53 protein-coding genes (2 of these 53 only partly in view) are annotated in these 56,098 nt (G+C 60.8%); 34 read left to right on the top strand and 19 right to left on the bottom strand.

Annotated features, from left to right (window positions below):
• Positions 1–302 carry the 5' portion of a GNAT family N-acetyltransferase gene (locus NMB39_RS22700; protein WP_057021868.1) on the bottom strand. It extends 172 nt beyond the left edge of the window, so the window shows 302 of its 474 coding nt (coding positions 1–302); it begins with the start codon at positions 300–302; the stop codon falls past the left edge of the window.
• 108 nt (positions 303–410) lie between these two features.
• The gene (gene rimO, locus NMB39_RS22695) at positions 411–1,751 is read right to left on the bottom strand and encodes a 30S ribosomal protein S12 methylthiotransferase RimO (RefSeq protein ID WP_005785474.1); all 1,341 of its coding nucleotides are present in this window, start codon (positions 1,749–1,751) and stop codon (positions 411–413) included.
• 289 nt (positions 1,752–2,040) lie between these two features.
• Between rimO and NMB39_RS22690 the strand changes: the two genes are divergently transcribed.
• From NMB39_RS22690 to NMB39_RS22675, 4 genes are all read left to right on the top strand, one after another.
• Positions 2,041–3,942, top strand: a complete 1,902-nt coding sequence (locus NMB39_RS22690; protein ID WP_057012098.1) for a potassium transporter Kup — start codon at positions 2,041–2,043, stop codon at positions 3,940–3,942.
• 126 nt (positions 3,943–4,068) lie between these two features.
• Positions 4,069–5,175 carry an NADH:flavin oxidoreductase/NADH oxidase gene (locus tag NMB39_RS22685; protein ID WP_057021870.1) on the top strand — a complete coding sequence of 369 codons (1,107 nt, stop codon included), beginning with the start codon at positions 4,069–4,071 and terminating at the stop codon, positions 5,173–5,175.
• A gap of 103 nt (positions 5,176–5,278) precedes the next feature.
• Entirely contained in the window at positions 5,279–5,815 is a 537-nt protein-coding gene (locus NMB39_RS22680; RefSeq protein WP_057021871.1) for a GNAT family N-acetyltransferase, read from the top strand.
• Between the two features lie 204 nt (positions 5,816–6,019).
• Complete coding sequence (locus tag NMB39_RS22675; RefSeq protein ID WP_043051506.1) at positions 6,020–6,205, top strand: hypothetical protein; 186 nt, start codon at positions 6,020–6,022, stop codon at positions 6,203–6,205.
• Positions 6,206–6,258: 53 nt separating this feature from the next.
• On the opposite strand, the gene NMB39_RS22670 is transcribed toward NMB39_RS22675, so the two are convergent.
• On the bottom strand, positions 6,259–7,884 hold the full coding sequence (locus NMB39_RS22670) for a glucan biosynthesis protein D (RefSeq protein ID WP_494340037.1): 1,626 nt from the start codon (positions 7,882–7,884) through the stop codon (positions 6,259–6,261).
• 304 nt (positions 7,885–8,188) lie between these two features.
• Here NMB39_RS22670 and NMB39_RS22665 point away from each other — a divergent pair, with 304 nt between their 5' ends.
• From NMB39_RS22665 to NMB39_RS22590, 16 genes are all read left to right on the top strand, one after another.
• Entirely contained in the window at positions 8,189–8,896 is a 708-nt protein-coding gene (locus tag NMB39_RS22665) for a tellurite resistance TerB family protein (RefSeq protein WP_198720733.1), read from the top strand.
• 339 nt (positions 8,897–9,235) lie between these two features.
• Positions 9,236–10,858 (top strand): methyl-accepting chemotaxis protein, encoded by a 1,623-nt coding sequence (locus tag NMB39_RS22660; RefSeq protein ID WP_057021874.1) that lies wholly within the window; start codon positions 9,236–9,238, stop codon positions 10,856–10,858.
• Positions 10,858–11,370, top strand: a complete 513-nt coding sequence (locus tag NMB39_RS22655; RefSeq protein ID WP_198720735.1) for a chemotaxis protein CheW — start codon at positions 10,858–10,860, stop codon at positions 11,368–11,370. The genes NMB39_RS22660 and NMB39_RS22655 overlap by 1 nt, the downstream gene beginning before the upstream one ends.
• A complete protein-coding gene (locus NMB39_RS22650) occupies positions 11,367–12,626 on the top strand; it encodes a CheR family methyltransferase (protein WP_494340038.1) in 1,260 nt (419 codons plus the stop codon). Before NMB39_RS22655 ends, NMB39_RS22650 begins: the two co-directional genes overlap by 4 nt.
• Entirely contained in the window at positions 12,623–13,330 is a 708-nt protein-coding gene (locus NMB39_RS22645; RefSeq protein ID WP_494340039.1) for a chemotaxis protein CheW, read from the top strand. The genes NMB39_RS22650 and NMB39_RS22645 overlap by 4 nt, the downstream gene beginning before the upstream one ends.
• Entirely contained in the window at positions 13,327–15,600 is a 2,274-nt protein-coding gene (locus NMB39_RS22640; protein ID WP_494340040.1) for a hybrid sensor histidine kinase/response regulator, read from the top strand. The genes NMB39_RS22645 and NMB39_RS22640 overlap by 4 nt, the downstream gene beginning before the upstream one ends.
• The gene (locus NMB39_RS22635) at positions 15,597–16,607 is read left to right on the top strand and encodes a chemotaxis response regulator protein-glutamate methylesterase (RefSeq protein ID WP_057021879.1); all 1,011 of its coding nucleotides are present in this window, start codon (positions 15,597–15,599) and stop codon (positions 16,605–16,607) included. Before NMB39_RS22640 ends, NMB39_RS22635 begins: the two co-directional genes overlap by 4 nt.
• 52 nt (positions 16,608–16,659) lie before the next feature.
• On the top strand, positions 16,660–17,661 hold the full coding sequence (locus tag NMB39_RS22630) for a response regulator (protein WP_306957257.1): 1,002 nt from the start codon (positions 16,660–16,662) through the stop codon (positions 17,659–17,661).
• A 178-nt stretch (positions 17,662–17,839) separates the two neighbouring features.
• Positions 17,840–18,935, top strand: a protein-coding gene (gene prfB, locus NMB39_RS22625; RefSeq protein ID WP_108240705.1) for a peptide chain release factor 2 whose coding sequence is annotated in 2 segments (ribosomal slippage) — positions 17,840–17,911 and positions 17,913–18,935 — 1,095 coding nt in all. Because the reading frame shifts where the segments join, the coding sequence is not laid out codon by codon here.
• 63 nt (positions 18,936–18,998) lie between these two features.
• Positions 18,999–20,501 carry a lysine--tRNA ligase gene (lysS, locus tag NMB39_RS22620; protein ID WP_034118409.1) on the top strand — a complete coding sequence of 501 codons (1,503 nt, stop codon included), beginning with the start codon at positions 18,999–19,001 and terminating at the stop codon, positions 20,499–20,501.
• 106 nt (positions 20,502–20,607) lie between these two features.
• On the top strand, positions 20,608–21,324 hold the full coding sequence (locus NMB39_RS22615; RefSeq protein ID WP_056847467.1) for a TetR/AcrR family transcriptional regulator: 717 nt from the start codon (positions 20,608–20,610) through the stop codon (positions 21,322–21,324).
• Between the two features lie 16 nt (positions 21,325–21,340).
• Complete coding sequence (locus NMB39_RS22610; protein WP_057021881.1) at positions 21,341–21,889, top strand: hypothetical protein; 549 nt, start codon at positions 21,341–21,343, stop codon at positions 21,887–21,889.
• Positions 21,890–21,910: 21 nt separating this feature from the next.
• A complete protein-coding gene (locus tag NMB39_RS22605; protein WP_057021882.1) occupies positions 21,911–23,188 on the top strand; it encodes a flavohemoglobin expression-modulating QEGLA motif protein in 1,278 nt (425 codons plus the stop codon).
• A 44-nt stretch (positions 23,189–23,232) separates the two neighbouring features.
• A complete protein-coding gene (locus tag NMB39_RS22600; RefSeq protein WP_494340041.1) occupies positions 23,233–24,138 on the top strand; it encodes an alpha/beta hydrolase in 906 nt (301 codons plus the stop codon).
• A complete protein-coding gene (locus NMB39_RS22595) occupies positions 24,135–24,461 on the top strand; it encodes a PA3694 family proteiin (protein WP_043050917.1) in 327 nt (108 codons plus the stop codon). The genes NMB39_RS22600 and NMB39_RS22595 overlap by 4 nt, the downstream gene beginning before the upstream one ends.
• A 37-nt stretch (positions 24,462–24,498) precedes the next feature.
• The gene (locus NMB39_RS22590) at positions 24,499–24,993 is read left to right on the top strand and encodes a hypothetical protein (RefSeq protein ID WP_494340042.1); all 495 of its coding nucleotides are present in this window, start codon (positions 24,499–24,501) and stop codon (positions 24,991–24,993) included.
• 410 nt (positions 24,994–25,403) lie between these two features.
• Here the strand turns inward: NMB39_RS22590 and lptF are convergent, their stop codons facing one another.
• The 3 genes from lptF to NMB39_RS22575 all read right to left on the bottom strand — a co-directional run bounded on the left by lptF (position 25,404) and on the right by NMB39_RS22575 (position 27,296).
• On the bottom strand, positions 25,404–26,189 hold the full coding sequence (lptF, locus tag NMB39_RS22585) for a lipotoxin F family OmpA-related lipoprotein LptF (protein WP_494340043.1): 786 nt from the start codon (positions 26,187–26,189) through the stop codon (positions 25,404–25,406).
• Positions 26,190–26,245: 56 nt separating this feature from the next.
• Positions 26,246–26,671 carry a DUF4398 domain-containing protein gene (locus NMB39_RS22580; protein ID WP_043050915.1) on the bottom strand — a complete coding sequence of 142 codons (426 nt, stop codon included), beginning with the start codon at positions 26,669–26,671 and terminating at the stop codon, positions 26,246–26,248.
• A gap of 280 nt (positions 26,672–26,951) precedes the next feature.
• On the bottom strand, positions 26,952–27,296 hold the full coding sequence (locus tag NMB39_RS22575; protein ID WP_043050914.1) for a hypothetical protein: 345 nt from the start codon (positions 27,294–27,296) through the stop codon (positions 26,952–26,954).
• A gap of 196 nt (positions 27,297–27,492) precedes the next feature.
• On the opposite strand from NMB39_RS22575, the gene ppc reads away from it, so the two are divergent.
• The 7 genes from ppc (at position 27,493) to NMB39_RS22540 (ending at position 34,707) form a co-directional block, all read left to right on the top strand.
• Positions 27,493–30,120, top strand: a complete 2,628-nt coding sequence (gene ppc, locus NMB39_RS22570) for a phosphoenolpyruvate carboxylase (protein ID WP_494340044.1) — start codon at positions 27,493–27,495, stop codon at positions 30,118–30,120.
• A gap of 281 nt (positions 30,121–30,401) precedes the next feature.
• The gene (adk, locus tag NMB39_RS22565; protein WP_057021888.1) at positions 30,402–31,049 is read left to right on the top strand and encodes an adenylate kinase; all 648 of its coding nucleotides are present in this window, start codon (positions 30,402–30,404) and stop codon (positions 31,047–31,049) included.
• A 91-nt stretch (positions 31,050–31,140) separates the two neighbouring features.
• Positions 31,141–31,827 (top strand): tRNA (adenosine(37)-N6)-threonylcarbamoyltransferase complex dimerization subunit type 1 TsaB, encoded by a 687-nt coding sequence (tsaB, locus tag NMB39_RS22560; protein ID WP_057021889.1) that lies wholly within the window; start codon positions 31,141–31,143, stop codon positions 31,825–31,827.
• Positions 31,828–31,987: 160 nt separating this feature from the next.
• Positions 31,988–32,290 (top strand): hypothetical protein, encoded by a 303-nt coding sequence (locus NMB39_RS22555; protein ID WP_046071261.1) that lies wholly within the window; start codon positions 31,988–31,990, stop codon positions 32,288–32,290.
• Complete coding sequence (locus tag NMB39_RS22550) at positions 32,290–33,150, top strand: DUF72 domain-containing protein (protein ID WP_494340045.1); 861 nt, start codon at positions 32,290–32,292, stop codon at positions 33,148–33,150. Before NMB39_RS22555 ends, NMB39_RS22550 begins: the two co-directional genes overlap by 1 nt.
• Before the next feature lie 27 nt (positions 33,151–33,177).
• Positions 33,178–34,005, top strand: coding sequence for an isocitrate lyase/PEP mutase family protein (locus NMB39_RS22545; protein WP_057021891.1), 828 nt, complete (start codon positions 33,178–33,180; stop codon positions 34,003–34,005).
• Positions 34,006–34,008: 3 nt separating this feature from the next.
• Positions 34,009–34,707 (top strand): extensin-like domain-containing protein, encoded by a 699-nt coding sequence (locus NMB39_RS22540; RefSeq protein ID WP_057021892.1) that lies wholly within the window; start codon positions 34,009–34,011, stop codon positions 34,705–34,707.
• A 3-nt stretch (positions 34,708–34,710) separates the two neighbouring features.
• Here NMB39_RS22540 and NMB39_RS22535 read toward each other — a convergent pair whose 3' ends face one another.
• Positions 34,711–35,331 (bottom strand): hypothetical protein, encoded by a 621-nt coding sequence (locus tag NMB39_RS22535; RefSeq protein ID WP_057021893.1) that lies wholly within the window; start codon positions 35,329–35,331, stop codon positions 34,711–34,713.
• Positions 35,332–35,427: 96 nt separating this feature from the next.
• Between NMB39_RS22535 and NMB39_RS22530 the strand changes: the two genes are divergently transcribed.
• The gene (locus NMB39_RS22530) at positions 35,428–36,210 is read left to right on the top strand and encodes a class I SAM-dependent methyltransferase (RefSeq protein ID WP_494340046.1); all 783 of its coding nucleotides are present in this window, start codon (positions 35,428–35,430) and stop codon (positions 36,208–36,210) included.
• Positions 36,211–36,249: 39 nt separating this feature from the next.
• Here NMB39_RS22530 and NMB39_RS22525 read toward each other — a convergent pair whose 3' ends face one another.
• Positions 36,250–36,885, bottom strand: coding sequence for a TetR/AcrR family transcriptional regulator (locus tag NMB39_RS22525; protein WP_057021895.1), 636 nt, complete (start codon positions 36,883–36,885; stop codon positions 36,250–36,252).
• Between the two features lie 93 nt (positions 36,886–36,978).
• Here NMB39_RS22525 and NMB39_RS22520 point away from each other — a divergent pair, with 93 nt between their 5' ends.
• From NMB39_RS22520 to NMB39_RS22510, 3 genes are all read left to right on the top strand, one after another.
• On the top strand, positions 36,979–38,079 hold the full coding sequence (locus NMB39_RS22520) for an efflux RND transporter periplasmic adaptor subunit (RefSeq protein WP_057021896.1): 1,101 nt from the start codon (positions 36,979–36,981) through the stop codon (positions 38,077–38,079).
• Between the two features lie 4 nt (positions 38,080–38,083).
• Positions 38,084–41,149: an efflux RND transporter permease subunit gene (locus tag NMB39_RS22515; protein WP_057021897.1), complete on the top strand. Its 3,066-nt coding sequence runs from the start codon at positions 38,084–38,086 to the stop codon at positions 41,147–41,149.
• Positions 41,150–41,291: 142 nt separating this feature from the next.
• On the top strand, positions 41,292–41,528 hold the full coding sequence (locus NMB39_RS22510; RefSeq protein WP_057021898.1) for a hypothetical protein: 237 nt from the start codon (positions 41,292–41,294) through the stop codon (positions 41,526–41,528).
• Positions 41,529–42,117: 589 nt separating this feature from the next.
• Here the strand turns inward: NMB39_RS22510 and NMB39_RS22505 are convergent.
• The 3 genes from NMB39_RS22505 to plsB are packed head-to-tail and all read right to left on the bottom strand — an operon-like array spanning position 42,118 to position 45,807.
• Entirely contained in the window at positions 42,118–42,807 is a 690-nt protein-coding gene (locus tag NMB39_RS22505; protein ID WP_057021899.1) for a DUF4197 domain-containing protein, read from the bottom strand.
• Between the two features lie 27 nt (positions 42,808–42,834).
• Complete coding sequence (locus tag NMB39_RS22500; protein WP_057021900.1) at positions 42,835–43,236, bottom strand: YbaY family lipoprotein; 402 nt, start codon at positions 43,234–43,236, stop codon at positions 42,835–42,837.
• Between the two features lie 51 nt (positions 43,237–43,287).
• Positions 43,288–45,807 (bottom strand): glycerol-3-phosphate 1-O-acyltransferase PlsB, encoded by a 2,520-nt coding sequence (gene plsB / locus NMB39_RS22495; RefSeq protein WP_057021901.1) that lies wholly within the window; start codon positions 45,805–45,807, stop codon positions 43,288–43,290.
• 181 nt (positions 45,808–45,988) lie between these two features.
• Here plsB and NMB39_RS22490 point away from each other — a divergent pair, with 181 nt between their 5' ends.
• Entirely contained in the window at positions 45,989–46,198 is a 210-nt protein-coding gene (locus NMB39_RS22490) for a cold-shock protein (protein ID WP_003219353.1), read from the top strand.
• Between the two features lie 133 nt (positions 46,199–46,331).
• Here the strand turns inward: NMB39_RS22490 and NMB39_RS22485 are convergent, their stop codons facing one another.
• From NMB39_RS22485 to NMB39_RS22470, 4 genes are all read right to left on the bottom strand, one after another.
• On the bottom strand, positions 46,332–46,709 hold the full coding sequence (locus NMB39_RS22485; protein ID WP_367236026.1) for a hypothetical protein: 378 nt from the start codon (positions 46,707–46,709) through the stop codon (positions 46,332–46,334).
• 54 nt (positions 46,710–46,763) lie between these two features.
• Positions 46,764–47,573 (bottom strand): putative RNA methyltransferase, encoded by an 810-nt coding sequence (locus tag NMB39_RS22480; protein ID WP_367236027.1) that lies wholly within the window; start codon positions 47,571–47,573, stop codon positions 46,764–46,766.
• Positions 47,573–48,724 carry a succinyl-diaminopimelate desuccinylase gene (gene dapE, locus NMB39_RS22475; protein ID WP_046071276.1) on the bottom strand — a complete coding sequence of 384 codons (1,152 nt, stop codon included), beginning with the start codon at positions 48,722–48,724 and terminating at the stop codon, positions 47,573–47,575. The genes NMB39_RS22480 and dapE overlap by 1 nt, the downstream gene beginning before the upstream one ends.
• A 111-nt stretch (positions 48,725–48,835) precedes the next feature.
• Positions 48,836–51,427 (bottom strand): glycosyltransferase, encoded by a 2,592-nt coding sequence (locus tag NMB39_RS22470; protein ID WP_494340047.1) that lies wholly within the window; start codon positions 51,425–51,427, stop codon positions 48,836–48,838.
• A 217-nt stretch (positions 51,428–51,644) separates the two neighbouring features.
• Between NMB39_RS22470 and tcdA the strand changes: the two genes are divergently transcribed.
• A complete protein-coding gene (gene tcdA, locus NMB39_RS22465; RefSeq protein WP_053254726.1) occupies positions 51,645–52,454 on the top strand; it encodes a tRNA cyclic N6-threonylcarbamoyladenosine(37) synthase TcdA in 810 nt (269 codons plus the stop codon).
• A gap of 116 nt (positions 52,455–52,570) precedes the next feature.
• Here tcdA and NMB39_RS22460 read toward each other — a convergent pair whose 3' ends face one another.
• From NMB39_RS22460 to NMB39_RS22445, 4 genes are all read right to left on the bottom strand, one after another.
• Positions 52,571–52,984 (bottom strand): SufE family protein, encoded by a 414-nt coding sequence (locus NMB39_RS22460; RefSeq protein WP_306957271.1) that lies wholly within the window; start codon positions 52,982–52,984, stop codon positions 52,571–52,573.
• The gene (locus NMB39_RS22455; protein ID WP_464005757.1) at positions 52,981–54,186 is read right to left on the bottom strand and encodes an aminotransferase class V-fold PLP-dependent enzyme; all 1,206 of its coding nucleotides are present in this window, start codon (positions 54,184–54,186) and stop codon (positions 52,981–52,983) included. Before NMB39_RS22455 ends, NMB39_RS22460 begins: the two co-directional genes overlap by 4 nt.
• A gap of 67 nt (positions 54,187–54,253) precedes the next feature.
• A complete protein-coding gene (gene dapD / locus NMB39_RS22450) occupies positions 54,254–55,288 on the bottom strand; it encodes a 2,3,4,5-tetrahydropyridine-2,6-dicarboxylate N-succinyltransferase (RefSeq protein ID WP_046071281.1) in 1,035 nt (344 codons plus the stop codon).
• A 31-nt stretch (positions 55,289–55,319) separates the two neighbouring features.
• On the bottom strand, positions 55,320–55,628 hold the full coding sequence (locus tag NMB39_RS22445) for an arsenate reductase (RefSeq protein ID WP_494340568.1): 309 nt from the start codon (positions 55,626–55,628) through the stop codon (positions 55,320–55,322).
• Positions 55,629–55,895: 267 nt separating this feature from the next.
• On the opposite strand from NMB39_RS22445, the gene NMB39_RS22440 reads away from it, so the two are divergent.
• Positions 55,896–56,098, top strand: the beginning of a protein-coding gene (locus NMB39_RS22440; RefSeq protein ID WP_057021911.1) for a Na+/H+ antiporter. Its footprint extends 1,441 nt past the window's final position; the window shows 203 of its 1,644 coding nt (coding positions 1–203); the start codon lies at positions 55,896–55,898; the stop codon falls past the right edge of the window.

The raw sequence follows: 56,098 nt of genomic DNA, 5'->3' as shown, positions 1-56,098 counted from the left end.
TGGTCAATTGCATAGCCCAGCAATTGGCGGCCCAGGCCCTGGCCACGATGTTGCGGGTCGATAAACAGCATCTCCACCTTGCCCGCCGCCACCCCGGCGAACCCGGTTATGTGCTGGCGTGAGTCCTTGGTGCAGACCAGCATCACCGCGTCCAGGTAGCGGGTCAGCACCAGGTTTTTCAGCAAGTCGATATAGCTGCCCGGCAGGAAATCGTGGGTGGCGCGTACCGAGTCTTCCCAGATCTGCGCCAAGCGCGCGTAATCGCTGGATTGAGGTGTGTGGATAACCGAATGCTGCCGCATGCCTGCTGCCCCTTGCCGTAATTGGCGTTGATGGGCAAAACGATAGCCCGAAAAAAGCCCCGCATCTTGTCAGAGGCGAGGCTTTTTCAAAATATTACGCAAATGCTATCAGTCGCGTTTTTCAGCCCACAAGTCGTACTCGTCGGCATCGGTCACGGTGCACCAGACCTTGTCGCCCGGCTTCAAGCCGCTGGCGTCGTCGATAAACACGTTACCGTCGATTTCCGGCGCATCGAAGAAGCAACGGCCAACCGCGCCTTGCTCGTCGACTTCATCGATCAACACTTCGATTTCCTTGCCGATGCGCAGTTGCAGGCGTGCCGAACTGATCGCCTGCTGGTGTGCCATGAAACGCTCCCAACGGTCCTGCTTGACGTCGTCCGGCACCACGGCCAGGTCCAGCAGGTTGGCTGGAGCGCCTTCCACCGGCGAATACTGGAAGCAACCGACGCGGTCCAGCTGCGCTTCGGTCAGCCAGTCGAGCAGGTACTGGAAATCTTCTTCGGTCTCGCCGGGGAAGCCGACGATGAAGGTGGAGCGGATGATCAGTTCCGGGCAGATCTCGCGCCAGTTCTTGATCCGCGCCAGGGTCTTGTCTTCGAAGGCCGGGCGTTTCATGGCCTTGAGCACTTTCGGGCTGGCGTGCTGGAACGGGATGTCCAGGTACGGCAGGATCTTGCCGGCGGCCATCAGCGGGATCAGCTCATCAACGTGCGGGTACGGGTAAACGTAGTGCAGGCGCACCCACACACCCAGGCTGCTCAAGGCTTCGCAGAGTTCGGTCATACGGGTTTTCACCGGCGCGCCGTTCCAGAAGCCGGTGCGGTATTTCACGTCGACGCCGTAGGCGCTGGTGTCCTGGGAGATCACCAGCAGCTCCTTGACGCCTGACTTGACCAGGCGCTGGGCCTCGTCGAGCACGTCACCGACCGGGCGGCTCACCAGTTTGCCGCGCATCGACGGGATGATGCAGAAGCTGCAACTGTGGTTGCACCCTTCGGAAATCTTCAGGTACGCGTAATGGCGCGGGGTCAACTTGATGCCTTGGGGGGGCACCAGGTCGATCAACGGGTTGTGGTCCTGGCGTGGCGGCACCACGTCGTGCACGGCATTGACCACCTGCTCGTACTGCTGCGGGCCGGTCACGGCGAGCACGCTCGGGTGCACGTTGCGGATATTGCCTTCTTCCACACCCATGCAGCCGGTCACGATGACCTTGCCGTTTTCCTTGATGGCTTCGCCAATCACTTCCAGCGACTCGGCTTTAGCCGAGTCGATGAAGCCGCAGGTGTTGACCACCACCACGTCGGCGTCCTGGTAAGTGGACACGACGTCATAGCCTTCCATCCGCAATTGCGTGAGGATGCGCTCGGAGTCGACCAGGGCCTTCGGGCAACCCAGGGAAACAAAGCCAACCTTGGGGTTGGCTTTTGCGATGGTGGTGGACATGTCTAACCTCGGTATTGAATGACGCTGCCGGTCGTGCACGACAAGGCAACGGATGGGCGCTTGGTGCGCCTCTGATCAAAAAGTGCGCAATTCTAGCGACGGGCGATGCACTTGACCAGCTTTATGCAGGGAAATGCGACGAGTGCTGCGCTATGCTTCGCGCCGTTGCGCACGGGCGAAGCCCTTGGGTCAATAAAACGTCTGTTACGAGAAGTAAAACAGCGCATGCTAGGGTCAGCTTAGACGTGCTGTTTATAAAAGACCTCGGGTCAAAGGGCAGGAGTGGTTGATGGGTCAGGCAAGTAGTCAGGCAACAGGTGCCGAGCATTCAAACGCCAAGCCGATTGGCATGCTGGTGGCAGCGGTCGGGGTGGTTTATGGCGATATCGGGACCAGCCCGCTCTACACCCTTAAAGAGGTGTTCAACGGCGGTTATGGCGTGCAGGTCAACCATGACGGCGTCTTGGGGATCCTGGCACTGATCTTTTGGTCGCTGATCTGGGTGGTGTCGATCAAGTACATGCTGTTCGTGCTGCGCGCCGACAACCAAGGTGAGGGCGGCATCATGGCGCTCACTGCATTGGCGCGGCGAGCGGCCGGGGAGCGTGCAAAACTGCGCAGTTTCCTGGTGGTGTGCGGGCTGTGTGGCGCGGCACTGTTCTATGGCGACAGCATGATCACCCCGGCCATTTCCGTGTTGTCGGCCATCGAAGGCCTGGAGCTGGCCTTCGACGGTCTGGAAAAATGGGTGGTGCCGATTGCGTTGATTGTGCTTGTGGCGCTGTTCCTGATCCAGAAACACGGCACCGATCGCATCGGCAAGCTGTTCGGTCCGGTGATGGTCACCTGGTTCCTGGTGCTGGGAGGGCTGGGTGTGTACGGCATCCTGCAGCAGCCCGAAGTGCTGAATGCACTGAACCCGGCATGGGGCGTGCGCTTCTTTATGGTGCACCCCGGTATCGGCGTGGCGATTCTCGGCGCGGTGGTGCTGGCCTTGACCGGTGCCGAAGCGCTCTACGCCGACATGGGCCACTTCGGCCGCAAACCCATTGCCCGTGCCTGGTTCATCCTGGTGCTGCCGGCGCTGGTGCTCAATTATTTCGGCCAGGGCGCCATGCTGCTGGGGGATCCGGAAGCCGCGCGCAACCCGTTCTACCTGCTGGCACCGAGCTGGGCGCTGATCCCGCTGGTGGGCTTGTCCACACTGGCTACGGTGATTGCATCCCAGGCGGTGATCTCTGGTGCGTTCTCATTGACTCGCCAGGCGATCCAGCTTGGTTACATCCCGCGTATGCATATCCAGCATACCTCCAGTGCCGAACAGGGCCAGATCTACATCGGTGCCGTGAACTGGTCGCTGATGGTGGGTGTGATCCTGCTGGTGCTGGGCTTCGAGTCGTCCGGCGCCCTGGCTTCGGCCTATGGCGTAGCGGTGACGGGCACCATGCTGATGACCACTATCCTGGTGTCGGCGGTCATGCTGCTGCTGTGGAAATGGCCACCGGTGCTGGCTGTGCCGGTATTGCTTTGCTGCCTGTTGGTGGACGGCCTGTTCTTCGCGGCAAACGTGCCCAAGGTGATCCAGGGTGGCGCCTTTCCGGTGTTGGCGGGGATCGTCTTGTTTGTGTTGATGACCACCTGGAAGCGCGGCAAGCAGTTGCTGGTCGAGCGCCTCGACGAAGGCGGTTTGCCGTTGCCGATTTTTATCAACAGCATCCGCGTGCAGCCGCCCCATCGCGTGCAGGGTACTGCGGTGTTCCTCACCGCACGTCCGGATGCGGTGCCCCATGCGCTGTTGCACAACCTGCTGCATAACCAGGTGTTGCATGAGCAGGTGGTGTTGCTGACGGTGGTCTACGAAGACATTCCGAGGGTGCCTGCCGCACGGCGCTTCGAGGTGGATTCCTACGGCGAAGGCTTCTTCCGGGTGATCCTGCACTTCGGCTTTACCGACGAGCCGGATGTGCCCGAAGCGCTGAAGCTGTGCCATCTGGATGAGCTGGATTTCAGCCCGATGCGCACCACCTATTTTCTCAGCCGCGAAACGGTGATCGCCTCCCGCATCAAGGGCATGGCGCGCTGGCGCGAAGCCTTGTTCGCCTTCATGTTGAAGAACGCCAACGGCAACCTGCGCTTCTTCAAGCTGCCGGTAAACCGCGTGATCGAGCTGGGCACCCAGGTCGAAATGTAAGACGCTGCATCACGGGAGCCGGCAATCGGCTCCCGCTTTCCTTTCTGAACCCTGTGCAATCGATGGTTGTCGACTAGGCTCTAAGCACTGTTGAACAGTGCCCATAGAACCCAGAAGAGGTGCGCCATGAGTCAGCTGCTCGAACCCTATACCCTGCGCCAATTGACCCTGCTCAACCGCATCGCGGTCTCGCCGATGTGCCAATACTCAAGCGACGACGGCCTGGCCAATGACTGGCACCTGGTACATCTCGGCAGTCGCGCCGTGGGTGGCGCCGGGCTGATTTTCACCGAAGCCACCGCTGTGACGGCCGACGGGCGCATCACCGCCCAGGACCTGGGCCTGTGGAACGACGCCCAGATCGAACCGCTGCGGCGCATCACGCGCTTTATCGCGGCCCAGGGGGCGGTGGCGGGTATTCAGCTGGCCCATGCCGGGCGCAAGGCCAGCACCCATCGGCCCTGGATCGGCAAGCACGGCAGCGTCAAGCCGGACGAAGGTGGATGGGTGCCGGTGGGGCCATCACCGATTGCCTTCGACCCGAATCACACCCAGCCCAAGCCACTGGACGAAGGGCAGATCCAGCAAGTGATCGCCGATTTTGTTGCCGCCGCCAATCGCGCCTTGAGTGCCGGTTTTAAAGTGGTGGAAATCCATGCTGCCCACGGTTACCTGCTGCACCAGTTTCTTTCGCCGATCAGCAACCAGCGGCAGGACCAGTACGGTGGGTCGTTCGAAAACCGCATTCGCCTGGTGCTTGAGGTGACCCAGGCGGTGCGCGCCGCATGGCCCCAGGAGTTGCCGCTGTTTGTGCGGGTATCGGCCACTGACTGGGTGGAAGACGGCTGGAACCCGGATGAAACCGTGGAGCTGGCGCGCCGCCTGAAAGACCTGGGCGTCGATCTGATCGACGTGTCGTCCGGGGGCACCGCCGCCAATGCCGAGATCCCCACCGGCCCCGGCTATCAGACGCGCTTCGCCGAGCGTGTGCGCAAGGAGTCGGGCATCGCCACCGGCACGGTCGGCATGATCACCGAACCGGCCCAGGCCGAGCACATCCTGCGCACCTGCCAGGCCGACATTATCTTCCTGGCCCGTGAATTGTTGCGCGACCCGTACTGGCCGCTGCATGCCGATGATGACCTGGGTGGGCGCAAGGCCATCTGGCCGGCGCAATACCAGCGGGCGACCCATCGCGACCAGCCGATCCATGAGTCGGATCTGCGCGACTGATCTTGCACACGGCCCTGCCAGACCCACCGTGACACGGTGGGTTTTTTCTTGCTCGCCTTTAAAGGAAGGCTGATCCTTGGTGGCCGTGAAGCAGGAGATCCCTATGCTGGTGGAACGCGCGTTAACCGAAAACGATATCCCCTTGCTGGCAACCATCGACCGTACGGAACTGATCCAGGCGTGCTATCGCATGGATCGCGGCGAACTGGTGTTGTATGCCGCGCACCATGATATGCGCGGCTGGCCCGAAGGCGAGGCCGAGCAGGATGCAGAGGCTCTGCGGGCCTGCCTCCAGCGTGGCGGATGGTTGTGGGGCGTATTTGACGGCCAGGCGCTGGTCGCCGCAGCGGTGGTGGACAATCGGCCTTTCCATCATCAAGGCCTGCTGATGCGGCAGTTGAAGTTCCTGCATGTCAGTCACTCGGCCCGTGGCTCGGGCCTGGGCAGCCGGTTGTTGGTGCTGGCCTGCGAGCACGGCCGGCAAGTGGGAGCTCAAGCGCTGTATATCTCGGCCACGTCGTCGCGTAACACCGTGGACTTCTACCTGCGCCATGGTTGCCGACTGTTGCAGCAACCCCATGCCGAGCTGTATGCACAGGAGCCGTTAGATATTCACCTGTATCGACCACTGTGTGAGTAACGGCTGTAGGGTTTTATTACCCAGGCTATTTTTTTAAGTTAATACTCTAAAAAAATCCCACGTGCGACGAGATAGTTTCTAAGATTAGGGTAAGTCTGGTTCCTGGCCCAGGGAGGCAGGTTGCTTGTCCACGGAAGCGTTGCGCTTCGGGGAGTTGGGAAGTGGGCACCAGGAGTATTTGACTGATATCAGGAGTAACAGTCCATGGCCAAGTCCTATGGCGTAGCGGGTGCGGTGGCGTCTTTTCTCAGCCGCCGGATGTCCTTGCGGGATCGAAGGTTGAGTTCGGATGAAATGGAGCTGCTGGCCCAGTATCGGGCGCTGACCGAAAGCGATCAGGTGGCGATGCGGTACTTGATTGGTGCGATGAAAAGCGTATCGCGCTTCTGAGCTATATACGATCACTCCCACGTTCTCGCGTGGGAATGATCGCGAAGCTCACCTCAGGTGTACTTGCGCTGCTCCGGCGCTGGCGGGAAGTACTGGTAGAGCCAGGTTTCGCTCAAGGTTCGGTCCTGGGTGCGAATAAACAGGCGCAGCTCCACCGGCTCCACGCTGTCGCTGGTGGGGTACCAGTCGAACAGGATGCGATAGCCCTTGATGTTGTCCAGCACCAGCACGCTGAAATCCTTTACCTCACCATGGGAGCAGGTCACCACCGGTTCGATGCCGGTGCCCGCCGGCAGGCGATCCAGGCCGCCGCCCTTGAAGTCGACGGCGAAACGCCGTGCCCACACCTGCGGGTAATGCTCGCCGGGCGCCCAGCCCTCGGTAAATCCACCCATGCCCGAACGAGTCGCGTCGACCTGTGCCAGCGGCGTGCTCACCGGCGGCAATGCGCTCCAGTACAGCTTGTAGCCATAGTTGAGCGAATCACCGGCGGCCACTGGGTTTTTCGGGGTCCAGAAGGCCACGATGTTATCCAGGGTTTCGCCGGTGGTAGGGATTTCCAGCAGGTCGATCGAGCCTTCGCCCCACGCAGTGGTAGGTTCTACCCATAGGCTGGGGCGCTTGCTGTACCAGTCGACGGTGTCCTGGTAGCTGGCGAATTCATGATCGGTCTGCACCAGGCCGAAGCCTTTGGGGTCGGTGTCGGCGAACGCATTGAATTGCAGCTTGGCCGGGTTGTTCAGCGGGCGGCAGATCCACTCGCCATTGCCGCGCCACATGGCCAGGCGGTCCGAATCGTGGATTTGCGGGTGGATGGTGTCGCACATGCGCCGCTCGTGGGTACCACAGCTGAACATGCTGGTCATCGGCGCGATGCCCAGTTGTTCGATGGCGGTGCGCGCATTGATATGCGCATCGATCGCCATGACCACCTGATTGGCCTGGCAGTCGATATCGAAGCGGTAGGCGCCAGTGGCGCTTGGCGAGTCGAGCAGGGCATAGACCACAAAACGCGTGGCGTTCTTGTCCGGGGTTTCGAACCAGAACTGCGTGAAATCGGGGAATTCTTCGCGTTTTTTCGCGTAGGTATCAATCGCCAGGCCACGAGCCGAGAGGCCGTATTGGCCGGTGGAGTCCACTGCGCGGAAGTAGCTGGCGCCGAGAAACGACAGCACGTCATGGCGGTCCAGTTCCGGCGCCTTGAACAGCTTGAAGCCGGAAAAGCCCAGGTCGCCGGTCAGTTGCTTGGTGTCCACCGTGGTTTTTTCATAGTTGAACAGCGAAGGGCGGAAATGCACTTCCCGGGCCTCGCGGGTCTTTGGATCGACACTGTGCATGCGCACCGGCGTCTTGAAGCCCATGCCGACGTGGAAGAACTGCACGTCGAGTTGGCCGTTCAGCTCTTTCCACAATGAATGGTTGCCGTCATAGCCAATGGCATTGAAATTCTGCGGGGTCATGCTTGCCAGGGTCGGTGGCAGTACCTGTTTAGTGTCCTGATAGCCACGGGTGGCCAATTGCTTGGCTTGCGCCTTGAGCGATTCGAAATCGAACGCCACGGCCTTGCCATCGGCGGCCCGGTTCCCGGCCCAGGCCTGCGCGGCCAGCAGGCCACTGGCCGACAAACCGGTGTAAGCCGCAATGGCCATGGATGCTTTGAGCAAATTCCTGCGGTGCATAGAGACAACCTGTCGTGAGCAAATCCCGCGCCGTTCCTGGCACGTAATGGATCAGAAATAACGGTTCGGACATGCCTTCGGCCAAACGCAACGGACATTAAACAGACGCCGGATAGCTTAAGCGGTTCGATGCATAAGGAAAAATGATTGATGGCGTGATGATGGCGTTGCATGTGCAACAAGACATTTCCAGCATGGCAGTCAAACGTTACATCTGGAAGCACTCTAGATCGTGGCTCTTTGGCACTTAGTTTTAGGCTGAGGGCCTATTGTTCCTACGAACTCAAGTGTCTGGAGGCTACAAATGAATACCCGTGGATTGCTCGATCAGTTGCTCAAGTCTGGTCAGGACATGTTGCAGAACAAGGCTGGCGGCCAGGGAAAGTCCAATGACAAAGGCGCCCTGGGCGGTTTGCTCGGTGGCGGCGGGCTCGGTAGCCTGCTCGGCGGTGCTGGCGGCGGCGCCCTGGCGGCCGGGGCCATGGGCTTGCTGCTGGGTAACAAGAAGGCGCGCAAATTCGGCGGCAAGGCCCTGACCTACGGCGGCCTGGCGGCACTGGGTGTGATTGCCTACAAAGCCTACGGCAACTGGCAGGCCCAGCAGGCCAGCGCCCCCCAGGGTGAGCCACAAACCATCGACCGCCTGCCACCGGCCCAGGTCGAGCAACACAGCCAGGGCATCCTCAAGGCCCTGGTGGCGGCGGCCAAGGCTGACGGGCATGTAGATGAGCGCGAACGTGCATTGATCGAAGGTGAATTCACCAAGCTGGACAACGACCAGGAGCTGCAACACTGGCTGCACGCCGAACTCAACAAGCCCCTGGACCCTGCCGACGTCGCCCGTGCCGCCAGCACCCCGGAAATGGCTGCCGAAATGTACATCGCCAGCGTGATGCTGGTGGACGAGGAGAACTTCATGGAGAAGTCCTATCTGGACGAATTGGCTCGCCAACTGAAGCTTGAGCCGGGCTTGAAGCTGGAGCTGGAAAAGCAGGTGCGGATAAGCACATAAGTTAAGGCAACCGATACAACTCTGTAGGCCAACGGTAAGTACGACGTGAGGCGGGCCGCTCTTGATCTTGCCTTTGAGCCTGATCTCAGGCGTCCCGTTTCCGTATCCCGGCCGTCCCCAAGGCCGCCATCGGGAGCTAGCCTTTTCCCACATTTGAACTGAGGTCCGTCAGTTAGATCTGCGTGGGCTTTCGAGCCCACGAGGGAGCAAGGTCCATCGCCACAGGTGATATCCATCCTACATTTTCATTCTGTGCACGCGCCCTCAAAAGCGTTGATAAACGCAGGCATCCGCTCAGCTATACTTCCCTCCATTTGAATGGCCCTGCGAGGAATTACTGTGAAGAACTGGACCCTGCGCCAAAGGATTTTGGCGAGCTTTGCGGTAATCATCGCGATCATGCTACTGATGGTGGTGCTCTCGTATTCGCGTCTGCTGAAGATCGAAGCCAGCGAAAACTCAGTCCGTGACGATGCCGTGCCAGGGGTGTTTTTCAGCTCGATGATCCGCAGTGCCTGGGTCGACAGCTACCTGCAGACCCAAGAGTTGGTCGGGATCCACGAAAACCAGGCCATTTCCGAGGAAGACAAGCAGGACTACAAGTCGTTCGAGGCGCGACTCGAGCAGCACATGGAGAGCTACGCTGGGACTATCAACATCACCCAGGATCGCACCCAATTCGATGCCTTCGAAAAACTCCACCAGAACTACAACGCGATTCTCGCCCAGGTCCTGGCGGCCCATCAGAACAACAACCCGGCTGAGGCGCTGAGACTGTTCAACGAGCAACTGACTCCTGCCTGGACCGCAGGCCGCATGAAGCTCAACGACATTATCAATGAGAACAAACAGGTCGCCGACAATGCCACGGCCGCCATCGATGATGCCGTTGCGGCCGCGAAGGTCAGCATGGGAGTCTCGCTGCTGTTGGCGATTCTCGCCGCCGCGTTGTGCGGCTTGTTGCTGATGCGCGCGATCATGGCGCCGATGCAGCGCATCGTCGAGATCCTCGAAGTCATGCGCACCGGTGACCTGAGCAAGCGCCTGAACCTGGAGCGCAAAGACGAATTCAACGTTGTCGAAACCGGCTTCAACGACATGATGACCGAACTGACCGCCCTGGTATCCCAGGCACAGCGTTCATCGGTGCAGGTCACCACCTCGGTCACCGAGATTGCTGCGACCTCCAAGCAGCAACAGGCCACCGCCACGGAAACCGCGGCCACCACCACCGAAATCGGTGCCACGTCCCGCGAGATCGCGGCTACCTCCAAGGACCTGGTCCGCACCATGACCGAAGTGTCCACCGCCGCTGACCAGGCCTCGGTCGCGGCCGGTTCAGGCCAGCAGGGCCTGGCGCGCATGGAAGAAACCATGCACTCGGTGATGGGCGCGGCCGACCTGGTCAACGCCAAGCTGGCGATCCTCAACGAGAAGGCCGGCAATATCAACCAGGTGGTGGTGACCATCGTCAAGGTGGCTGACCAGACCAACCTGTTGTCGCTCAACGCCGCCATCGAGGCGGAGAAAGCCGGCGAATACGGTCGCGGTTTTGCCGTGGTAGCCACCGAAGTGCGCCGCCTGGCCGACCAGACCGCCGTAGCCACCTATGATATCGAGCAAATGGTGCGTGAGATCCAGTCGGCAGTGTCGGCGGGGGTGATGGGCATGGACAAGTTCTCCGAGGAAGTACGCCGGGGCATGTTCGAAGTGCAGCAAGTCGGCGAGCAGTTGTCGCAGATCATCCATCAGGTCCAGGCCCTGGCGCCGCGTGTGCTGATGGTCAACGAAGGCATGCAGGCCCAGGCCACCGGCGCCGAACAGATCAACCACGCGCTGGTGCAATTAGGCGATGCCAGCAGCCAGACCGTCGAATCCCTGCGCCAGGCAAGCTTCGCCATTGATGAACTGAGCCAGGTTGCGGTCGGTCTGCGCAGCGGCGTGTCGCGTTTCAAAGTCTGATGAGCGATATTGCGGCTAAACGCAGCGCCGTCCCGGCAGCGAAAAAGGCGTTGTTCCTGGTGTTCCACATCGGCAACGAACGCTTTGCCCTCAAGGCCACCGAAGTGGCGGAAGTGCTGCCGCGCCTGGCGCTCAAACCCATCGCCCATGCGCCCCTGTGGGTGGCGGGTATCTTCGCCCATCGCGGGGCGCTGGTGCCGGTGATCGACTTGAGCGCCCTGACGTTCGGTACTTCGGCCAGGGCCCGCACCAGTACGCGGCTGGTGCTGGTCAATTACCAGCCGCAGCCCTGGAGCCAAGCGCGCTGGCTGGGGCTGATCCTGGAGCAGGCCACCGACACCCTGCGTTGCGACCCCGCCGAGTTCCAGCCCTATGGCCTGGACAACCAGCGGGCGCCGTACCTGGGGCCGGTGCGCGAGGATGCCCAGGGCTTGATGCAGTGGATTGGCGTCGCCGAGCTGCTGACCGCTGAAGTGCGCGCCTTGCTGTTTTCCGCCGAGTTGAGTTTATGAGCAGCGACCCGCGTTTTTCGGCGTTCTTGAAAGAACGCATCGGCCTGGACGTTGCTTCGGTGGGCGAGGCGATCATCGAGCGTGCCGTGCGTCAGCGCTGCCAGTCATCCCAGGCACAGTCGGCGCAGGATTACTGGCAGTACCTGCAACACTCCCGTGACGAGCAGCAGGCGCTGATCGAAGCGGTGATCGTCCCCGAGACCTGGTTTTTCCGCTATCCCGAATCCTTTGCAACCTTGGCTCGCCTGGCCCAGGCACGCCTGGCCGAAATCAAGCAGATGCGCGCCCTGCGCATTCTCAGCCTGCCGTGTTCTACCGGCGAAGAGCCCTATTCGATTGCCATGGCCTTGCTCGACGCGGGCTTGGCACCCCACCAGTTCAAGGTGCAGGGGATGGACGTCAGCCCTTTGTCGGTGGAGCGTGCGCGGCGCGGTGTATACGGCAAGAACTCGTTTCGCGGCGCCGATCTTGAGTTTCGCGACCGCCACTTCACCGAAGAGGCGGGCGGTTACCGCATCGCCGACCGGGTACGTGAACAAGTCCGCCTGCAAGTGGGCAACTTGCTCGACCCGGCACTGCTGGCCAACGAGCCCATCTATGACTTTGTGTTCTGCCGCAACCTGCTGATCTATTTCGACCAGCCGACCCAAAAGCAAGTCTTTGACGTGCTCAAGGAACTGACCCACGTGGACGGCGTGCTATTTATCGGCCCGGCCGAGGGCAGCCTATTGGGCCGCCACGGCATGCGTTCGATTGGGGTGCCGCAATCTTTTGCCTTCAGCCGGTATGTAGAACAGACACCGCCGGCACCGGTATTTGTCCCCATGCCCGCGCCAACGCCGCAACGCAGCGCGGCACCGATACCGCTCAAGCCGCGTCCGTTCAGCAAGCCCCGCCCGCCAGAGCCACCGGCCAAAGTGCCACATACCGATGCCGGCGAGCTGCTCAGCCAGATCGCGACCTTGGCCAATGAAGGCAAGAGTGCCGAGGCTCGTGCCGCCTGCGAACGCTATTTGGGCAGCCATCCACCGGCCGCCCAGGTGTTCTACTGGCTGGGGCTGCTCAGCGATGTGGCCGGCAGCGCCCTGGAGGCCCAGGGGTATTACCGCAAAGCCTTGTACCTGGAACCGCAGCATCCGCAGGCCCTGATGCATCTGGCCGCGCTGCTCGAGTCCCAGGGCGACAGTGCGGGGGCGCGCCGTCTTCAGGCGCGCGCCGCCCGTAGCGAGCGAGCTGACAGTGAGTCCAAACCATGAGTAGCCCTGACGCGCTCGACACCGCAGGCCTGGACCTGACGCTGACCGATACCCAAGCCATCGACGACTGCTGGAATCGCATCGGCATTCATGGCGACAAGTCTTGCCCATTGCTGGCTGAGCACATCCACTGCCGCAATTGCTCGGTGTACTCCGCCGCCGCCACGCGCCTGCTGGACCGCTATGCGCTGCAGCAGGACGATCATCGCCCACAGGCTGCCGTCGAAGCGGATAACGAGGTAGTCACCCGTTCACTGTTGATGTTTCGCCTCGGCGAGGAATGGCTCGGTATTGCTACCCGCTGCCTGGTGGAAGTGGCGCCATTGCAGCCGATCCACTCCCTGCCGCACCAGCGTTCCCGGGCGCTGCTGGGCGTGGCCAACGTGCGCGGCGCGTTGGTGGCGTGCCTGTCACTGGTAGAAGTGCTGGGCCTGGACAGTACCAGTACCAGTGCCGGTGCCAGCGGCGCGCGCATCATGCCGCGCATGTTGATCATCGCGGCTCAGGACGGCCCGGTGGTCGTGCCGGTGGACGAAGTGGATGGCATTCATGCCATCGATGAACGCATCCTGAAGACGGCGTCGGCCTCCGGTACCCAGGCCAGCGCACGCTACACCCAGGGCGTGTTGCAGTGGAAAGGCCGCAGCCTGCGCTGGCTGGACGAAGCGCAATTGTTGTCTGCCGTGACTCGGAGCCTCGCATGACCCCTGACCAGATGCGTGATGCCTCGCTGTTGGAACTGTTCAGCCTGGAGGCCGATGCGCAGACACAGGTATTGAGCGCGGGCCTTTTGGCCCTGGAGCGCAACCCAACCCAGGCCGACCAGCTCGAGGCCTGCATGCGTGCCGCGCACTCGCTCAAGGGCGCGGCGCGGATTGTCGGCGTGGATGCCGGGGTCAGCGTGGCCCACGTCATGGAAGATTGCCTGGTCAGTGCCCAGGAACGCCGCCTGTATCTGCAACCCGAACACATCGACGCGTTGCTGCAAGGCACCGATCTGTTGATGCGTATCGCCACGCCGGGCAATGATGTGGGCGCGACAGATATCGAGGTGTATGTGGCGCTGATGGAGCGTCTGCTCGATCCGACACAGCCCATCGCCATGGGTGCGCCAAAACCCGAGCCTGCGCCCGCCGTTGACGAAGTGCCGCACGAGCCGGAGCCGGAGCCAGCGCCGCCGGTCAGCAGTGAAGCCCCGCGTCAGAACAAACGTATGACCGAAGGCGGCGAGCGCGTGCTGCGGGTGACGGCCGAGCGCTTGAACAGCCTGCTGGACCTGTCCAGCAAGTCCCTGGTGGAAACCCAACGGCTCAAGCCGTACCTGGCGAGCATGCAACGCCTCAAGCGCATTCAAAGCAACGGCTTGCGCGCCCTGGATACGTTGGACGGCCAGCTCAAGGCCCTGGACTTGAGCCTGGAAGCCCAGGAGGCCCTGGCCGATACCCGTCGCCTGTTGAGCGGAGCCCAGGCGCTGCTGGCGGAAAAACACGCCGAGCTGGATGAGTTCGGCTGGCAGGCCGGGCAGCGTGCCCAAGTGCTCTACGACACTGCGTTGGCCTGCCGCATGCGTCCGTTTGCCGACGTGCTGGCCGGGCAGGTGCGCATGGTCCGTGACCTGGGCCGCAGCCTGGGCAAACAAGTGCGCCTGGAGATCGAGGGCGAAAAGACCCAGGTCGACCGCGACGTACTGGAAAAACTCGAAGCGCCGCTCACTCATTTACTACGCAATGCCGTCGACCACGGCATCGAAACGCCCGAACAGCGCATGCTGGCAGGCAAGCCCGCGGAGGGCCTGATCCGCCTGCGCGCGTCCCACCAGGCCGGGCTGCTGGTGCTGGAGTTGAGCGATGACGGCAACGGTGTGGACCTCGAGCGCCTGCGCGGCGCCATCGTCGACCGGCACCTGTCGCCGGTGGACACCGCTCTGCGCTTGAGCGAAGAGGAACTGCTGACGTTCCTGTTCCTGCCCGGTTTCAGCCTGCGCGACATAGTCACCGAAGTGTCCGGGCGCGGCGTCGGCCTGGACGCGGTGCAGCACATGGTCCGGCAACTGCGCGGCGCCGTGGTGCTGGAGCAAACGGCGGGACAGGGCAGCCGCTTCCACCTGGAAGTGCCGTTGACCTTGTCGGTGGTGCGCAGCCTGGTGGTGGAGGTGGGCGAAGAAGCCTATGCCTTTCCGCTGGCCCATATCGAACGCATGTGCGACCTGGCACCCGACGACATCGTGCAATTGGAGGGGCGCCAGCACTTTTGGCATGAGGGCCGGCACGTCGGCCTGGTAGCCGCCAGCCAGTTGTTGCAGCGTCCGCCGGGGCAAACCCCATCAGATACCTTGAAAGTGGTGGTGATCCGCGAGCGCGACGCCGTGTACGGGATTGCCGTGGAGCGCTTTATCGGTGAGCGCACCCTGGTGGTGTTGCCCCTGGATGATCGCCTGGGCAAGGTTCAGGACATCTCTGCCGGGGCCTTGCTCGATGACGGCTCGGTGGTGTTGATCGTCGATGTCGAAGACATGCTGCGTTCGGTGGACAAGCTGCTCAACACCGGCCGCCTGGAGCGTATCGCACGGCGCAGCCAGCAGGCCAGCGAAGCACCGCGCAAGCGCGTGCTGGTGGTAGACGATTCGCTGACCGTACGCGAGCTGCAGCGCAAATTATTACTCAATCGTGGTTATGAAGTGGCTGTTGCGGTCGATGGCATGGATGGCTGGAACGCATTGCGTTCCGAGGACTTCGACCTGCTTATCACTGACATTGATATGCCTCGCATGGACGGTATTGAATTGGTCACACTCTTGCGTCGTGACAGTCGCCTGCAATCGTTGCCGGTGATGGTGGTTTCCTACAAGGATCGTGAAGAAGACCGGCGCCGTGGGCTCGACGCCGGTGCCGACTATTATCTAGCCAAAGCCAGTTTCCATGACGACGCCTTGCTCGACGCCGTGGTTGAACTGATCGGAGGCGCCCGGACATGAGGATTGCGATCGTCAACGACATGCCCCTGGCCGTAGAGGCATTGCGTCGTGCCTTGAGTTTCGAGCCCGCCCATGAGGTGGTCTGGGTGGCCAGCAATGGCCTGGAAGCGGTGCAGCGTTGCGCCGAACTGACCCCGGACCTGATCCTTATGGACCTGATCATGCCCGTCATGGATGGGGTAGAGGCTACCCGCCAGATCATGGCCGACACGCCATGTCCGATCGTGATCGTCACGGTCGACCGCCAGGCTAACGTCAGCCGCGTATTCGAGGCCATGGGCCATGGCGCCCTGGACGTGGTGGATACGCCGGCGCTGGGTGTGGGCAACCCCAAGGATGCGGCCGCGCCGTTGTTGCGCAAGATCCTCAATATCGGCTGGCTGGTCGGCCAGCGCGGCAGTCGCGTGCGTGTCGAAACCCCGACGCAGCGCATCACTGGCAAGCGTCAACGGTTGGTGGCCATTGGTTCTTCGGCCGGTGGGCCGGCGGCCCTGGAGATCCTGCTCAAGGGCTTGCCGCGCAATTTCCCCGCCGCCATCGTGCTGGTGCAGCACGTGGACCAGGTGTTCGCCGCGGGCATGGCCGAATGGTTGGGCAGCGCCTCCGGCCTGCCGGTACGCCTGGCCTGTGAAGGCGAGCCGCCGCAAACCGGGGTGGTATTGCTGGCCGGTACCAACCACCATATTCGCTTGTTGAAAAATGGCACGCTAGCCTATACGGCAGAGCCGGTGAACGAGATATACCGGCCGTCCATCGACGTATTTTTCGAAAGCGTCGCCAGCCATTGGAACGGCGATGCCGTCGGCGTCTTGCTGACCGGCATGGGGCGCGATGGCGCCCAGGGCCTCAAGTTGATGCGGGAACAAGGATATTTGACCATCGCCCAGGACCAGCAGAGTTCGGCGGTGTATGGCATGCCCAAAGCGGCAGCGGCGATCGACGCCGCTGTTGAAATTCGCCCACTGGATAGAATTGCGCCCCGATTGCTGGAGGTCTTTGCGAAATGAACAAAAATCTCCCGCCGTGCCGGCTTGCAGGTAGTAATTCAGGTGATTGCACATGAATGATTTACAGCTCGACGACTTCAAGACCGACGAAAACGCCGCGATGGTGTTGCTGGTCGACGACCAGGCCATGATCGGCGAAGCCGTTCGGCGTGGCCTGGCCCATGAAGAAAACATCGACTTCCACTTTTGCGCCGACCCGCATCAGGCGATTGCCCAGGCGATCCGCATCAAACCGACGGTGATCCTGCAAGACCTGGTAATGCCGGGCCTCGACGGCTTGACCCTGGTGCGCGAATACCGCAATCATCCGGCCACCGCGAATATCCCGATCATCGTGCTGTCTACCAAGGAAGACCCGCTGATCAAGAGCGCGGCCTTTGCCGCTGGGGCCAACGACTACCTGGTCAAGCTGCCGGACAACATCGAGCTGGTGGCCCGCATCCGCTACCACTCGCGTTCCTACATGACCTTGTTGCAGCGCGATGCCGCTTACCGCGCACTGCGGGTCAGCCAGCAACAACTGCTGGACACCAACCTGGTGCTGCAACGCCTGATGCACTCAGACGGCCTGACCGGGTTGTCCAATCGCCGCCACTTCGATGAGTACCTTGAACTGGAATGGCGCCGCGCCATGCGCGATCAGACCCAACTGTCGTTGTTGATGATCGACGTGGACTTCTTCAAGACCTACAACGACAGCTTCGGTCACGTCGAAGGCGACGAAGCCCTGCGCAAAGTCGCCGAAGCCATCCGCGATGCCAGCAGCCGCCCTTCGGACCTGCCGGCGCGCTACGGCGGTGAAGAATTCGCCCTGGTGCTGCCAAACACCTCCCCGGGCGGTGCGCGGCTGGTGGCGGAAAAACTGCGCATGGCCGTGGCCGCGTTGAAAATCCCGCACAATGCACCGGTGGAAGGTTCGAGCCTGACCATCAGTATCGGCTTGTCGACCTTGACACCGGTACAGGGCACGGATTGCCGGCAGTTGATCATGGCGGCGGACAAGGGGCTGTATACGGCCAAGCATAATGGGCGCAATCAAGTGGGCATCGAATAACTCAAGGTCAGCACAAAGCCAAATGTGGGAAAGGCAAGTCCCCTCCCACATTTCAATCTTCATTGGTCTTGGGATTGTGTACAAACCCCCGCCTTTTCGGCCAAGCGGACTGCCGTTTCCAGCCGTTTGCCGTTATACTCGCCGGCTTTCAAAAGTTCGCCAACGAGTGCTGCCTGCCATGGAAATCAACCCGATCCTTAACACCATCAAGGACCTGTCCGAGCGCTCCGAAACTATTCGGGGGTATCTTTGACTACGATCAAAAGCATGAGCGTCTGACCGAGGTCAATCGCGAGCTTGAAGATCCGAGCGTCTGGAACAAACCTGAATACGCCCAGGAGCTGGGGCGCGAGCGCTCTGCGCTGGCGCAGATCGTCGATACCCTCGATGAACTGAACACCGGCCTGGGTGATTGCCGTGACCTGCTGGACATGGCCGTCGAGGAAAACGACGAAGGCGCAGTGGGCGATGTCGTCGCCGAGCTGGCCCGTCTTGAGGAAAACCTCGCCAAGCTTGAGTTCCGCCGCATGTTCAGCCATGAAATGGACCCGAACAACGCCTACCTGGACATCCAGGCCGGTTCCGGCGGCACCGAGGCCCAGGACTGGGCCAACATCCTGTTGCGCATGTACCTGCGTTGGGCCGACAAGCGCGGTTTCGACGCGACCATCATGGAACTGTCCGCCGGTGAAGTCGCCGGTATCAAGGGCGCGACCGTGCACATCAAGGGTGAATACGCCTTTGGCTGGCTGCGTACCGAGATCGGTGTACACCGCCTGGTGCGCAAGAGCCCGTTCGACTCCGGCAACCGTCGCCACACCTCGTTTTCCGCAGTGTTCGTCTCGCCCGAGATCGACGACAAGGTGGAAATCGAGATCAACCCGGCCGACCTGCGCATCGATACCTACCGTTCCTCCGGTGCTGGTGGCCAGCACGTAAACACCACTGACTCGGCCGTACGTATCACCCACGTACCGACCAACACCGTGGTCAGTTGCCAGAACGAGCGTTCCCAGCATGCCAACAAGGACACCGCCATGAAAATGCTGCGGGCCAAGTTGTACGAGCAGGAAATGCAGAAGCGCAATGCGGCTTCCCAGGCGCTGGAAGATACCAAGTCGGATATCGGCTGGGGTCACCAGATTCGTTCGTACGTGCTCGATGCGTCGCGGATCAAGGACCTGCGCACCAACATCGAACGCAGCGACTGCGACAAGGTACTCGACGGCGATATCGACGAATACCTGGAAGCCAGCCTCAAATCCGGCCTGTAAGAATACTGTAGGCGATCCCCGGCCTACGCCTGGGACAACGAACCAGATGGAAAATTTAAAGACATGAGCGACCAACAACTCGACCCGCAAGCCCTGCAACAGGAAGAAAACTCCCTGATCGCCCTGCGCAAGGAAAAGCTTGCTGCCGAGCGCGCCAAGGGTAATGCCTTCCCCAATGACTTCCGCCGCGACAACTACTGCGATGCCTTGCAGAAGCAGTACGCGGACAAGACCAAGGAAGAGCTGGCAGAGGCTGCGATCCCGGTCAAGGTGGCAGGTCGCATCATGCTAAACCGTGGCTCGTTCATGGTGATCCAGGACATGACCGGGCGTATCCAGGTCTACGTCAACCGCAAGACCCTTTCCGAAGAAACCCTGGCCTCGGTGAAAACCTGGGACATGGGCGACATCATCGCAGCCGAGGGCACCCTGGCCCGTTCCGGCAAGGGCGACCTGTACGTCGAGATGACCAGCGTGCGCCTGCTGACCAAGTCCCTGCGCCCGCTGCCGGACAAACACCACGGCCTGACCGACACCGAGCAGCGTTATCGCCAGCGCTATGTCGACCTGATCGTCAACGAAGAGGTGCGCCAGACGTTCCGCGTGCGTTCGCAAGTCATTGCGCACATCCGCAGCTTCCTGATGCAGCGTGACTTCCTCGAAGTGGAAACGCCGATGCTGCAAACCATCCCAGGTGGTGCCGCAGCCAAGCCGTTCGAAACCCACCATAACGCCCTGGACATGGAAATGTTCCTGCGCATCGCGCCTGAGCTGTACCTCAAGCGCCTGGTTGTCGGCGGTTTCGAGAAAGTGTTCGAGATCAACCGCAACTTCCGTAACGAAGGTGTCTCGACCCGTCACAACCCTGAATTCACCATGTTGGAGTTCTACCAGGCCTACGCCGACTACGAAGACAACATGGACCTCACCGAAGAACTGTTCCGCGAGCTGGCACAGCTGGTTCTGGGCAGCACCGACGTGCCGTACGGCGACAAGGTGTTCCATTTCGGCGAGCCGTTTGTGCGTCTGTCGGTGTTCGACTCGATCCTCAAGTACAACCCTGAGCTGACGGCTGACGACCTGAATGACATCGACAAGGCCCGCGCCATCGCCAAGAAAGCCGGGGCCAAGGTGCTGGGTTTCGAAGGCCTGGGCAAGTTGCAGGTGATGATTTTCGAAGAACTGGTGGAGCACAAGCTGGAACAGCCGCACTTCATTACCCAGTACCCGTTCGAAGTGTCGCCGCTGGCCCGTCGCAACGACGACAACCCGAACGTCACCGACCGTTTCGAGCTGTTCATTGGTGGCCGTGAAATCGCCAACGCCTACTCCGAGCTTAACGACGCGGAAGACCAGGCCGAGCGCTTCATGGCCCAGGTGGCCGACAAGGACGCCGGCGATGACGAAGCCATGCACTACGACGCCGACTTTGTACGGGCCCTGGAATACGGCATGCCGCCCACCGCCGGTGAAGGCATCGGTATCGACCGGCTGGTGATGTTGTTGACCAACTCGCCGTCGATCCGCGACGTGATCCTGTTCCCGCACATGCGGCCACAAGCGTAACCGTAGCGAAAACCGAAGCCGCCTTTTATAAGGCGGCTTTTTTATGTGGCGTATTCAAGCGTCAAGCGAACAGCGCCAGGTTTTGATCTATTCAAGGATGTGTTTGGTGAACCGCGTAATGGCTCAAGAAGGTGCCGCCGGCATAGCTGCTGCCGTGGCTGAAAGCGTTCAATATCAAGGCCGCAAGGCCAGCCGCCGGGGCAGTGAGCAACGCCGCCAGGACATTCTCGATGCGGCCATGCGCATCGTGGTGCGCGAAGGCGTACGCGCCGTGCGCCATCGGGCCGTGGCCGCGGAGGCCGGCGTGCCGCTGTCGGCCACTACCTACTATTTCAAGGATATCGACGACCTCCTCACCGACACCTTCGCCCAATATGTCGAACGCAGTGCCGCCTTCATGGGCAAGCTATGGGTGCGCAACGAGGGCTTGTTGCGCGAGATGGTTGCCTATGGCGATGGCAGCCCACAGTCGCGTTCGCAACTGGCCGATGACATCGCCCGGCTGACCGCCGACTACGTGCTGCGCCAACTGACCAACCGTCGCGAATACCTGATGGCCGAACAGGCCTTTCGCCAAGAGGCGCTGTTGAACCCGCGCCTGGCCGAGCTGGTGCGTTCCCATCAGCAGATCCTGTTGCAGGGCACCGGGCAGTTTTTCCAGGTATTGGGCTCCCGTGAGCCGCAACAGGATGCCAAAGTGTTGACGGCTATTATCAGTCGGATGGAATATCAGGGCCTGCTTGGCGGCCCAGAGCCGCTGACCGGCGAAGAGATGCTTGAAATCCTCAAGCGTTACATGCATTTGGTGCTGGCTTCGGTCTGACACCGGGGGATGTCCAATGAAAGTCTGGCGCGTCGCGGTAATCGCCTTGTTGGTCCTGTTGCTCAGCGGTTGCCTGGTGACTTTCAAGGAACCATTGCCGACGGCTGAAGCCGCGCCAGAGGCTCTGCTAGGCAAGTGGGCCAGCAGGAATGCCTGGGGCGAGCCGCTCAACCTGCAGATCACCCGTGCCGGCGAGCATCGTTATAAAGCGGTGAGCTACCCTAAAGCCAAGCCGGGCCAGCGCGATGAGTATCTGTTTAGCGTCTCGCGCCACGGCAGCCGCTGGTATATGTCGGCGCCGCTGCCTGCAAGACTGGGTGGGCATTTCATCCTGGCGGGCTTTGAGTTTGATGAAAAGCACGAACTGGTGGTCTACAACCTCGACCTCGAACAGATCCACCAAGCCATTGGCCAGCAGGCCTTGCACGGCAGCACTGTAGACACCGTCGAAGGCGCCGGTGTGCTGGTGGATAGCCCCATGGACCAGGTGTTTGCCTACCTGGATGACCCGGCCAATGCCGATGTGTTCGTTGAAGCCGTGCGCTACCGGCGCGTGGGTAAATAACGTTTAAAGAGGAAGCACCGGGTGGACGAATACCAGCAGACGATACGCACCTTGTCCGATCGCATTGTGCTGGCGCAAACACCGATCCGTGTCCTCGACGCGGTGAAATGGGACGAGAATATCCGCCAGGGATTTCTCAAGGCCAAGGGCAAGGCCATGCCTGCCGTGGACCGCGATTACTACTTGAGCCGGCCGTTGTCGTTCGACTCCAGTGCGGTCAAGCTGGAGTTCCAGAACATCGAGCGCGACATCACCCGTCGCCTTGGGCAGTTCAGCCCGGTGGGGCAGATCATGCGTCGCATGTGCCGCGAATACCGCATGGTGGTGCGCATGCTCGAAGCACGCGGCACCGAGGATTTCGGCCTGATCTCCCAGGAGCTGTATGGCGCCGCTTCCGATGCCTTCCACGCCGGCGACCCGACCCTGGCCGACCTGGGCCTGATGCTGTCCGATTACCTGAACAATATCGATGGCCGTGGCGACCTCAAGGACGAAGCCAAGACCCTTACCGCCAAGGACGCCGTTGCACTGTTGCAGACCCGGCTGAACAAGGTGTTCGGCGAAGCGGAAGAAACCATTCGCGTGTTTGAGTCCGATGGCATCGTCGCCGACGCGGCGGCGGGTGCCGACTACATTAAGATCCGCGCCGACGCGATGTTCAACGACCGTGACGTGCGCGCCCTGGAAGTGCATGAAGGGCTGGTGCATGTGGGCACCACCCTCAATGGCCAGAACCAGCCGATCTGCACGTTCCTGTCCAAGGGGCCGCCGTCATCCACCGTGACCCAGGAAGGCCTGGCGATCCTGATGGAAATCATCACGTTTGCTTCCTACCCCAGCCGTCTGCGCAAGTTGACCAACCGTACCCGCGCCATCCACATGGTGGAGGAGGGCGCCGACTTCCTGCAGGTGTTCGAGTTCTTCCGCGAGCAAGGCTTTGAAATGGCCGAGAGCTATGGCAACGCCAGCCGGGTATTTCGTGGCTCGGTGCCGACCGGTCTGCCGTTTACCAAGGATTTGTCCTACCTCAAGGGCTTTATCATGGTCTACAACTACATCCAGCTTGCTGTGCGTAAAGGCAAGCTGGAACAAGTGCCGCTGCTGTTCTGCGGCAAGACCACCCTGGAAGACATGCGTACCCTGCGCCAATTGGTCGACGAAGGCCTGGTGGTACCGCCCAAGTACCTGCCGGATCAGTTTCGTGACATGAACGCGCTGGCGGCGTGGATGTGTTTCTCCAACTTCCTCAATCACCTGAGCCTGGACCGGATCGAGGCGGATTACTCCAATATCCTTTAGGGGGTCTCCAAGGGACTTCATATTTGTCAGCGAGGTTTCAACGGATGAGAATCCTCGGCATTCTATGCCTGCTACTTACACTCAATGGCTGCAGCTCCTTGCTGTTCTACCCCGAACCCGGCCTGCCGTTTACGCCGGAAAAAGCCCGCCTGCAATACCGCGACGTCACCCTCACCACCGCCGACGGCATCAAGCTCCACGCCTGGTGGCTGCCGGCCAAACCCGGTGTGCCGCTCAAGGGCACGGTGCTGCACCTGCACGGCAACGGCGGCAACTTGTCCTGGCACCTGGGTGGCAGTTGGTGGTTGCCCGAGCAGGGCTATCAAGTGTTGCTGCTGGACTATCGCGGCTATGGACTCTCGCAAGGCAAGCCGTCGTTGCCGGCGATCTATCAGGATATCGACGCCGCGTTCAGCTGGATCGACAAGGCGCCCCAAACCCGGGGCCAACCGCTGATTGTGTTGGGCCAAAGCCTGGGCGGCGCACTGGCTGTGCATTACCTGGCAGCCCATCCGGAGCGTCAAAGCCAACTCAAGGCCCTGGTGCTGGACGGTGTGCCGGCCAGTTATCGTGACGTAGGACAATTCGCCCTGAGCACTTCATGGTTAACCTGGCCGTTCCAGGTTCCCTTGTCTTGGTTGGTGCCCGACGCCGACAGTGCAATCAACACCATGCCCCAGTTGACCGGCGTGCCAAAACTGCTGTTTCACAGCCTGGATGACCCGATCGTGCCGGTGTCCAATGGGCTGCGCCTGTATCAAGCGGCCCCACCGCCAAGGGTGCTGCAGCTGACCCGTGGCGGCCATGTGCAGACTTTTGCCGACAAGACCTGGCAAACCGTGATGCTGCGTTACCTGGAAGATCCACAGCATTTCAATGGCCTGCGTCGCCTGGGCGAAATCCCGAATTATCCAACCTCTAAAGTTGATCCATCAGAGAGCCCGCAATGAGTGAAGAACGCAACATGATCCCGCTGATCCTCACCGGTATCGGCACCATCATCGGCACCGTCGGTTGCCTGTGGTACTACGGCTACCTGCATTTCGCCAAGCCGGAGGATGCGTTGCTGCTCAGCGACTTCACCATGCTCAAGACCTTGCCGGGTGAGGATTACAAAATATCCCTGACGCCCGCCGCGCAAGTGGCGCAGTGCGTGGACGGTGTGTTGGTGATGTTTGATACCGAACAGAAAGGCTTGAGCGGCGTACTGGTGAACAACAAGAAGCAGGCCGTTCGTTGCATGGGGCAGGAAACCCCGCAGTTGCAACAATGAGGCGCTGCATCGCCTCTGTGGGAAAACTCCCTTATAGATGCCGATTAGTCATTTAAGACTGCTGCGAACCGTTACAGGCTGGAACCACTTTGGCGTGCTTGCCACAGATCGTGGACTGATTCGCTTGGCTGATCAGTTCACCGTATTCATTAATCTGGAGCATGCAATTATGGTTGGTATCGTTGGTGCAAGTGGTGTACAGGGCGCAGGCAATGTTGGCAATTCGGGCAATGCCGCAGATTCTCAGCAAGGCTCCGCCATTCAAAATATCAGGGATCAAATTGACGCCAAGCTTGCCGAGGGTGCCCAAGGCGGGCAGGGTGGAGGCGGCAGCCAAGGGGCTGGTGGTTCACAAGGGGGCGGAGGCGCTCAGGGGGCTGGAGGCGGCGATACCCTTGAGGAGCTGCTGGAAAAGCTGAAACAGCTGCTTGCCCAGGCCGGCCAAGGTGGTGAAGGCGGTCAGGATGCCACGCAAGGTGGTGGCCAGATCCAGGCAGGTGGGGCCCCTAGCCAGGGCCCGGTCAACTACTGATTGACGGTTGTTGAACAAGCCGCCGGTTATGGGCGGGTTTTCACGCGTGCAGAGATGAATGGGGTTGATCCCCAGCTTCACGCAGAAGCTCGCATGTAACGAAATTACCTGGAACCGTTTTGTGTAAATAGCCACAAAGGGCATATAACTTTTACACGGAGCGGGGCCGGGAAGCAGTGATAAATATTGATGCGATACACAACATGGTGGCCATGGCCAGGGCACATCAGGCATTGGAGCGGCAAAACGCGCAAGAGCAGGCGCGTAACAACTGGACGGACGATTTGGCCGATACCTCCCGTAGCGGAGCAATGATAACGCCGCCAGATGAAGATACAGATCGCACGATCCAGTATTCCTGATCAAAAAAAACCCACCATAAGGTGGGTTTTTTTATCCAGGGTCAACGATCAATAAGCAACGGAAGAGCGTGGCTTGACCGGCTGGTTATCGTTGGAGATGGTGACTTCAACGCGACGGTTCATGGCACGGCCAGACACGCTGCCGTTGTCGGCAACCGGGTATTCCTTGCCGTAGCCCTGGGTCACGATGCGCGAGATGTCCACGCCTTGTTGAGACAGTGCACGTTGTACGGAAGCGGCACGACGCTCGGACAGGCTCTGGTTGTACGAGTCCGAACCGGTGCTGTCGGTGTAGCCTTCAACGATGACTTTACGGTCCGGGTTATCGCGCAGGAACTGAGCCAGTTTGGTGATGTTCACCAGGCCGCTGGATTTCAGGTCGGACTTGTTGGTGGCAAACAATACGTCGCCGAAAGTCACCAGGGTGCCACGGTCGGTCTGCTTGGCATTCAAGCTGTTTTGCAGTTGCTTGATCTGCGCATCACGGGCGTCCAGCAGGGCGCGGGCACGTTCGTCGCCGGCGTTTTTCAGCTTGGCTTCGTTTTCGCGCAGGGCGATGGTGTCCTTGGCGACTTCAACGCGCTGGTTGGTCAGGTAGGCGAGTTGGTCGACCTTCTTCTCGTCTTCCTTGTCGCGGTACGCCTTGTCAGCCTTGTCCAGCCATTCGCTGGCGTCTTTGGTTTCCAGCGCTGCCAGCTTGGTGGCTTGCGGGTTGGTTTGCAGGGCCGAGAAGTTGGTCCGTGCATTTTCCAGGTTCGCGTTCGGCGGGGTGGAGCAGGCCGCCAAGGCAACGCTCATCGCCAGCAGGGCAGGGATCATCAGTTGTTTACGCATAGTCGTGTCGTCCTTTCAATTCGATATCAGGTGCGATGCAGTCAAGGGGCTGCGGCTTACTTCTGCTGGATAGCAGCCGGGCGCATGCCTTCCTTACGCAGCTCTTCAACAGCCTTCTGGGAGTCCTTCACAGCCTGTTCAGCCTTGGCAGCCTGGGCTTTACGCTCAGCAACGCGAGCGTCCCACTCGGCCTGCTCGGCCAACATACGAGCCTTGTCGTAGTTCTTGTCGTGCATGGCCAGTTCAGCTTCCTTGAGCTTGTCCTGGGCCGCCTTCATTTCCACGGCGGCATACTCGGTGCCGCCGGCGCTCACGGCGCTGTTGACAGCCGATTGAGTCACGGCGTACTGCTCGGTTGGAGGATTGCCGGCGCAGCCCGCGAGAACGAAGCTGGTGCCGATTGCCAGCGCGGCCAATTTGAGCCCGCGCAGGTGGTTAAACGAGGATTTGGCAGTGCTGGTGTTCATCGTCTTCAACTCCATTGGATAACTCCTGAAAAACATCAAAATCCATCGTGGCGTATCGATTGCGGCCCCGGCGATAAAGCACATGACGCCAGTTTCAAACGACCGTTCCAAGTGATGGCTTACTGGCTGTGACCGGCGGCTTTTTTCAAAAGTTCAGAGAAGATGGCGATTTGCCTAAAAAAATATCTGACTGATCGGTCAGGGTTTAAACATGGAACTTTCAGCGCTCGCAGAGGTAGCCCGAGCCTCTAGGAGGCCCGGAATACTTGATTCAGATGGGCATTGCGGATGTATATCAGTGCTTTTGTTCGTCGGCACTGGCTGACAGATCATGCAGATAACGGCGCGACAGGGTCAGAAAACGTGGAGTGGGCCCGACGTCTTCATACAGCGGGTCACCTTCCTCGTCGGTGGCAATCACCTGCTGGCCCTTGATATAGGGGAAGCTGGCTTCCAGCTCTTCCAGGGCGGCACCGATCAGCTCTCCGAGCAATTCTTCGGTATGGCGCTTGGGATACATCTCGGCAAGGGCAGCCAAGCGTGCCGCGGATTCCACGTCCAGATGAATCGCGTATTCAGTCTGGGTCAGGCGACCCTTGGCGGTTTCTTCCCAGTGCTGGGGCAGTTCTCGAATCTTCATGGCAACCTCAATAAGCCTGCGATGGCAGGCGGTGATGAGTGACCAGCCGCCTGCTTGGATAACGTGGCGGCTCACTCTTGAGACTAGCTGTCAGCCACAAGGTTTAAAGTCGTTTGCGTTCGGCCTTGTCAGATACCGACGCGGGCGGCACTCTGGAACACCTGCGCGTCCCGGATTTCTGGCTGGAGATTGGCTGATGAGTGATATCGATGCACGCTTGCGTGAGGATGTTCACCTGCTGGGTGAGCTGTTGGGCAACACCATTCGAGAGCAGTACGGCGATGATTTCCTCGATAAGATCGAGCAGATCCGCAAAGGCGCCAAGGCCGACCGTCGCGGCGCCGGCGATGAACTGAGCACCCGTCTCAACCAGCTGCAGGAAGACGAATTGCTGCCCGTGGCCCGGGCCTTCAACCAGTTTCTCAACCTGGCCAACATTGCCGAGCAATATCAGTTGATTCATCGGCGCGATGAGTCGCAACCCGCGCCGTTCGAATCCCGAGTCTTGCCGGAGTTGCTGGCCCGCCTGCAAGGCGAGGGGCACAGCAATGAATCCCTGGCCCGCCAGTTGGCACGGTTGGAGATTGAGCTGGTGCTCACCGCCCACCCCACTGAAGTGGCTCGCCGCACCCTGATCCAGAAATACGATGCAATCGCCGCGCAACTGGCCTTGCAGGATCACCGTGACCTCACCAGTGCCGAGCGCGAGCAGATCCGCACACGCCTGCAACGACTGATCGCCGAAGCCTGGCATACCGAGGAAATCCGCCGGGTCCGGCCCACCCCGGTAGACGAAGCCAAATGGGGCTTTGCGGTCATCGAGCATTCGCTGTGGCACGCCATCCCCAATTACCTGCGCAAGGCTGACCAGGCCCTGTTTGCCGCTACCGGGCTGCGCCTGCCCCTGGAGGCAGCGCCGATTCGCTTTGCATCGTGGATGGGCGGCGACCGTGACGGCAACCCGAATGTCACCGCGCCGGTCACCCGCGAAGTGCTGTTGTTGGCACGCTGGATGGCGGCTGACTTGTATTTGCGCGACATCGACCACCTGGCCTCCGAGTTGTCGATGCAACAAGCCAGCCCGGCGTTGCAGGCCAAGGTTGGCGACAGCGTCGAGCCCTATCGCGCGTTGCTCAAGCAACTGCGTGAGCGCCTGCGTGCGACGCGCCAGTGGGCTCACACCTCGTTGACCGCCTACACGGCGGCGCCTGCCGAGGTGTTGCAGGACAACCGCGACCTGCTGGACCCATTGGAGTTGTGCTACCAGTCGCTGCATGAATGCGGCATGGGCGTGATTGCCGATGGCCCGCTGCTCGACTGCCTGCGACGCGCCGTGACCTTCGGCCTGTTCCTGGTGCGCCTGGACGTGCGCCAGGATTCCAGCCGCCATTGCTCGGCCCTGACTGAAATCACCGATTACCTGGGGCTGGGCTGTTATGAGGACTGGGACGAAGACGCCCGCATCAGCTTCCTCACACAGGAGCTGGCCAATCGTCGTCCGTTGCTGCCGGGCTATTTCAAACCGTCGGCGGACACTGCCGAAGTGTTGAATACCTGCAAGGAAATTGCTGCCGCACCAGCGGCATCATTAGGTTCGTACGTTATCTCCATGGCGGGCGCCGCGTCGGATGTGCTGGCGGTGCAGTTGCTGCTCAAAGAATCGGGTGTACAACGGCCGATGCGCGTGGTGCCGCTGTTCGAGACCCTGGCCGACCTGGATAACGCCGGGCCGGTGATGGAGCGGCTGTTGCAACTGCCGGGCTATCGCGCAAGGTTGCAGGGCCCACAGGAAGTGATGATCGGCTATTCGGATTCGGCCAAGGACGCTGGCACCACAGCCGCGGCCTGGGCGCAGTACCGGGCGCAGGAGCGGTTGGTGGATATTTGCCGCGAGCAGCAGGTGGAGCTGCTGCTGTTCCACGGTCGTGGCGGCACGGTCGGCCGTGGCGGCGGCCCGGCTCACGCGGCGATCCTGTCGCAGCCACCGGGCTCGGTGGCGGGGCGCTTCCGTACGACTGAACAAGGCGAGATGATTCGCTTCAAATTCGGCCTGCCGGATATTGCCGAACAAAACCTCAACCTCTACCTGGCCGCCGTGCTGGAAGCGACGTTGTTGCCGCCGCCACCACCGGAGCCGGCCTGGCGTCATTTGATGGATGAGTTGGCGGCCGACGGGGTCAGCGCTTACCGTGCCGTGGTGCGGGAAAATCCGCAGTTCGTCGAATACTTCCGCCAGTCCACCCCGGAGCAGGAGTTGGGACGTTTGCCCCTGGGCAGCCGCCCGGCCAAGCGCCGGGCCGGCGGTATTGAAAGCCTGCGCGCCATCCCGTGGATCTTCGGCTGGACCCAGACGCGCCTTATGCTGCCCGCCTGGCTTGGTTGGGAAGCGGCATTGAGTAAGGCGCTGGAACGGGGTGAAGGCCCGTTGCTGGGACAGATGCGTGAACGGTGGCCGTTCTTCCGCACGCGCATCGACATGCTGGAAATGGTGCTGGCCAAGGCGGATGCCGATATTGCCCGTCTATATGATGAGCGTCTGGTGCAGGCGGACCTGCTGCCATTGGGTGCGCACTTACGCGACCTATTGTCGCAGGCGTGTGGCGTGGTGCTTGGTCTGACCGGGCAGTCCCAGCTGCTGGCCCATAGCCCCGACACCCTGGAGTTCATTCGTCTTCGCAACACCTACCTCGACCCTTTGCACTTGTTGCAGGCCGAGTTGCTGGCACGTTCGCGTCAACAGGAGGCGGCGCAAGACAGCCCTCTGGAACAGGCGCTGCTGGTGTCCGTCGCCGGTATTGCCGCCGGTTTGCGCAACACCGGTTGAGGTTTCTTGCGTGTTCTCAACGGCTTGCGGATAAACCCCGATGACCGCCCTGAAAAGGGCGGTCATCGTTTGAGGGGGCGGGTTGCGCTCAGGCACACCCCGTCGCATGACGCATGCCGGGCGTGGGTTTCTCCTACTTTTGGCGGCTTGTATGGTAAGGGCCCGCTGTGTATCTTGATCAGCCTTTGGCCGTTTGATCGGCCTGGAACCACATTTTTACGAGATTGGCCCCACGCGGCGAATCCGAGCGTCATCTCTATAAAAAATTGAGGAGCACATCGATGCGCGTCATTCTGCTGGGAGCTCCCGGGGCCGGTAAAGGTACTCAGGCAAAGTTCATCACTGAAAAATTCGGCATTCCACAAATCTCCACCGGCGACATGCTGCGTGCGGCCGTCAAGGCTGGCACCGAGCTGGGCCTGATCGCCAAGAGTGTGATGGACAGCGGCGGCCTGGTCTCCGATGACCTGATCATCAACCTGGTCAAGGAACGCATCAGCCAGGACGATTGCAAGAACGGTTTCCTGTTCGACGGCTTCCCACGCACCATTCCCCAGGCTGAAGCCCTGGTGAAGGCGGGCGTGGAGCTGGACGCCGTGGTCGAAATCGCGGTTGAAGATGAAGAAATCGTCCAGCGTATTGCCGGCCGTCGTGTTCACGAAGGCTCCGGCCGCGTGTATCACGTCGTCTACAACCCGCCGAAAGTGGAAGGCAAGGACGATGTTACCGGCGAAGACCTGGTGCAGCGTAAAGACGACACCGAAGAAACCGTGCGTCATCGCCTGTCGGTCTACCACTCCCAGACCAAGCCGCTGGTGGATTTCTACCAGAAGCTGTCAGCAGCCCAAGGCAAGCCGAAGTACAGCCATATCCCAGGCGTGGGCTCGGTAGAAGCCATCACCGCCAAGGTGTTGCAAGCATTGAGCTGATCCTGCCATCGGCTTTACGTACAACGGCCCGCTTGCGGGCCGTTGTTGTTTATACTGGCGCACTTTTTTCCCGACCTGGACACCTACACCGATGAGCACCCTGCTGGCCCTGGACACCGCGACTGAAGCTTGCTCCGTTGCCTTGCTGCACGATGGCAAGGTAACGAGCCACTACGAGGTGATCCCGCGCCTGCATGCGCAGAAGCTGTTGCCGATGATCAAGCAGTTGCTTGAAGACGCCGGCACCACCCTGGCGTGTGTGGATGCCATCGCCTTCGGTCGTGGCCCGGGTGCCTTTACCGGTGTGCGTATTGCCATCGGCGTGGTGCAGGGCCTGGCCTTTGCATTGGAGCGTCCGGTATTGCCGGTGTCCAACCTCGCCGTGCTGGCCCAGCGCGCATTGCGTGAACATGGCGCCACGCAAGTGGCGGCGGCGATCGATGCGCGCATGGATGAAGTCTATTGGGGTTGCTACCGCGAGACCGCCGGCGAAATGCGCCTGGTGGGTGTGGAAGCGGTACAGGCGCCGCAAGCGGTGACATTACCGGATGACGTCAGTGGGGATTGGTTTGGTGCCGGCACGGGCTGGGGTTATGGCGAACGCATCAAGGTGCAGTTGGCAGGACGGGACGCTGCGATGTTGCCCCACGCCGAAGATTTGCTGGCATTGGCACGGTTCGCGTTCGAGCGCGGCGAGGCCATTGCGGCAGATCAGGCTGCACCTGTTTACCTGCGCGATAAAGTGGCGCAGACCAAGGCCGAACGCGGAATTATTTGACGCCAAGAATGTAGGCATTCGGTGGCAAATTTCGCCAATCGTCAGAATTTGCCGCAGTTTTTAAACCTTTTACGAATTATGTGTTCTAGTTATCACCAGAGCATTTGCGCACCACGGAAAGTGCCGCTAAATTGCCATCATTGATACCGAGTCTGCATGTATGCGTATAGACGGCTTTTCCTCACAGTCCTACCCACTCAAGCGTAAGCCGCGCAAGGCCAACGTGACGGTAGATGATTCGGTCGAGGATTCGCCGGACTTCATCGAAGTCCACTCTGAGTCGCCCTCCCGCGCCCAAAGTGCTGGAGGCGCCCGTACCAGCGGCGTTCCCGCCCGTCAGCAAGACATGGTCTTCCCCCGCTCCATGAGCAAAAGCGTTGCCACCGCCTTGGCCAGTTACCTGACCACTGCCGGTTTTGTCGAGTGGGATATGGAAGTTCTGGGTCTCGATATCCATATCTGATGGGGTTGCCTTACTACATCGGCTGCCCGTCCTGGAGTGAAAACGCCTGGCGCGAATACCTGTATCCCCTGGATGCTCGTTCCGGCGATTACCTCGGGCTCTACTCCCAGGTCTTCAACGCTGTTGAAGGCAATACCACATTCTATGCTCGCCCCTCGACCGCCACAGTACAGCGCTGGGCTGAAATCATGCCCGATGACTTTCGCTTCACCGCCAAATTTCCCGGGGATATCAGCCATGCCGGCGACTTGCGTGAGCAATTGCCGGCGGCCGAAAGTTTTGTCGGGCTGATGAGCCCTCTGGGTGCGCGCGTTTCGCCGCTGTGGCTGCAACTCTCCAAGGGTTTTACACCGCAACGCCTCGCTGAGCTGGCCGGGTTCCTTGATGGTATTGATCGTCCGCTGGCCGTGGAAGTCAGGCATGAGCAGTTCTTCGCCAAGGGCGACGCCGAACGCATGCTCAACCGCCTTTTACGTGACCGTGGCGTCGAGCGCATCTGCCTGGATCCCCGTGCCCTGTTCAGCTGCACCTCCACGTCGGCGGCGGTTCTGCATGCCCAGGCAAAAAAGCCCAGGGTGCCACCGCGCCCGGCGGCGCTGACCCAGTTTCCCCAGGTGCGTTTTATCGGCCATCCGCAGCTTGAGGCCAACGACCCGTTCCTGATCCCGTGGGTGGAAAAGATCGCCAGCTGGATCGAAGAGGGGCGTACGCCCTACATGTTCCTGCACACCTCGGATAACTGCCTCGCCGCACAACTGGCCCTGCGCTTTCACGCCAAGCTGATGGCGCGCCTGCCCGGCTTGCCGCCGCTGCCCACCTTGCATCGAGCGCCCGAAGCGGAGCAACTGGGGTTACTCTAAGGCTCCTTTTCTCGCCAGGAGTCAGTCATGGATGCCCAAACCCTACGCGCCGAAACCTTCAAGGCCCTGCATGAACGTGACCGCGCGTTTGTGATGCCCAACCCCTGGGATGCGGGCTCCGCGATCATGCTCGCCAGCCTGGGCTTCGAGGCGCTGGCCACCACCAGCGCGGGTTATGCATTCAGCCTGGGGCGGCCGGATTCGCAGGGCGCCCTGACCCTCGAGGACACCCTGCTCAATGCTGCAATGATCGCCAACGCCACCACGCTGCCGGTCGCGGCGGACTTGGAAAACGGCTTCAGTGATACGCCCGAAGGCTGCGCCCAGGCCATCTTGCGGGCGGCGGCCAGCGGGATTGTTGGTGGCTCCATCGAAGATGCCACGGGCATTGCCGTAGACCCGATCTATCCCTTCGATCTGGCGGTTGAACGTGTGGAGGCCGCCGTCGCCGCTGCCCGCAGTTTGCCATTCCCCTTCACCTTGACCGCCCGCGCAGAAAATCTCCTGCATGGCCGCCTCGATCTGCCCGACACCCTTCGGCGCCTTCAGGCCTTTGCCGAAGCCGGTGCCGACGTGCTTTATGCCCCGGGCTTGCGCAGTGCCGAAGAGGTGCTGGCAGTGGTCAAGGCGGTGGCGCCCAAACCCGTGAATGTGTTGATGTCCGGTGGCCTTAAGCTCAGCGTGGGGCAATTGAATGCGATGGGCGTCAAGCGCATCAGTGTCGGCTCGGCCATGGCGTTGGCGGCGTATGGCGAGTTCTACCGTGCGGCGCAGGAAGTCCATGAGCGAGGTACCTTCACCTTTACTGAGCGTTCGATGCCTTATGGCCAGGCCACTCAATTCTTCAAGGATTGAACCGTGGGCTGGATAAAAGCGCTGGGTGCGCTGCTATTGCTGACGGGCATATCTGCGCTGGCTGTCTGGCGGGGCTGGGTGCCGATGCCGGCTGAATGGAATCCCTGGGCACCTTTGGATGTGCGCGCCAGCCCGAACCTGCTGACGCGCTACAAGCTCAGCCGTTTGCAAGATGATCCGGCGCTGTGTGACCAGGTATTGCAAACCTCCGGCCTGCGGGTAAGTCGCCAGGCGGACACCGCAGCCGATGCGGCGTGCCCCTTGCGCAATATCTTGCGGGTGCAGGGCGCTGACGTCGTCTTGAGCAGCAGCTTTCTCGCCAGTTGCCCGCTGGCCGTGGCGTTCGCCTTGTTCGAGCGCCACAGCCTGCAACCGGCGGCCCAGGCGATTTTTGGCCAACGGGTGAGTCGCGTCGAGCATTTGGGCAGCTTTGCCTGTCGCAATGTCTACAACCGAGCCGAAGGGCGACTTAGCCAGCACGCCTCGGCCAATGCCCTGGACATCGCCGGTTTTCGCCTGGCGGATGGGCGCAGCATCAGTGTGCTCAAGGATTGGCCGGGGGAGGGTGACAGTGCGCGTTTCCTGCGCCAGGTACGCGATGGCGCTTGTGATGATTTCAACGTGGTATTGAGCCCGGACTACAACGCAGCGCATCGCAACCACTTTCATCTGGATATGGGACGCTGGTGGGTATGTCGCTGAGGTTTAAGCGGCCAGGCGCAGGTTTTGGGTAACCAGCGGGCGTGCCCAGTAGTAGTCGAAATCCAAGGCTTTTTGTTGTGCCACGAGCTCTTCTTCAGGGTACGGCGCAGCAGCTGGTGGCAACAGATCCAGTTCGAACTCGGCAATCGGCAAATGCAGTGGGCGTGGCTGCGGCGCCGGGCCAGGCGCTGGCAGCGGTTGGCCGGCGTTCAGGACAATCGGGCGTACCCAGCCACTGTCGAAATCCTGCAGGCGCTGCTGGGCGATGATTTCGTCTTCCGGGAACGGTGTCGCGGCCGGTGGCAGTAGCTCGGTTTCGAATTCGGCTATCGGCAGGAACAGCGGCTCGGGCGGCGCGATCTCGGTGTCTTTGACCTCGCACTCGCGTTGGGTGAGGATCTGCGACAACAGGTCGGCGCCTTCACTGGGCTCAACCGCTGGGTCCAGCGGTGCTGGCGCCTTGGCGGCCAGCGCCTGCGGCGTTTCACCGAGCTGCTCGGCCAATGCCCGGGCGAAGAAGTCCTGCCACACATGACTCACCCCGGCCAGCGCTTGGGTATTGCGCAGGCCGTAGTGGTTGTGGGTCGGCAGTACACCGATGGTTAGAGGAAGAATGTCTGACATTTTTCTCGGTCGTCGCTCAGCTCTGGCAAAATACCTGACTGTTGTTTTTATCGGCCGTTTTTGGCCGATCCTTAATATTTTCGAGCGTAGCGATTGATGAACGAACAACCAGCGGCCAGCCGCATCCAGGTCGAGGCGTTGGCCGACAGTTTCCAGGCCCGCGCCGAGCAGTGGGCTGCGCTGCTGGGCTTGCCCCTGCAGGTGGTGGATGCGGATTTTTCCCTGCAAGTCGGGGAACAGGGCCTGCAACTGCAACAGCTTGGGCCTGATGCGCCGGGGCCCGTGCGGGTCGACTTTGTCGAAGGAGGCGCGGCGCACCGGCGTCTATATGGCGGTGGCAGCGGGCAAATGATCGCCAAGGCCGTGGGCATCGCCCAAGGCGTGCGGCCCCGGGTACTGGACGCCACGGCCGGCTTGGGCAAGGATGCGTTCGTACTCGCCAGCCTGGGGTGCGAGATGAGCCTGATCGAGCGCCAGCCGTTGATCGGCGCCTTGCTCGAAGACGGTCTGGCACGCGCTGCGCAAGATGTTGAAGTGGCACCGATTGTGGCGCGCATGCAGTTGCTCAAGGGCAACTCTATCGACGTGATGCTCAATTGGGAGGGTGAGCCGCCGCAGGTGATCTACCTGGATCCGATGTTTCCGCACCGTGAGAAAACTGCTCTGGTGAAGAAGGAAATGCGCCTGTTCCGGCCGCTGGTAGGCGATGATCCGGATGCACCGGCGTTGCTCGTGGCTGCCCTGGCGCTGGCCAGCCACCGCGTGGTGGTCAAGCGCCCGCGCAAGGCGCCTTGCATTGACGGGCCGAAGCCGAGCCATGCATTGGATGGTAAATCCAGCCGTTATGACATCTATGCTAAAAAAGCCCTGAAACCCTGAGGCTGGTCGTTCCCACGCAGGCGCGTGGGGCCGATGGGTTCAGGGCCTGAACGCGCGCATAAACAACCTCACCACCTCCTGCACATGTTCCTCGGCCTCTACGGCGCTCAGTTGCCCGCCGCAGCCATACAACAAGCGAAAATTCGCCGTGCCCTTGAGCAGGCAAAAGAAGTGTTCGGCTGCCTTGAATGGTTTATCGATGCGCAGGGCACCGCTCTGGTCAATCTTGCCGAGCAGGCGCTCCATGCCTTGCAGCATGCGCATGGGGCCGGCCTCGAAGAAGATTTGTGAGAGTTTCACGTCCTGATTGCCGGTGGTCATCATCAGGCGATGCAGGTTCACCGACTCCTCGCTGTTGATCAGCCGATGGAAGCCCCGGGCGATGTTCAACAGCACAGTCTCGACGGGCATGCCTGCGGGTAGCTCGAAGTACATCACCGGCAATTGCTCTTCACACTTGGCCACCACCGCGGCAGTGAACAACGTCTCTTTGTCGGTGAAATGGCTGTATACGGTGAGTTTCGATACGCCGGCCGCCAGGGCGACGGCATCCATGCTGGTGTTCGCGTAACCGTTGCTCAAGAACAGGGACTTCGCCGCTTCGAGGATTGCCCGGCGTTTTGCCATGTCCTTGGGACGCCCGGGGCTGGCGGTGTTCACAGGATTGTCGGACATTTTTACCTTTAATACTGGACTGGAGAGTTTGGTATTAATAACATACCGGCCAGTATAATTATTCCTAGCTCTATTTGCGAAAGGTCCTTCAGCATGCGCAGCGCCGTCCTGCCCCTTGCTTTGCCTGTCAGCCTGGTCTTCCTGTTGGCCGCCTGCGGCCATGAAGAAGCGACCCCAACCAGCGTCCGCCCAGCCATGGTGGTACAACCGCAACCCTCGGCGCAGGCAATGGACAGTTACCCTGGCGAGGTGCGTGCCCGTTATGAGCCAGACCTGGCCTTTCGCATCGGTGGCAAAGTCAGCAAGCGCCTGGTGGAGGAGGGGGAGCGGGTCAAAACCAATCAGCCGCTTGCCGAACTCGACCCCCAGGATGTGCGCCTGCAACTGGAAGCCACCCGTGCCCAAGTGGCTGCCGCCGAGGCCAACCTGAGCCTGGTGCGCGCAGAGCGTGATCGCTACAAGACCCTGATGGATCGTCAGATGGTCAGCCGTTCGCAGTACGACAATTCCGAAAACCTCTACCGAGCGGGTGAAGCACGCCTGAAGCAGATCAAGGCCGAGCACGAGGTCTCGAGCAATCAGGCCGGTTATGCTGTGCTGCGTGCGCCTCAGGACGGAGTGGTCGCCAAGCGTGCGGTGGAAGTGGGACAAGTGGTTTCTGCTGGCCAGACTGTGTTCACCCTGGCCACCGATGGCGAGCGTGAGGTGTTGATCAGCCTGCCCGAACATGGCTTTGGTCGTTTCAAGATTGGCCAAGCGGTGTCGGTGGAGTTGTGGAGCCAGCCGGATCAACGCTTCGCCGGGCGCATTCGTGAGCTGTCACCTGCCGCCGACCCGAAATCACGTACCTTCGCCGCTCGCGTGGCCTTCACGGGTGGCAAAGTACCCGCCGAGCTGGGCCAAAGTGCCCGTGTGTTCATACAAGCTGACGGTGTCATCCCACTGTCGGTGCCGCTGTCTGCCCTCAGCGCCGAGAATGGCGCGTCCTACGTCTGGCGCGTACAGCCGGACAACACGCTTGAGCGCACCCCGGTGCGCATTGGCGCCTTCGGTGAAAAAACCGTGCCGGTACTGGAAGGCTTGACCCCCACCGACTGGGTGGTTGCCGCAGGCGTGCATGTGCTCCATGAGGGCCAGCAAGTGCGCCCGGTGGATCGCTCCAACCGTGTGGTGAATCTGGCGGCCAAGGAGTAGTCCCATGGGTTTCAATCTCTCCGAATGGGCGTTGCGTAATCGCCAGATCGTGCTGTTCCTGATGATCCTGCTGGCGGTGGTCGGCACCTTGTCCTACACCAAGCTGGGGCAAAGCGAAGACCCGCCCTTTACCTTCAAGGCCATGGTGATCAAGACCAACTGGCCCGGCGCCACGGCCCAGGAAGTGTCGCGCCAGGTCACCGAGCGCATCGAGAAAAAACTGATGGAGACCGGTGAGTACGAGCGCATCGTGTCCTTCTCGCGCCCCGGTGAATCACAGGTGACCTTCATGGCTCGCGATTCGATGCCCTCGGCACGGATCCCTGAGCTGTGGTACCAGGTGCGCAAAAAAATCAGCGACATCCGCCAGACCTTGCCGCCGGACATCCAGGGGCCATTTTTCAACGATGAATTCGGCACCACTTTCGGCAACATCTATGCGCTGACCGGCGACGGCTTTGACTATGCCGTGCTCAAGGACTACGCCGACCGCATCCAGATTCAACTGCAGCGGGTACCGGACGTAGGCAAGGTCGAGCTGCTTGGCCTACAGGACGAGAAGATCTGGATCGAGCTGTCCAACCTCAAGCTCGCCACCCTCGGGTTGCCATTGGCAGCGGTACAGCAGGCGTTGCAGGAACAAAATGCGGTCTCGACCGCCGGTTTCTTTGAAACCCCGAGCGAGCGCGTGCAGTTGCGGGTATCGGGCAATTTCAAAACCGTGGAGGAAATCCGCAACTTCCCGATCCGTGTGGGGGATCGCACCTTCCGCATCGGTGATGTGGCCGACATCCACCGTGGCTTCAATGACCCTCCGGCACCGCGCATGCGTTATATGGGCGCAGACGCCATCGGCCTGGCCGTGGCCATGCGCGACGGCGGCGATATTCTGGTACTGGGTAAAGCCCTGGAAGGTGAATTCGCACGCTTGCAGAAGAACCTTCCAGCAGGCATGGAGCTGCGCAAGGTGTCAGACCAGCCGGCCGCGGTGAAGACCAGCGTCGGCGAATTTGTCCAGGTACTGGCCGAAGCATTGGCGATTGTATTGCTGGTGAGTTTTTTCTCCCTGGGGGTGCGCACCGGCATGGTGGTCGCCCTGGCGATTCCGCTGGTACTGGCGATGACCTTTGCCACCATGTATTACCTCGGCATCGGCCTGCACAAGATTTCCCTCGGCGCCCTGGTCCTGGCCCTGGGCTTGCTGGTGGACGACGCGATCATCGCCGTGGAAATGATGGCGATCAAAATGGAACAGGGCTACGACCGCCTCAAGGCTGCCAGCTTCGCCTGGACCAGCACCGCGTTCCCCATGCTCACCGGTACGTTGATCACGGCGGCGGGCTTCCTGCCGATTGCCACCGCGCAATCGAGCACCGGCGAATACACCCGTTCGATCTTCCAGGTGGTGACCATCGCCTTGCTGGCTTCCTGGGTGGCCGCCGTGGTGTTCGTACCCTATCTGGGGGAAAAGCTCTTGCCGGACCTGGCAAAGATTCATGCGGCCAAGCATGGCGCCGATGGTCCTGATCCCTACGGCACGCCTTTCTACCAGCGCGTAAGACGTTTGGTGGAGTGGTGCGTACGTCGGCGTAAGACGGTCATCGTCCTGACCCTGCTGCTGTTCATCGGCTCGGTTGCGTTGTTCCGCTTCGTGCCGCAACAGTTCTTCCCGGCGTCCGGGCGCCTGGAGCTGATGGTCGATCTGAAACTGGCCGAAGGCGCCTCCCTGAGCAACACCGCCGACCAGGTCAAGCGCCTGGAGGCGTTGCTCAAGGAACACGCCGGCATCAATAACTACGTGGCTTATGTGGGCACCGGTTCGCCGCGCTTTTACCTGCCTTTGGACCAGCAATTGCCGGCCGCCAGCTTTGCGCAATTCGTGGTGCTGGCTAACACCATCGAGGAACGTGAAAGCCTGCGCACCTGGCTGATCGAAACCCTCAACGAGCAATTCCCCGACCTGCGCTCGCGGGTCACCCGCCTGGAGAACGGCCCGCCCGTGGGTTACCCGGTGCAGTTTCGCGTGACTGGCGAGCACATTGAAGAAGTTCGCGCCCTGGCCCGCAAAGTGGCGGCCAAGGTGCGCGAAAACGCCCATGTGGTCAACGTGCACCTGGATTGGGAAGAACCGAGCAAAATCGTCTACCTGAACATCGACCAGGACCGTGCGCGTGCCCTCGGCGTGAGCACCGCCAACCTGTCGAAGTTCCTGCAGAGTTCCTTGACCGGTTCCAGTGTCAGCCAATACCGGGAGGACAATGAATTGATCGAAATCCTCCTGCGCGGCACTGTCCATGAGCGTACCGAGTTGTCGCTGCTGCCAAGCCTGGCGGTGCCTACCGACAATGGTAAAAGCGTGGCGCTCTCGCAAATCGCCACCCTCGAGTACGGTTTTGAAGAGGGCATTATCTGGCACCGCAACCGCCTGCCGACGGTGACGGTGCGCGCTGATATCTACGGCAAGGAACAACCGGCGACATTGGTCCAGCAGATCCTGCCGACCCTCGCACAGGTGCGTGCCGAACTGCCGGACGGCTACCTGCTGGACGTGGGCGGCACAGTTGAAGACTCCGCTCGTGGGCAGAACTCGGTGAAGGCGGGCGTGCCGCTGTTTATTGTGGTGGTGCTGACGTTGCTGATGCTGCAGTTACGCAGCTTCTCACGCACGGCGATGGTCTTCCTTACCGCGCCGTTGGGGTTGATTGGCGTCACCCTGTTTCTGCTGGTATTCCGCCAACCCTTCGGTTTCGTCGCCATGCTCGGCACCATCGCCTTGTCGGGGATGATCATGCGCAACTCGGTGATCCTGGTCGACCAGATCGAGCAGGACATCAAGGCCGGCCTGGCGCCCTGGCAGGCGATCATCGAAGCCACTGTCCGGCGTTTTCGCCCCATTGTGCTGACGGCCCTGGCGGCCGTGCTGGCGATGATTCCGCTGTCGCGTAGCGTGTTCTTCGGGCCGATGGCCGTAGCGATCATGGGCGGATTGATTGTAGCGACGGCGTTGACGCTGCTGTTCTTGCCGGCGCTGTACGCAGCATGGTTCAGAATCAGGAAGGATGGGGTGTAAATCTGCGAATGTTTTGGTAAGCCGGGCGGGAACCTTTTTTTCACGCTTGCCACATATGGTTACCTGTTCGACAGGTATTTAATCCGGTCGATTTTTATCGCCAGGATCAAGTTTCCAGAACATTCATAGAGGTGGAACTGAGATGCTACTACAAGCATTGGGTAACTTTTATACCGGGATCGGCATGCTGCTGGGGGGGGGACTGCCTCACAAACATTTGCATAATGACTCAGTCAGCCGGCGTGAGCTGACTGAGGCGCTCGCATCCTTCAAATATGACCATTCACAGCCTAAGGGCAATATCACAATCAACAACAGCATTGCCAATGCCAATGCCAATGCCAATAGCAACACCCAAATGGGACGCTCAATGCATTGAGTGAGCCTCTGTAACTTTTGTCATTGAGTAATCGCAAACACTTCGCGCCCCGCGAAGTGTTTGCCGTTTACGATCAAGCAATGCTCCATGGGCCAGGCTGTTGGCTGGTTATCCACGCTGATTTACATGCTGATGCAAACACCCAGCAGCTCAGTTGGAACGCCTGCGCCTGTTTCCCCGACTCAGAAATGCCTGATGGACAGGCAGAAGACTTGGCATCGCCATCTAGGCGGCCAAGCCGTTTTCAATGAGTATATGGAGTTCTACATGTCGTTTTTTAATGCCATTGCAGCTTTCAAAGGGGCGTTTCTCGGGGCTTTGCTAGGTAATCATTTTCCCCGTGATGACGTTGGCACCACCCGACCCTACAGGCCTGATGAAGGGGCTTCGGGCCATCATCGTCCCCACTTCAGCCACACCCGACCCGTGACGACATACCAGCATCAACAACCGGTCAGCGGCTATCACTCGCCCCACAGACCCTTGTACCCGCTTTTTCGTTGATCCATTAGTGGGCGTTGCCTGAAACAACCGCGCCAAGGCCGTTAGAAGCGGCCTTGGCGCAGTGGTAAACAGGTGCAGTTGAGGGTTACAGCGCCCCAAACACCTTTTTCGCCAGACTGGTTGCTGCAGCGGCCGGATTCTTGCGAATGGTCTCTTCCTGTTGCGCAATCATCTTGAACAAACCATCCAGGGCTTGCTCGGTCACGTAGTTTTCGACGTTGGCGCTCTTGGCATCCACGGCGCCGAAAGCTGCGGCCTTGCCGGCCAGGGCGTTGTACTGCTGGGCCACGCCGACCTTGTCGGTGGCGGCCTTGACGATGGGCAGGAACTTGGCGCGGATTTCCTCTCGGCTGCTTTTGTTCAGGTATTGAGTGGCGGAGTCCTGACCACCACTGAGAATGCCCTTGGCGTCGGTCACACTCATCTTCTTCACGGCGTTGACCAGAATCGGCTGGGCCTGGGTCACGGCGGTTTCAGCCGCCGCGTTCATGCTGGTTTCCAGCTGCGTGACCTGGTCACCCATGCCAAACATTTTCAGCTTGTCGGCGACTTTGCCGAGTTTGCCCGGCAGGCCGATTTTCACTTCCGGGTTGTCGCTGAAACCACCGGGTTTACCCAGTTGTTTCACGGCGATCTGCGCACCCTGAGTCAAGGCATCCTTGAGGCCACCGCTGGCGTCGCCCTGGGACAGGCTACCGAGATCCAGGGCCATTGCATTGGCACCGAACACCAATCCGGCGCACAGGGCGGTAAGGCGAAGAGTTTTACGAAGCATGGGCGCTTCCTTATGACGTGGGAGTGATCAGTGTGCGACCGCATCAACCCGCAGGCGCAGCGGTTGGGGATCCTGGCCATTGAGTTGCACGGTGTGCCGCTCAGTGGTGATAAACAGTAGCTTGCCGTCCAGCTCGATGCGAGCGCTCACCGAGTAGGTGTGGCCGGGCTTGACCTGGGCCGGGTCATAGCTCAGGTGAAACGGCAGCGGCACCTGGCCTTTGACCGGGCCTTTCTGTTCGGCAAGGGTCACGGCCGGAGCGTCCATCAGGGACACGTCTTGCAGGCTGACACTCAGTGTGGCGGCAGGCGGCAGGGCAATGCGTTGCAGGTAGAACACTTCGCCGTCGAGGCTGGCCTTCGGGGTAGGGGTCATCGAGTGGCAGGCTCCGAGCAGGGCAGTCAGGCCCAGGAGGATGATCTTTTTCATAGTGCAGCTCCTTTTCAACGGCGCCGGAATCCGCCCGGCGCCTCAGTCAATCTAGCGGCTTTCTTTAGGGGGCACCGCATCCGCTTCGGGCGATGCCTCGGCGGCGCCATCCACGCGGTGCAAGGCGACCTGGCGGATCGACAAGCGGATATCGGCCGGCAGCACGCGTTTGGCCGCGCCTTCGGCCAGTTCGCCAAGCAGGTCGTGATAGCCCAGTTTGCCCGCTTCATCGCGGCGCAGCACGTCTTGCTCCAGCAACGTCTGGATGAAATGTCGGAAAAGACTCTTGTCGAAGAATTCCGGGGCGTTGAGGCCGTGCAGGATCGACAGGCGCTGGGCCATGATCGTGCACAGGTCTTCCAACTCTTCGGCGCTGATGCTGTTCTGGCCACTGTTGAGCAGCAGCGAGATCGCCATATAGAAGCGCTGCAGGGTCTGGGCGATGCTCTTGGACAGTAGCGTCAGCAGCACAAACTGCCGCGAACTCGGGGCCGGGCGCAGGTACACGTTGTTTTCGAAGCGCAGCAGGCCTTGTTCGACGAACGCGTCCAGCCATTGGTCGACCACTGTGTCCAACTCCTCCAGCGACCAGCGGATGAACAGCTCCGATTGCAGGTACGGGTAGAGCGCGCGGGTGTAGCGCAGGATCTGTTCGCGGCTCATCCGCGAGCTGCTTTGGAAGAAGCTCGCAAGCAACGCCGGCAGGGCAAAAATGTGCAGCACGTTGTTGCGGTAGTAGGTCATCAGGACGGCGTTCTGTTCGTCCAGGTAGACGATCTTGCCCAGGGCGTCGCTCTGTTCCGACAGCAGCTTCATGTCCTTGACGTGCTTGATCAGCGCCAGGCCATTGCCTTCCGGCAGGGTGGTATGGGGCGAGTAGGGCACGCGGCGCAACAGCGCCAGGTACAGGTCCAACTGGCGCGCCATGGCTTGCTCATCCAGGGCCAGGCGGGTGGTCGACAGCAGTGCCAGGGCCACCAGGTTCACCGGGTTGATCGCTGCAGCTTCGTTCAAGTGCCGCGCCACCTGTTCGCCGAGGCGGTTGGTGGTTTCGTTGAGCCAGGCCGGCTTGTAGTTCGGGCCCAGTTCCTGGGCGCGCCAATCCGGTTGTTCGGCGTCGAGGAATTCGGCCAGCTTGATCGGTTCGCCGAAGTTGACGGCGACTTGGCCAAAGCGCTGCTTGAGAGCGCCGACCACTTTGAAAATATCGAAGATCGATTCTTTCTTCTTGCTCGCGCCGCGCAGTTCGCCCAGGTAGGTGCGGCCTTCGAGCACACGTTCATAGCCGATATACACCGGCACGAACACGATTGGCATGCGCGAGGAGCGCAGGAAGCTGCGCAGGGTAATCGCCAGCATCCCGGTTTTCGGTTGCAGCATGCGCCCGGTGCGCGAACGGCCGCCTTCGACGAAATACTCCACCGGGAAACCCTTGGTGAACAGGGTATGCAGGTATTCATTGAATACCGAGGTGTACAGCGGGTTGCCCTTGAAGGTGCGGCGCATGAAAAACGCCCCGCCACGGCGCAGCAGGCTGCCGATCACCGGCATGTTGAGGTTGATCCCGGCGGCGATGTGCGGTGGGGTCAGGCCATTCTTGAACAGCAGGTAAGACAGCAGCAGGTAGTCGATATGGCTGCGGTGGCAAGGTACATAGATCACCTCGTAGCCTTGGGCGACCTTCTGCACGCCTTCGATGTTGTTGACCTTGATGCCGTCGTAGATCTTGTTCCAGAACCAGCTCAGTACCACTTCCAGGAAGCGGATCGCGGTATAGGTGTAGTCCGAGGCAATCTCGTTGCCATAGCGCAGGGCCTGGGCCTTGGCTTTTTCCGGGCTGATCTTCTCCCGTTCAGCCTCATCCAGGATGGCCTGGCGGACCAGCGGCATATTGACCAGGCCCTTCACCAGGTTACGTCGGTGGGACAAGTCTGGGCCGATCACCGCAGTCTTCAGGTTACGAAAGTGCACACGCAGGATGCGCTGGGCCATGCGCACGGTACGTTCATGCCCTTTATTGTGCTCGATCAATTCGCGCAGGTTGATAGGCGCGGAGAATTGCACCCGGGTCTTGCGCCCGAGGATCAGGATGCTCAACAACCGACGCAGGCGCCCGGTGACGGCCCAGCTGTCGGCAAATAGCAATTTCCACGGGCTGGACTCGCTTTCCGGGGATTGTCCCCAGAACACGCTGACCGGAATGATTTGTGCATTCTCTTCGGCGTGTTCGGTAAGGGTGTTGACCAGGCGCGTCAGGGCAGGCGGCGTACCGCGCTTGTCCTGGCGACCGAGCCAGTCCGGATCCGGCGTGAGGTAGAAAAACGCCGCGGGCTCCAGCAACGGCCCCACCGAGACCGGCAGCACCGGGCGCGGCAGGCCGGCCTTGGTGCACTCGGCATCGACCACGGCCAACTCGGTGAGGGAGGGTGATTGCAGGACGTAGAAAACCGGCCGGCTGCGGTCCAGGTTAAGGGTTAGGGACGACTGGTTGATCGTCTCCGAGCGAACCCAGAGGTACAACAGTCGGCGCAAGGTGCCAAACACCAGACGGCGGAACGGGGAGCGGGTCATAGGCGAACTGCTTCAAGTGGAAAAAAAACCGAGCAGGCGCTCGGGCGGGTAGTGTGCCGTATTCGCCGAAAATCGGCAAAAAAGCAGCGATGTAAACTTGAGTTGATGGTTTTTGAGCCTGTCTTATACTCGGCAGTTCAAATAAGCGACTCAATAATAAAAACCAAGTGGGAGTGAACTGATGGCAACGCGCGAAACCGGCAATGTGAAGTGGTTCAACGATGCAAAAGGCTACGGCTTTATTCAACGGGAAGATGGCAAGGATGTGTTTGTGCACTACCGCGCCATTCGCGGTGAAGGCCACCGTTCGTTGGCCGAAGGCCAGCAGGTGGAGTATGCCGTGGTGACGGGTGAGAAGGGCTTGCAGGCCGAGGATGTGGTCGGTTTGTAAGTTCACCACTGAACCAATGTGGGAGGGGGCTTGCTCCAGATGGCAGAGTATCAGTCAATGTATTCAGTGACTGACCCACCGCTATCGGGAGCAAGCCCCCTCCCACACTTTTGATTGGGTTTATAGATCAGGATCAGGTGGTCTTCCAGGTGATCTGCTCTTCACCGTCTACGCTGATGCGAATCCAGGTGTCGGCACTTTCCTCACCTTCCTCCTCAACCCACGTCCCCGGTGCACAGCGCACTTCGACGTTCAGCGCGGCGAACGCAGCGCGGGCGCAGGCGATGTCGTCTTCCCACGGGGTCTGGTCGCTTTCCAGGTACAGGCTGTTCCACTTGCCGACGGCTTTCGGCAGCCAGGTGACCGGCACGCTGCCGGCCTTGCACTTGTAGGTCTGGCCTTTCTGGACCCACTCGGTGCACGGGCCCAGGGCGGCGCCGAGCCAGGCGGCGATGGCCTTGTGATCGACGTCGGCGTCTTTCAGGTAAATCTCAATATCGGGTTGGCGCATGGATGTTCCTCGTTGCGGGATTCGAAAATCCATTCGCGGATGCTTGAAAGGCGGTTATTGAAGCACGAAATAATCGTAGCGCATCGACACAGTGACCAGCAGTGGCTCAACCGCCTCGATCACCTCGCTGCGACGCTCGGCACTGGCACGCCAGCCGTGGGGCGTCATCGCCAGCAGGTTGGCGCGGTCCTTGGGGGCGGCCAGGCTCAGGCTGAACTCCAGGGTTTCACTGTGCGCAAGGCTCATGCCGTCCGGCACCAGGGCCAGGTGTTTGTCGTCGGTGTACTCGCGCACTTCGTCGTACAGGCGCTCGCGCAGTTCCATCAAGTGGCCGCTGGTGGGGCCGACCTTCATCAAGCCGCCACCGGGGCTGAGCAGGCGCTTGGCTTCCTGCCAGTCCAAAGGGCTGAACACACTGGCGAGGAACTGGCAGCTGGCATCGGCCAATGGCACACGGGCCATGCTGGCGATCAACCAAGTCAGGTCTGGGTTGCGTTTGCACGCACGCTTGACCGCTTCCTTGGAGATATCCAGGGCATAGCCATCGGCGTTGGGCAGGGCCTCGGCGATTTGCGCGGTGTAGTAACCCTCGCCACAGCCGATGTCGACCCAGCGCTGCGGTGCGCGCTCGGCGGCCAGCTCGGCCAGGCGCTTGGCCACCGGGGCGTAGTGCCCGGCGTTGAGGAAGTCACGGCGTGCCTCGACCATGGCCAGGTTGTCGCCCGGGTCGCGGCTGTTCTTGTGCTGCACCGGCAACAGGTTCAGGTAACCCTGGCGCGCGCGATCGAAACGGTGCCCGGCCGGGCAGACCACGCCATTGTCCACCGCGTTGAGCGGTGCGCTGCAAATGGGGCAGGCAAGCATCAGGCGAGCAACTTGATCAGGGTCTGGTAATAGATTTCGGTCAGTACATCCAGGTCGCTGGCGAGAATGCGCTCGTTGACCTGGTGGATCGTCGCGTTGACCGGGCCCAGTTCGACCACTTGGGTACCCAGGGTGGCAATAAAGCGCCCATCGGAGGTACCGCCGCTGGTGGACGCCTTGGTCTCACGCCCGGTGATCGCCTTGATGCTGGCGGATACCGCATCCAACAGAGCCCCCGGCTCGGTGAGGAACGGCAGGCCCGACAGCGCCCAGTCCACGTGCCAGTCCAGGCCATGTTTGTCCAGGATCGCCGCGACCCGTTGTTGCAGGCCCTCGACGGTGGACTCGGTGGAGAAGCGGAAGTTGAACACCGCCGTCAGGTCACCGGGGATCACGTTGGTGGCGCCGGTGCCGGAGTTGAGATTGGAAATCTGGAAGCTGGTCGGCGGGAAGAAGGTGTTGCCGTCATCCCAGTGCTCGGCAGCGAGTTCCGCCAGGGCCGGCGCGGCGAGGTGGATCGGGTTCTTCGCCAGGTGCGGGTAGGCCACGTGGCCCTGTACACCGCGTACGGTCAGGGTGGCGCCGAGGGAGCCGCGACGGCCATTCTTGACTACGTCGCCCACCAGGGTGGTGCTCGACGGTTCGCCGACGATGCACCAGTCCAGGCGCTCCTTGCGTGCCGCCAGGCGTTCGATCACAGCCTTGGTGCCGTGGTGCGCGGGACCTTCTTCATCGCTGGTGATCAGGAAGGCCACCGAACCCTTGTGGTCCGGGTAGTCGGTGACGAAGCGTTCCGCCGCCACCAGCATCGCCGCCAGGCTGCCTTTCATGTCCGCCGCGCCACGCCCGCAGAGCATGCCATTTTCATCGATCAACGCATCGAACGGGTCGTTCTGCCAGGCCTGCACCGGGCCGGTCGGTACTACGTCGGTGTGACCGGCGAAGCACAACACCGGGCCCTCATGCTTGCCGTGGGTGGCCCAGAAGTTGTCCACGTCGAAGATGCGCATCGGTTCAAGTGCAAAACCGGCGTCGCCCAGGCGCTGCATCATCAGCTTCTGGCAATCGGCATCGACCGGCGTGACCGATGGGCGACGGATCAGGTCGATGGCAAGTTGAAGGGTCGGCGAAAGGTCGGCATGGGCCGTCATGGGGAAACTCCGGAAAGCGTATTTGGAAGAGCGGGGCGGGCACACAAAAGGGCCGTTATCTTATAGCAAAACGGCGGCCAGAGGCCGCCGTTTAGTGCAATGCGCAAGTTTTTACACCGCAGTCACAGACTCTGCCTTCGGTGCCGGCTTGGGCAGCGACGACAGGAACGCCATGATCAACGCCGCCACGTACGGCAGCGATTGCACCAGCAGCATCACCACCCAGAAGCGTATGTCATTGCTGGGTAGGCCCTGCACCAGGTAGATCCCCAGCGCGGCGCCCCACAGCAGCAGCATGATGAACATTTCTTCGCGGGCTTCGGAGATCGCCACCCAGAAGCCGTGGTTATCCGCGTTTTTCGGCGTACGAAAGAACGGAATACTGGTGGTGAAGAAGCCATACAGCACCGCCTTGGCGATGGTGTGGGACAGCGCCAACCCAGCCAGCGCCGCGCAGAACGCATCTTTCAAGTTCACACCTACCGCACGACGGTAGAGGAAGATGATCTTGCCGACCTTGAACACAAACAACGCCAAGGGCGGGATGGCGAAAATCAGCAACGGCGGGTCGACCCGCGTCGGCACGATGATCATTGCCGCCGACCACAACAGCGCGCCGACGGTAAAGAAGATGTTCATGCCATCGGCCACCCACGGCAGCCAGCCGGCGAGGAAGTGGTAGCGCTGGCCACGGGTCAGCTCGGTGTCCTTGCCGCGCAAAAGGCTGGCGGTATGACGCTTGATGATCTGGATCGCACCATAGGCCCAGCGGAAACGCTGTTTCTTGAAGTCGATAAAGGTATCCGGCATCAGGCCCTTGCCGTAGCTGTCGTGGTAATAAGCCGCTGACAGGCCTTTCTCGAACACGCGCAGGCCCAGTTCGGCGTCTTCACAGATGCACCAGTCGGCCCAGCCCAGTTCTTCAAGCACTGAGCGCCGGGTCATGGTCATGGTGCCGTGCTGGATGATCGCGTCGCGGTCGTTGCGGGTGACCATGCCGATATGGAAGAAACCCTTGTATTCGGCGTAGCAGAGCTTCTTGAAGGTGCTTTCGTTCTGGTCGCGGTAATCCTGGGGCGACTGCACCACAGCGATTTTCGGGTCGGCGAAGTGCGGCACCATGTGCTTGAGCCAGTTGGGCGACACGCAGTAGTCCGAGTCGATCACTGCGATCACTTCGGCATCCTTGGCGGTGTGCGGGATCAGGTAGTTCAGCGCGCCACCCTTGAAACCAGCCAGAGGGGCGACGTGGAAGAACTTGAAGCGCGGGCCCAGGGTTTGGCAGTAGTCACGCACCGGTTCCCACACCGCGGGGTCCTTGGTGTTGTTGTCGATGATCAGGACTTCGTAGTCCGGGTAATCAAGGGCGGCCAGGGCGTCGAGGGTCTGTTTGACCATCTCCGGCGGCTCGTTGTAGCACGGCACATGGATCGACACTTTCGGGCGGTAGTGCGAATCCCCGATCACCGGCAGGAATTCACGCCGACGCTTGTGGGTCCAGACTGCTTCTGCCAGTTCGTGGGCTTCGGTCAGCAACACGATAAACACACCGAGGGCGCCCAGAGCGAGGAGAATGCCCACGGTGACGCTGAACCAGGTGCTGTATTGCTGGCTGTAGTCGTAGCCGATCCAGACCAGCACCGACCCACACAGGAACGCGATAAAGGTCAGGAAGGTACGACCACGCTGGCGCAGGGCCGAACCGTCGATCATCAACAGGGTCAGGGACAGCAGTGCAAGCACCACCGAGCCGATGGCCAGCACGCGCCATTGCGGGATCGCCACCACCGGGCCTTCAAAATTGAATTTCTGCTGGCGTGCGGCGTTGAACACGCCCCAGTAGGCGCCCGCCGAACCTTCGTCGCTGACCTTCCAAGGCTGGTCAAAGGCTTCGATTACAAAGTAGTTGTAACCCTGGCGATTGAGCTTGTTCACCAGCGTGCGCAGGTAAATCGCCTGGTCGGCCGGGGACGATTCATTGCCACCGCGCATACGGCCGTTGCTCGGCCAGCCAACTTCCGACAGCAGCAGCGGTTTTTTCGGGAAGGCTTTCTTCAGGTCTTTGGCGCGGTCAATCACGTATTGGCCGGCCTTGTCCATCGGGATGTATTCCCAGAATGGCAGGATGTGCGCGGCAATCAGGTCAACGTGCTTGGCCAGTTGCGGGTTCTTTTCCCAGATGTGCCATTGCTCGGAGGTGGTCACCGGCACTTTTACCGCGGCGCGTACGCGGTCGAGCAGTACGATCAGGTCTTCTGGGGTGATTTCTTCACGGAACAACGCTTCGTTGCCGACCACCACGCGCACAACACTGCGCGAGGTGTTGGCGATTTCGATGGCGCGCTGGATTTCACGCTCGTTGCGTTCAAGATCCGGGCTGATCCAGATCCCCAAGGTCACGCGCAGACCGAACTCTTCGGCCAGCTTGGGGATGTCACCCAGGGTACCGTCGACCGAGTAGGTACGGATGTTGTCCGTCAGCTTGCTCATGATCGCCAGGTCTTGACGCATCTGTTCGTCAGTGGGGAACTGGTTCTTCTGCGGGTACTGGCCCTGCTGGAACGGCGAGTAGGAAAACCCGGAGATCTGTTCAGGCCAGTTGGGGGTAGTGACCGGGCGGTTGATCAGCGCCCAGAAGCCGGTGAAAAGCGCGGCAATTGCCAGCACTACCACCAGGTTGAGTCCAAATTTACGCGATGACATGGCGATTTCGGGTTCCAAAAGGTGTGGAACGAAAAGAGGTGTCGGCCTACGCCGAACGGCGCGCATCCTACACCGGCCCCTCCCTGAGCGTATAGCAGACAAGGAAAAGCCGGACGTTAGTCTGCGAAAGTCCACCTAAGTTCTTTACTTGTAGCTGGAAGCTTCGAACTTGTCGCTCTGTAGTCCATAATGCGCGCCGGTTTTTGGGGTAATGATCATGAGTACAGAAGATCCGCGGTTTGCAGGCGTCGCCCGCTTGTACGGCATTGAGGGCCTGGAACGCTTGAAAGCGGCCCATGTGGCGATTGTCGGCGTCGGCGGCGTAGGCTCCTGGGCGGCGGAAGCGATTGCCCGTTGCGGGGTGGGCGAGATTTCACTGTTTGATCTGGACGATGTCTGCGTCAGCAATAGCAACCGGCAGTTGCATGCCCTGGACAGCACCGTGGGCAAGCCCAAGGTCGAGGTTATGGCCGAGCGCCTGCGGGGCATCAACCCGGATTGCACCGTGCATGCCGTGGCGGATTTCGTCACTCGCGACACCATGGCCGAGTACATCACCCCGAACATCGATTGCGTGATCGACTGCATCGACGCCGTTAACGCCAAGGCGGCGCTGATCGCCTGGTGCAAGCGCCGCAAGATCCAGATCATCACCACCGGCGGCGCCGGCGGGCAGATTGACCCGACGTTGATCCAGGTGTGCGACCTGAACCGTACCTTTAATGACCCCCTGGCCTCGAAAGTGCGCTCCACGCTGCGGCGGGACTACGGTTTCTCACGCACAGTGACCCGTCATTACAGCGTGCCCTGCGTGTTTTCCACCGAGCAGCTGCGCTATCCCAAGCCGGATGGCAGCATCTGTTTGCAGAAGAGTTTTGTTGGCGATGGGGTCAAGCTTGACTGCGCAGGGGGATTTGGCGCGGTGATGATGGTAACCGCCACGTTCGGCATGGTGGCGGCGACCAAGGCGGTAGATAAGATTGTGGCTGGTGTGCGTAGACCCTCGGAGCGGGTCAAGCCCACCTAGATCCCACTGTCGAACATAGATCCAAATGTGGGAGGGGGCTTGCTCCCGATTACGGTGTGTCAGATTGATATACGTACCTGATGCACCGCTATCGGCAGCAAGCCCCCTCCCCACATTTAGTTGTGTGTACGGCTTAATTCACGCATGCGCTGCAGGACTGCATTCAGGCCGTTGCTGCGCGACGGTGAAAGCTGGCGAGAAAGCCCCAGTTGATCGAACCAACCAGGCAAATCAACCGCCTGCAACTGCGCCGCCGACAACCCATTGACCCGCGCCAGCAGCAACGCTACCAACCCACGGATCATCCGTGCCTCGCTGCTGGCAGCAAACTGCCAATGGCCGTCCTGCAAACGCCCCACCAGCCACACCAGGCTTTCGCAGCCTTGCACCAGGTTGGCGTCGATCTTTTGATCCTCCGCCAACACGGGCAGCCGCTCGCCCCATTGCATCAGCAACCGGGCCCGTTGCTCCCAGCTACCGACGGCCTGGAACGCGTCCAGCGCTGCTGCTGCGTCAATTGGCAGGCTCATCGCAACATGTCCAGCGCCTGGTCCAGCGCTTCAAACAAGCGCTCCAGGTCATCGGAATCGTTGTACAGCGCGAGGGAGACGCGAATGGCCCCGGACAACTGCATCGCCTTGAGCAACGGCATCGCGCAATGATGACCGGCGCGTACGGCAATACCTTGCTCGGTCAGGAGATGGGCGAGGTCGGCATTGTGCACGCCGTCCACCACAAAGCTGACCAGCGCCACGTGCGGCGATCCGAGTATGCGTACGCCATTGCGTGCCTTGAGCCCACGCAACAGGTAGTCGTGCAACGCCGCTTCATGGGCGATCACGGCGGGCTGATCCAGGGAGCTCAGGTAATCGAGGGTCGCCCCCAGGCCGATCACGCTGGCAATCGGCGGCGTGCCGGCCTCGAAGCCCAAGGGCGCGGGACGGAAACTGGCGCTCTGGTAATCCGCCTGTTGCACCATCTCGCCGCCGAATTGCCAATGACGCAGGTGATGCAGGGCTTCATTGCGGCCAAATAGCACACCTACGCCGTCGGGGCCGTAGAGTTTATGGCTGGAGAATACATAGAAGTCGCAGCCCAGGGCCTGCACATCATGGCGGCCATGGACGATGCCTTGGGCGCCATCCACCACGGTCAAGGCGCCGTTTGCTTTGGCCATCGCTAGTAAGGCTTCCAACGGCTGCCAGGCGCCGAGCACGTTGGATAACTGACTTACGGCGAGCAGGCGCGTGCGCGGGCCGATCAAGTCGGCGGCGGCCGCAAGATCGATCACCCCGTCATCACCCAGGGGCATTACCACCAGTGTGAGCGCGCGACGCCTGGCCAGTTGCTGCCAGGGCAACAGGTTGGCGTGGTGTTCCAGGGCGCTGATGACAATCTCATCGCCCGCATTGAATAAGTGCTCCAGGCCGTAGGCCAGGAGGTTCAGCGCAGAGGTCGCGCCGTGGGTGAACACGATCTGCCCGCTGTCACCTGCGTTCAACCACTGCGCGACCTTGCTGCGACTGTCTTCAAAGGCCTGGGTCGCATGGGCGCCCGGCAAATGTTGGGCACGGTGCACATTGGCGGCGCCATTGGCGTAGTAATGGCTGAGTGCATCCAGCAGGACTTGGGGCTTTTGCGTGGTGGCGGCGTTGTCCAGGTAGGTCTGGTCCTGCCGTTGCAGGGTGGCGATGGCCGGGAAATCGGCGCGCCAGGGGGAGGGCACAAGCATGGTGATCAAGACTCGTATAAGCGGGCCGCCCCGGAGGTGCGGCCCGCTAGTGGCATCGAGTGGCTGCTTAGTTGTGAGCGTGCAGCGCTTCGTTCAGTTCGATGGCCGATTTGTGGGTTTTGCATTCCACGGCACCGGTCACGGAGTTGCGGCGGAACAGCAGGTCTGGTTGACCAGCCAGTTCGCGCGCCTTGACCACCTTGACCAATTGGTTCTGCTCGTCCAGCAGGGCAACCTTGGTGCCGGCGGTGATGTACAGGCCCGACTCCAAGGTGTTGCGATCGCCCAACGGGATGCCGGTACCGGCGTTGGCGCCGATCAGGCAGCCTTCGCCGACCTTGATCACGATATTGCCGCCGCCTGACAGGGTGCCCATGGTGGAGCAGCCGCCGCCCAGGTCCGAGCCTTTGCCGACGAATACACCTGCCGATACACGGCCTTCGATCATGCCTGGGCCTTCGGTGCCGGCATTGAAGTTGACGAAGCCTTCGTGCATCACCGTGGTGCCTTCGCCCACGTAGGCGCCCAGGCGGATACGTGCTGCGTCAGCGATACGCACGCCAGCCGGTACCACGTAGTCGGTCATTTTCGGGAACTTGTCCACCGAGAACACTTCCAGCAGCTCGCCACGCAGGCGCGCTTCGAGTTGGCGTTCGGCCAGTTCGTTGATGTCGATGGCGCCCTGGCTGGTCCAGGCCACGTTCGGCAACTGCGGGAACACGCCGGCCAGGTTCAGGCCGTGGGGCTTGACCAGGCGATGGGACAGCAGGTGCAGCTTGAGGTAGGCCTCAGGCGTGGAGGTCAGCGCGGCGTCTTCGGCCAGCAGTGTGGCAACCAGTGGGGTGTGGCTTTCAGCCAGGCGGTTTAGCAGCGCGGCTTGGGTGGCGTCGACGTTCTTAAGTGCATCCGCCAGTTGCAGCGCTTGGCTGATGGTGAACGTGATCGCCTGGTTGCCCTCGGTGTAACCCAGGATCGGCGCAATGGCGGCAACGATCTCGGCCGACGGGTTGAGCAACGGTTGTGCGTAAAACACTTCCAGCCAAGCACCTTGGCGGTTCTGAGTGCCGACGCCGAAGCCCAGGCTGAACAGGGAATTGGACATGCTGTTACCTCTACAAAAATGGAAGGCTGGCCTACTTGAGGGCCGCCGAATAACTATCTGGCTTGAAGCCAATCAGGGTTCTGTCGCCGAGATCGAGCACCGGGCGCTTGATCATCGAGGGTTGTGCGAGCATCAATTCAATGGCTTTCGACTGATCGAGATCGGCTTTGCGTTCGTCTTCGAGTTTGCGAAAGGTGGTACCCGCACGGTTCAAAACCACCTGCCAACCGTGCTCGTTGCACCATTGGGTCAAGTGTTCGCGGTCGATACCGACCGTTTTGTAGTCATGGAACTCATAGCTCACCGCGTGCTCATCGAGCCAGATGCGCGCCTTTTTCATGGTATCGCAGGCTTTGATGCCGAAAAGGTGCAAGGTTTTGCTTGAAGCGGTCAAGGAATTGCCCCCCTTTGGACGTACGAAAATGAAAGGTCACGGATTATGCCACGACCAGCAAGTTTCGGCGCCGCTCGTCACCACTCTGCGACTTTTGTGCAAAAGCCTGCGCGTAGCATGAGCAGGTAACATAGCCGGGTAATATGGCACTTCAACGGCCAGTTGTTGCCTCACGTGTGTCGTTGCAAGTCGATTGCCCGGGAAACCCGCGTTATGCAAACCGCCTATACCGTTCTTATCCTGCTGATGCTGGTCAGCGTTTCGCGCCTTGTCGGGCGTGTCATTCCTCTGCCCCTGCCGCTGGTGCAGATTGCCGCCGGGGCCTTGTTGGCCTGGCCTACGCTGGGGCTGCATGTGGCCCTGGACCCGGAGCTGTTCCTGTTTCTGTTCCTGCCGCCGCTGCTGTTTTCGGATGG

The sequence above is a fragment of the Pseudomonas sp. FBCC-B545 genome (assembly GCF_059134095.1).
This window is presented reverse-complemented; position numbering and strand designations above follow the sequence as displayed.

Bases quoted from the DNA above. Each gene is read 5' to 3' on its own strand.
- NMB39_RS22655 (WP_198720735.1), top strand. From the start codon at position 10,858: ATGAGCGATATTGCGGCTAAACGCAGCGCCGTCCCGGCAGCGAAAAAG.
- NMB39_RS22545 (WP_057021891.1), top strand. From the start codon at position 33,178: ATGGATGCCCAAACCCTACGCGCCGAAACCTTCAAGGCCCTGCATGAA.
- NMB39_RS22640 (WP_494340040.1), top strand. From the start codon at position 13,327: ATGACCCCTGACCAGATGCGTGATGCCTCGCTGTTGGAACTGTTCAGC.
- NMB39_RS22530 (WP_494340046.1), top strand. From the start codon at position 35,428: ATGAACGAACAACCAGCGGCCAGCCGCATCCAGGTCGAGGCGTTGGCC.
- NMB39_RS22500 (WP_057021900.1), bottom strand. From the start codon at position 43,236: ATGAAAAAGATCATCCTCCTGGGCCTGACTGCCCTGCTCGGAGCCTGC.
- NMB39_RS22455 (WP_464005757.1), bottom strand. From the start codon at position 54,186: ATGCTTGTGCCCTCCCCCTGGCGCGCCGATTTCCCGGCCATCGCCACC.
- NMB39_RS22575 (WP_043050914.1), bottom strand. From the start codon at position 27,296: ATGAAGATTCGAGAACTGCCCCAGCACTGGGAAGAAACCGCCAAGGGT.
- dapE (WP_046071276.1), bottom strand. From the start codon at position 48,724: ATGACGGCCCATGCCGACCTTTCGCCGACCCTTCAACTTGCCATCGAC.
- NMB39_RS22520 (WP_057021896.1), top strand. From the start codon at position 36,979: ATGCGCAGCGCCGTCCTGCCCCTTGCTTTGCCTGTCAGCCTGGTCTTC.
- NMB39_RS22675 (WP_043051506.1), top strand. From the start codon at position 6,020: ATGGCCAAGTCCTATGGCGTAGCGGGTGCGGTGGCGTCTTTTCTCAGC.
- NMB39_RS22600 (WP_494340041.1), top strand. From the start codon at position 23,233: ATGAGAATCCTCGGCATTCTATGCCTGCTACTTACACTCAATGGCTGC.
- lysS (WP_034118409.1), top strand. From the start codon at position 18,999: ATGAGCGACCAACAACTCGACCCGCAAGCCCTGCAACAGGAAGAAAAC.
- NMB39_RS22610 (WP_057021881.1), top strand. From the start codon at position 21,341: ATGAAAGTCTGGCGCGTCGCGGTAATCGCCTTGTTGGTCCTGTTGCTC.
- NMB39_RS22525 (WP_057021895.1), bottom strand. From the start codon at position 36,885: ATGTCCGACAATCCTGTGAACACCGCCAGCCCCGGGCGTCCCAAGGAC.
- dapD (WP_046071281.1), bottom strand. From the start codon at position 55,288: ATGTCCAATTCCCTGTTCAGCCTGGGCTTCGGCGTCGGCACTCAGAAC.
- NMB39_RS22685 (WP_057021870.1), top strand. From the start codon at position 4,069: ATGAGTCAGCTGCTCGAACCCTATACCCTGCGCCAATTGACCCTGCTC.
- adk (WP_057021888.1), top strand. From the start codon at position 30,402: ATGCGCGTCATTCTGCTGGGAGCTCCCGGGGCCGGTAAAGGTACTCAG.
- NMB39_RS22485 (WP_367236026.1), bottom strand. From the start codon at position 46,709: ATGCGCCAACCCGATATTGAGATTTACCTGAAAGACGCCGACGTCGAT.
- ppc (WP_494340044.1), top strand. From the start codon at position 27,493: ATGAGTGATATCGATGCACGCTTGCGTGAGGATGTTCACCTGCTGGGT.
- plsB (WP_057021901.1), bottom strand. From the start codon at position 45,807: ATGACCCGCTCCCCGTTCCGCCGTCTGGTGTTTGGCACCTTGCGCCGA.
- NMB39_RS22505 (WP_057021899.1), bottom strand. From the start codon at position 42,807: ATGCTTCGTAAAACTCTTCGCCTTACCGCCCTGTGCGCCGGATTGGTG.
- NMB39_RS22680 (WP_057021871.1), top strand. From the start codon at position 5,279: ATGCTGGTGGAACGCGCGTTAACCGAAAACGATATCCCCTTGCTGGCA.
- NMB39_RS22590 (WP_494340042.1), top strand. From the start codon at position 24,499: ATGCCGATTAGTCATTTAAGACTGCTGCGAACCGTTACAGGCTGGAAC.
- NMB39_RS22630 (WP_306957257.1), top strand. From the start codon at position 16,660: ATGAATGATTTACAGCTCGACGACTTCAAGACCGACGAAAACGCCGCG.
- NMB39_RS22510 (WP_057021898.1), top strand. From the start codon at position 41,292: ATGCTACTACAAGCATTGGGTAACTTTTATACCGGGATCGGCATGCTG.
- NMB39_RS22490 (WP_003219353.1), top strand. From the start codon at position 45,989: ATGGCAACGCGCGAAACCGGCAATGTGAAGTGGTTCAACGATGCAAAA.
- NMB39_RS22580 (WP_043050915.1), bottom strand. From the start codon at position 26,671: ATGGAGTTGAAGACGATGAACACCAGCACTGCCAAATCCTCGTTTAAC.
- lptF (WP_494340043.1), bottom strand. From the start codon at position 26,189: ATGCGTAAACAACTGATGATCCCTGCCCTGCTGGCGATGAGCGTTGCC.
- NMB39_RS22470 (WP_494340047.1), bottom strand. From the start codon at position 51,427: ATGTCATCGCGTAAATTTGGACTCAACCTGGTGGTAGTGCTGGCAATT.
- rimO (WP_005785474.1), bottom strand. From the start codon at position 1,751: ATGTCCACCACCATCGCAAAAGCCAACCCCAAGGTTGGCTTTGTTTCC.
- NMB39_RS22690 (WP_057012098.1), top strand. From the start codon at position 2,041: ATGGGTCAGGCAAGTAGTCAGGCAACAGGTGCCGAGCATTCAAACGCC.
- NMB39_RS22670 (WP_494340037.1), bottom strand. From the start codon at position 7,884: ATGCACCGCAGGAATTTGCTCAAAGCATCCATGGCCATTGCGGCTTAC.
- NMB39_RS22650 (WP_494340038.1), top strand. From the start codon at position 11,367: ATGAGCAGCGACCCGCGTTTTTCGGCGTTCTTGAAAGAACGCATCGGC.
- NMB39_RS22665 (WP_198720733.1), top strand. From the start codon at position 8,189: ATGAATACCCGTGGATTGCTCGATCAGTTGCTCAAGTCTGGTCAGGAC.
- NMB39_RS22480 (WP_367236027.1), bottom strand. From the start codon at position 47,573: ATGCTTGCCTGCCCCATTTGCAGCGCACCGCTCAACGCGGTGGACAAT.
- NMB39_RS22635 (WP_057021879.1), top strand. From the start codon at position 15,597: ATGAGGATTGCGATCGTCAACGACATGCCCCTGGCCGTAGAGGCATTG.
- tsaB (WP_057021889.1), top strand. From the start codon at position 31,141: ATGAGCACCCTGCTGGCCCTGGACACCGCGACTGAAGCTTGCTCCGTT.
- NMB39_RS22555 (WP_046071261.1), top strand. From the start codon at position 31,988: ATGCGTATAGACGGCTTTTCCTCACAGTCCTACCCACTCAAGCGTAAG.
- NMB39_RS22645 (WP_494340039.1), top strand. From the start codon at position 12,623: ATGAGTAGCCCTGACGCGCTCGACACCGCAGGCCTGGACCTGACGCTG.
- NMB39_RS22595 (WP_043050917.1), top strand. From the start codon at position 24,135: ATGAGTGAAGAACGCAACATGATCCCGCTGATCCTCACCGGTATCGGC.
- NMB39_RS22535 (WP_057021893.1), bottom strand. From the start codon at position 35,331: ATGTCAGACATTCTTCCTCTAACCATCGGTGTACTGCCGACCCACAAC.
- tcdA (WP_053254726.1), top strand. From the start codon at position 51,645: ATGAGTACAGAAGATCCGCGGTTTGCAGGCGTCGCCCGCTTGTACGGC.
- NMB39_RS22445 (WP_494340568.1), bottom strand. From the start codon at position 55,628: ATGAAAAAGGCGCGCATCTGGCTCGATGAGCACGCGGTGAGCTATGAG.
- NMB39_RS22515 (WP_057021897.1), top strand. From the start codon at position 38,084: ATGGGTTTCAATCTCTCCGAATGGGCGTTGCGTAATCGCCAGATCGTG.
- NMB39_RS22460 (WP_306957271.1), bottom strand. From the start codon at position 52,984: ATGAGCCTGCCAATTGACGCAGCAGCAGCGCTGGACGCGTTCCAGGCC.
- NMB39_RS22550 (WP_494340045.1), top strand. From the start codon at position 32,290: ATGGGGTTGCCTTACTACATCGGCTGCCCGTCCTGGAGTGAAAACGCC.